The organism is Bradyrhizobium sp. LB14.3, assembly GCF_040547985.1.
Taxonomy (GTDB): Bacteria; Pseudomonadota; Alphaproteobacteria; order Rhizobiales; family Xanthobacteraceae; genus Bradyrhizobium.
In genome coordinates this window covers 169,286-226,956 of the sequence record NZ_JBEPQT010000011.1, presented here as the reverse complement: position 1 = coordinate 226,956, position 57,671 = coordinate 169,286, and the positions used below count along the sequence as shown (strand labels likewise).

At 63.6% G+C, this 57,671-nt stretch carries 42 protein-coding genes and 2 pseudogenes (2 of these 44 running past the window's edge); 24 read left to right on the top strand and 20 right to left on the bottom strand.

What is annotated here, in order from left to right:
• Positions 1-208 carry the end of a DUF1801 domain-containing protein gene (locus ABIB00_RS21650; protein ID WP_354105777.1) on the top strand. The gene continues 239 nt to the left of window position 1, outside the view, so the window shows 208 of its 447 coding nt (coding positions 240-447); its start codon lies off the left edge, out of view; the stop codon is at positions 206-208.
• Between the two features lie 9 nt (positions 209-217).
• On the opposite strand, the gene ABIB00_RS21645 is transcribed toward ABIB00_RS21650, so the two are convergent.
• The 4 genes and pseudogenes from ABIB00_RS21645 to ABIB00_RS21630 all read right to left on the bottom strand — a co-directional run bounded on the left by ABIB00_RS21645 (position 218) and on the right by ABIB00_RS21630 (position 5,945).
• Positions 218-1,753 (bottom strand): SpoVR family protein, encoded by a 1,536-nt coding sequence (locus tag ABIB00_RS21645; RefSeq protein WP_354105776.1) that lies wholly within the window; start codon positions 1,751-1,753, stop codon positions 218-220.
• Positions 1,750-3,027, bottom strand: coding sequence for a YeaH/YhbH family protein (locus tag ABIB00_RS21640; RefSeq protein WP_354105789.1), 1,278 nt, complete (start codon positions 3,025-3,027; stop codon positions 1,750-1,752). The genes ABIB00_RS21645 and ABIB00_RS21640 overlap by 4 nt, the downstream gene beginning before the upstream one ends.
• An 18-nt stretch (positions 3,028-3,045) precedes the next feature.
• Complete coding sequence (locus ABIB00_RS21635; RefSeq protein ID WP_247350872.1) at positions 3,046-4,989, bottom strand: PrkA family serine protein kinase; 1,944 nt, start codon at positions 4,987-4,989, stop codon at positions 3,046-3,048.
• A 297-nt stretch (positions 4,990-5,286) separates the two neighbouring features.
• A pseudogene (locus tag ABIB00_RS21630) lies at positions 5,287-5,945 on the bottom strand (STM3941 family protein).
• A 306-nt stretch (positions 5,946-6,251) separates the two neighbouring features.
• Here ABIB00_RS21630 and ABIB00_RS21625 point away from each other — a divergent pair.
• The 6 genes from ABIB00_RS21625 to ABIB00_RS21600 are packed head-to-tail and all read left to right on the top strand — an operon-like array spanning position 6,252 to position 13,755.
• A complete protein-coding gene (locus tag ABIB00_RS21625; RefSeq protein WP_354105775.1) occupies positions 6,252-9,101 on the top strand; it encodes a bifunctional transaldolase/phosoglucose isomerase in 2,850 nt (949 codons plus the stop codon).
• Positions 9,102-9,114: 13 nt separating this feature from the next.
• The gene (gnd, locus tag ABIB00_RS21620; protein WP_354105774.1) at positions 9,115-10,095 is read left to right on the top strand and encodes a phosphogluconate dehydrogenase (NAD(+)-dependent, decarboxylating); all 981 of its coding nucleotides are present in this window, start codon (positions 9,115-9,117) and stop codon (positions 10,093-10,095) included.
• Positions 10,096-10,140: 45 nt separating this feature from the next.
• Positions 10,141-11,652, top strand: a complete 1,512-nt coding sequence (gene zwf / locus ABIB00_RS21615) for a glucose-6-phosphate dehydrogenase (RefSeq protein WP_354105773.1) — start codon at positions 10,141-10,143, stop codon at positions 11,650-11,652.
• The gene (pgl, locus tag ABIB00_RS21610; RefSeq protein ID WP_354105788.1) at positions 11,652-12,401 is read left to right on the top strand and encodes a 6-phosphogluconolactonase; all 750 of its coding nucleotides are present in this window, start codon (positions 11,652-11,654) and stop codon (positions 12,399-12,401) included. The genes zwf and pgl overlap by 1 nt, the downstream gene beginning before the upstream one ends.
• Entirely contained in the window at positions 12,388-12,918 is a 531-nt protein-coding gene (locus ABIB00_RS21605) for a gluconokinase (protein WP_247442798.1), read from the top strand. Before pgl ends, ABIB00_RS21605 begins: the two co-directional genes overlap by 14 nt.
• A 24-nt stretch (positions 12,919-12,942) precedes the next feature.
• The gene (locus tag ABIB00_RS21600; protein ID WP_354105772.1) at positions 12,943-13,755 is read left to right on the top strand and encodes an HAD family hydrolase; all 813 of its coding nucleotides are present in this window, start codon (positions 12,943-12,945) and stop codon (positions 13,753-13,755) included.
• A gap of 1 nt (position 13,756) precedes the next feature.
• Here the strand turns inward: ABIB00_RS21600 and ABIB00_RS21595 are convergent, their stop codons facing one another.
• Together ABIB00_RS21595 and malQ are read right to left on the bottom strand one after the other, a co-directional pair.
• Entirely contained in the window at positions 13,757-15,562 is a 1,806-nt protein-coding gene (locus tag ABIB00_RS21595) for a glycoside hydrolase family 15 protein (protein WP_354105771.1), read from the bottom strand.
• A gap of 44 nt (positions 15,563-15,606) precedes the next feature.
• On the bottom strand, positions 15,607-17,568 hold the full coding sequence (gene malQ / locus ABIB00_RS21590; protein ID WP_247442802.1) for a 4-alpha-glucanotransferase: 1,962 nt from the start codon (positions 17,566-17,568) through the stop codon (positions 15,607-15,609).
• A 204-nt stretch (positions 17,569-17,772) separates the two neighbouring features.
• Here malQ and ABIB00_RS21585 point away from each other — a divergent pair, with 204 nt between their 5' ends.
• From ABIB00_RS21585 to treY, 6 genes are read left to right on the top strand one after another with little or no spacing between them, the layout of a single operon-like run.
• Positions 17,773-19,719: a maltotransferase domain-containing protein gene (locus ABIB00_RS21585; RefSeq protein WP_354105770.1), complete on the top strand. Its 1,947-nt coding sequence runs from the start codon at positions 17,773-17,775 to the stop codon at positions 19,717-19,719.
• Between the two features lie 11 nt (positions 19,720-19,730).
• The gene (gene treS / locus ABIB00_RS21580; RefSeq protein ID WP_354105769.1) at positions 19,731-23,024 is read left to right on the top strand and encodes a maltose alpha-D-glucosyltransferase; all 3,294 of its coding nucleotides are present in this window, start codon (positions 19,731-19,733) and stop codon (positions 23,022-23,024) included.
• Positions 23,017-25,155 carry a 1,4-alpha-glucan branching protein GlgB gene (gene glgB, locus ABIB00_RS21575; RefSeq protein ID WP_247442816.1) on the top strand — a complete coding sequence of 713 codons (2,139 nt, stop codon included), beginning with the start codon at positions 23,017-23,019 and terminating at the stop codon, positions 25,153-25,155. Before treS ends, glgB begins: the two co-directional genes overlap by 8 nt.
• Before the next feature lie 3 nt (positions 25,156-25,158).
• Positions 25,159-27,237 carry a glycogen debranching protein GlgX gene (gene glgX, locus ABIB00_RS21570; protein ID WP_247442818.1) on the top strand — a complete coding sequence of 693 codons (2,079 nt, stop codon included), beginning with the start codon at positions 25,159-25,161 and terminating at the stop codon, positions 27,235-27,237.
• Positions 27,234-28,988, top strand: coding sequence for a malto-oligosyltrehalose trehalohydrolase (treZ, locus tag ABIB00_RS21565; RefSeq protein WP_354105768.1), 1,755 nt, complete (start codon positions 27,234-27,236; stop codon positions 28,986-28,988). Before glgX ends, treZ begins: the two co-directional genes overlap by 4 nt.
• Position 28,989: 1 nt before the next feature.
• Complete coding sequence (treY, locus tag ABIB00_RS21560; protein ID WP_354105767.1) at positions 28,990-31,776, top strand: malto-oligosyltrehalose synthase; 2,787 nt, start codon at positions 28,990-28,992, stop codon at positions 31,774-31,776.
• Positions 31,777-31,779: 3 nt separating this feature from the next.
• Here treY and ABIB00_RS21555 read toward each other — a convergent pair whose 3' ends face one another.
• The gene (locus tag ABIB00_RS21555; protein ID WP_247442824.1) at positions 31,780-32,097 is read right to left on the bottom strand and encodes a polyhydroxyalkanoic acid system family protein; all 318 of its coding nucleotides are present in this window, start codon (positions 32,095-32,097) and stop codon (positions 31,780-31,782) included.
• A gap of 183 nt (positions 32,098-32,280) precedes the next feature.
• On the opposite strand from ABIB00_RS21555, the gene ABIB00_RS21550 reads away from it, so the two are divergent.
• The gene (locus tag ABIB00_RS21550; RefSeq protein WP_007595743.1) at positions 32,281-32,445 is read left to right on the top strand and encodes a DUF3309 family protein; all 165 of its coding nucleotides are present in this window, start codon (positions 32,281-32,283) and stop codon (positions 32,443-32,445) included.
• Between the two features lie 97 nt (positions 32,446-32,542).
• Here the strand turns inward: ABIB00_RS21550 and ligD are convergent, their stop codons facing one another.
• A complete protein-coding gene (gene ligD / locus ABIB00_RS21545) occupies positions 32,543-35,215 on the bottom strand; it encodes a DNA ligase D (RefSeq protein WP_354105766.1) in 2,673 nt (890 codons plus the stop codon).
• A 118-nt stretch (positions 35,216-35,333) separates the two neighbouring features.
• Here ligD and ku point away from each other — a divergent pair, with 118 nt between their 5' ends.
• Complete coding sequence (gene ku, locus ABIB00_RS21540) at positions 35,334-36,218, top strand: non-homologous end joining protein Ku (RefSeq protein WP_354105765.1); 885 nt, start codon at positions 35,334-35,336, stop codon at positions 36,216-36,218.
• Between the two features lie 137 nt (positions 36,219-36,355).
• Here ku and ABIB00_RS21535 read toward each other — a convergent pair whose 3' ends face one another.
• The 6 genes from ABIB00_RS21535 to ABIB00_RS21510 all read right to left on the bottom strand — a co-directional run bounded on the left by ABIB00_RS21535 (position 36,356) and on the right by ABIB00_RS21510 (position 44,556).
• Positions 36,356-37,045 carry a response regulator gene (locus tag ABIB00_RS21535; RefSeq protein WP_247442830.1) on the bottom strand — a complete coding sequence of 230 codons (690 nt, stop codon included), beginning with the start codon at positions 37,043-37,045 and terminating at the stop codon, positions 36,356-36,358.
• Entirely contained in the window at positions 37,042-39,765 is a 2,724-nt protein-coding gene (locus tag ABIB00_RS21530; RefSeq protein ID WP_354105764.1) for a DUF4118 domain-containing protein, read from the bottom strand. The genes ABIB00_RS21535 and ABIB00_RS21530 overlap by 4 nt, the downstream gene beginning before the upstream one ends.
• Before the next feature lie 40 nt (positions 39,766-39,805).
• A complete protein-coding gene (locus ABIB00_RS21525; protein ID WP_354105763.1) occupies positions 39,806-40,411 on the bottom strand; it encodes a K(+)-transporting ATPase subunit C in 606 nt (201 codons plus the stop codon).
• Positions 40,412-40,519: 108 nt separating this feature from the next.
• The gene (gene kdpB, locus ABIB00_RS21520) at positions 40,520-42,634 is read right to left on the bottom strand and encodes a potassium-transporting ATPase subunit KdpB (protein WP_354105762.1); all 2,115 of its coding nucleotides are present in this window, start codon (positions 42,632-42,634) and stop codon (positions 40,520-40,522) included.
• Between the two features lie 17 nt (positions 42,635-42,651).
• Positions 42,652-44,355, bottom strand: coding sequence for a potassium-transporting ATPase subunit KdpA (kdpA, locus tag ABIB00_RS21515; protein WP_354105761.1), 1,704 nt, complete (start codon positions 44,353-44,355; stop codon positions 42,652-42,654).
• Positions 44,356-44,466: 111 nt separating this feature from the next.
• Complete coding sequence (locus ABIB00_RS21510) at positions 44,467-44,556, bottom strand: K(+)-transporting ATPase subunit F (protein ID WP_008133410.1); 90 nt, start codon at positions 44,554-44,556, stop codon at positions 44,467-44,469.
• A 620-nt stretch (positions 44,557-45,176) separates the two neighbouring features.
• Between ABIB00_RS21510 and ABIB00_RS21505 the strand changes: the two genes are divergently transcribed.
• From ABIB00_RS21505 to ABIB00_RS21470, 8 genes and pseudogenes are all read left to right on the top strand, one after another.
• The gene (locus ABIB00_RS21505; RefSeq protein ID WP_354105760.1) at positions 45,177-45,644 is read left to right on the top strand and encodes a hypothetical protein; all 468 of its coding nucleotides are present in this window, start codon (positions 45,177-45,179) and stop codon (positions 45,642-45,644) included.
• A 155-nt stretch (positions 45,645-45,799) separates the two neighbouring features.
• Positions 45,800-46,055, top strand: a pseudogene (locus ABIB00_RS39120) (hypothetical protein).
• Between the two features lie 24 nt (positions 46,056-46,079).
• Positions 46,080-46,997 carry a 4-hydroxy-tetrahydrodipicolinate synthase gene (gene dapA / locus ABIB00_RS21495; protein ID WP_354105758.1) on the top strand — a complete coding sequence of 306 codons (918 nt, stop codon included), beginning with the start codon at positions 46,080-46,082 and terminating at the stop codon, positions 46,995-46,997.
• Positions 46,998-47,125: 128 nt separating this feature from the next.
• The gene (locus tag ABIB00_RS21490) at positions 47,126-47,317 is read left to right on the top strand and encodes a hypothetical protein (protein ID WP_247350829.1); all 192 of its coding nucleotides are present in this window, start codon (positions 47,126-47,128) and stop codon (positions 47,315-47,317) included.
• A gap of 48 nt (positions 47,318-47,365) precedes the next feature.
• The gene (locus ABIB00_RS21485) at positions 47,366-47,737 is read left to right on the top strand and encodes a hypothetical protein (RefSeq protein WP_502917854.1); all 372 of its coding nucleotides are present in this window, start codon (positions 47,366-47,368) and stop codon (positions 47,735-47,737) included.
• A gap of 90 nt (positions 47,738-47,827) precedes the next feature.
• On the top strand, positions 47,828-47,956 hold the full coding sequence (locus ABIB00_RS21480) for a hypothetical protein (RefSeq protein WP_256467627.1): 129 nt from the start codon (positions 47,828-47,830) through the stop codon (positions 47,954-47,956).
• Positions 47,957-48,124: 168 nt separating this feature from the next.
• On the top strand, positions 48,125-48,760 hold the full coding sequence (gene upp / locus ABIB00_RS21475) for a uracil phosphoribosyltransferase (RefSeq protein ID WP_247442844.1): 636 nt from the start codon (positions 48,125-48,127) through the stop codon (positions 48,758-48,760).
• A gap of 33 nt (positions 48,761-48,793) precedes the next feature.
• Complete coding sequence (locus ABIB00_RS21470) at positions 48,794-50,380, top strand: AMP-binding protein (RefSeq protein WP_354105757.1); 1,587 nt, start codon at positions 48,794-48,796, stop codon at positions 50,378-50,380.
• A 17-nt stretch (positions 50,381-50,397) separates the two neighbouring features.
• Here ABIB00_RS21470 and ABIB00_RS21465 read toward each other — a convergent pair whose 3' ends face one another.
• Genes ABIB00_RS21465 through ABIB00_RS21440 form a run of 6 tightly spaced genes read right to left on the bottom strand, consistent with a single transcriptional unit; the run spans position 50,398 to position 57,363 of the window.
• A complete protein-coding gene (locus tag ABIB00_RS21465; RefSeq protein WP_354105756.1) occupies positions 50,398-51,636 on the bottom strand; it encodes an acetyl-CoA hydrolase/transferase family protein in 1,239 nt (412 codons plus the stop codon).
• 7 nt (positions 51,637-51,643) lie between these two features.
• Positions 51,644-53,197: a class I adenylate-forming enzyme family protein gene (locus ABIB00_RS21460; RefSeq protein WP_354105755.1), complete on the bottom strand. Its 1,554-nt coding sequence runs from the start codon at positions 53,195-53,197 to the stop codon at positions 51,644-51,646.
• A 32-nt stretch (positions 53,198-53,229) separates the two neighbouring features.
• A complete protein-coding gene (locus ABIB00_RS21455; protein WP_354105754.1) occupies positions 53,230-54,396 on the bottom strand; it encodes an acyl-CoA dehydrogenase family protein in 1,167 nt (388 codons plus the stop codon).
• 29 nt (positions 54,397-54,425) lie between these two features.
• Complete coding sequence (locus ABIB00_RS21450; RefSeq protein WP_354105753.1) at positions 54,426-55,715, bottom strand: TRAP transporter large permease; 1,290 nt, start codon at positions 55,713-55,715, stop codon at positions 54,426-54,428.
• Between the two features lie 12 nt (positions 55,716-55,727).
• Entirely contained in the window at positions 55,728-56,282 is a 555-nt protein-coding gene (locus ABIB00_RS21445) for a TRAP transporter small permease (RefSeq protein WP_354105752.1), read from the bottom strand.
• Positions 56,283-56,334: 52 nt separating this feature from the next.
• Positions 56,335-57,363, bottom strand: coding sequence for a TRAP transporter substrate-binding protein (locus ABIB00_RS21440; RefSeq protein WP_354105787.1), 1,029 nt, complete (start codon positions 57,361-57,363; stop codon positions 56,335-56,337).
• Between the two features lie 226 nt (positions 57,364-57,589).
• Between ABIB00_RS21440 and ABIB00_RS21435 the strand changes: the two genes are divergently transcribed.
• Positions 57,590-57,671: the 5' end (the start) of a CaiB/BaiF CoA transferase family protein gene (locus tag ABIB00_RS21435; protein ID WP_354105751.1), read on the top strand. The gene runs 1,121 nt beyond the window's last position; 82 of the gene's 1,203 nt are visible here — the first part of the coding sequence; the start codon lies at positions 57,590-57,592; the stop codon falls past the right edge of the window.

Here is a 57,671-nt window from a genome sequence, read left to right as displayed (position 1 = left end):
CGTTAAGATGACGTTTGCCAAAGGCGCTGCGTTGGACGACCCGGCCGGGCTGTTCAATTCCAGCCTCGAGGGCAACGTGCGGCGCGCGATCGATTTCCACGAAGGCGCGAAAATCAACGAGAAGGCGTTGAAGGCGCTGATCCGCGCGGCGGCGGCCCTGAACACGAGCAAGGCCAAGAAGAAGCCGGCCAAGAAGCGTTCTCCGTAGACGGCGGCGTCAGGCCGCCACCGGAATCGGGCGCGGGCTCACGACATATTCGCGCAAGACCTTGTCGTTGCCGTCGACCTCGATCAGCGCGACGTCGTAGGTCCAGAGATCGGCGAGGTGCTGGAGCACCCGCTTGGCGTCGGTCTCGTTGAGCTGCGAGCCCTTGATCACATGGTGATGCAGGATCAGCCGGCGGTCGCCGGAGAGATCGACGTCGACCACCTCGATATTGGCGTCGATGTAGCCGACATCATGCTGCCGCGCCAATTCGCGCCGAACACGGCGGAAGCCGCGATCGTCGTGGATGGCATCGACCCGGATGCCCGCACGCTCTTCGGGATCGTCGTGCAGATGGAACATGCGGAGGTGCCGCATCAGCTTCGGACTCAGGAACTGCGCGATGAAGCTTTCATCGCGGTAGTTAGCCCAGACGTCGCGCAGCACGCCCATCACGTCGTTCTTGCCGGCGATATCGGGGAACCACTCACGATCCTCGTCCGCGGGATTTGTGACGATGCGCTCAATGTCCTGCATCATGCCGAAGCCGAGTGCGTAGGGGTTGAAGCCGGAAAAGCGCGGATCGTCGAATTCGGGTTGGAACACCACATTGGTGTGCGACTGGAGGAATTCGAGGAAATTGCCGTCGGTGATGCGGCCTTGCTGGTGCAGTTTGGTCATGATGCGATAGTGGACGTAGGTCGCCGTCCCCTCGTTCATCACCTTGGTCTGGCTCTGCGGATAGAAGTACTGCGCGATGTGGCGGACGATGCGCAAAAGCTCACGCTGCCAGGGCGCCAGCCGCGGCGCGCTTTTCTCCAGGAAATACAGCAGGTTTTCCTGCGGCAGGCCGAGCAGCTTGCGGCGCCGTTCGAGGGAGATGGCTGACCGGGTCTTCGACGCCCCCTTGGGCACCGTGCGCCAGAGATCGTTGAAGACCTCCTCTTCGTGCTGGCGGCGACGGCCGGCACGCTTCTCTTCCTCGCGCAAATCCAGCTTCTTCTTGCCGGGATAGCGGTCGATGCCGTGCGACATCAGCGCATGCGCGGCATCCAAAGTGCGCTCGACCTCGACGCGACCGTAGCGCTCCTCGCAGCTCATCACATACTTCTTGGCGAAGTCGAGGTAGTCCAGAATACCGTCGGCGTCGGTCCACTGCTTGAACAGATAATTGTTCTTGAAGAAGTGGTTGTGGCCGAAGGCGGCGTGGGCAATCACCAGCGTCTGCATCGTCGCCGTGTTCTCCTCCATCAGATAGGAGATGCAGGGCGAGGAGTTGATCACGATTTCATAGGCGAGCCCCATCAGTCCCTTGCGATAGGACGCCTCGTGATACGCGAACTGCTTGCCGAACGACCAATGCTTGTAGAACAGGGGCATGCCGACCGACGAGTAGGCATCCAGCATCTGCTCGGCGGTGATCACCTCGATCTGGTTCGGATAGACGTCGAGCCCGAGATCCTTGGTCGCCACCTCTTCGCAGGCATCGGTGATGCGCTGCAAGATGTGAAAATCCCAATCGGCGCCTTCGAACAAGCGTTCCGTCATGGAGCGGTCTTCTCCTGGGCAGTTTCGCGGCGCTGGAACAAATCGTGGAACACCGGAAAAATCTCGCTGCGCTCGCTGACCTTGCGCATCGAGAGCGGTTCGCCGCTGTTGCGCAGGCGCTCGTAGAGGGTCCAGAGCGAGGAGTCGGAGAGATCGAAGGCGCTGCCGCCTGATTCCCCGACCTCGAGATAGGCGAAGAACTGGCAGATCGGCAGGATCTTGTCGGTCAACAGCATGCCCGTGAGCTCACCGTCGGAATAGGAATTGTCGCCGTCGGAGGCTTGTGCGGCGTAGATATTCCAGTCCGACGGATTGAAGCGCTCGCGCACGATCTCGTGCATCGCCTGGAGCGCGCTGGAAACCAGCGTGCCGCCGGAGGCCGGACCGTAGAAGAAGGTCTGCTCGTCCACTTCCTCGGCGCGGTCGGTGTGGCGAATGAAGACGATCTCGACATGCTTGTAGCGGCGCTTCAGGAACACGTAGAGCAGCATGTAGAACCGCTTGGCGAGATCCTTCATGTGCTCGGACATCGAGCCCGAGACGTCCATCAGGCAGAACATCACGGCTTGCGCCACCGGCTTGGGCACCGTCTCGAAGCGGCGGTAGCGGATGTCAAGCGGATCGATGAAGGGAATGCGCTTGATCTTCGCTTTCAGCTTTTCCAGCTGGGCGAGAAGCACCACACGCTCGTCCTCGTCCGTGCATGCGGCGATCGCGGCTTCCAGCTCTTCGAGCTCGTCCTTGCGGGGACGCTTGAGCGCAATACGGCGCGCAAGCGCGCGCCGCACCGTCCGGCTGACCGAGATGTTGGCGGGCGAGCCCGAGGTGGTATACCCGGCGCGCTGGATGCCTTCGCTCTCGGTCTGCGCGACCTTGCGCTTGGCAAGATCCGGCAGCTCGAGATCGTCGAGGAAGAGATCGACGAACTCATCGCGGCTCAGGACGAAACGAAAGGCGTCCTCGCCGTCGCCTTCGCCCGGACCGGAATCCTTGGCGCTGCCCTGGCCGGAGCGCTGGAGATAGTCGCCCTCGATGAACTTCTTGTTCCCGGGCAGCACCATGTCCCGCGTTCCGCCGTCGCGGCGGAACCGCGGCTCGTGCATGCCATCGAGCGGGATCGTGACCTCACCACCCTCCAGGACATCCTTGATGTCTCGTTCCTGCGAGGTCTTCTTGACGGCGCCCTGCACCAGGGATTTGGCCCGACGCAAGAACCGCTGCCGGTTCTCAAGACTCTTGCCGCCTGGATTCAGGCGCCTGTCAATAATGTGAATGGGCACTTTCCATCCGCCTCAACCGGCCTGCTTCACGCGCATATACCACTCGACGAGCCGGCGAACCTGACGCTCGGTGTAGCCACGCTCCACCATGCGTGCGACGAATTCGCCGTGCTTCTTCTCCGTCTCGCCGTCCTTCTTCGACCCGAAGGAGATGACCGGAAGCAGGTCCTCGACTTGGGAGAATATCCGCTTTTCGATCACATCGCGAATCTTCTCGTAGGAGATCCAGGTCGGATTCTTGCCACCGTTCTGGGCGCGCGACCGTAACGAGAATTTGACCACCTCGTTGCGGAAATCCTTCGGGTTGGCGATGCCCGCCGGCTTCTCGATTTTGGTCAATTCCTGGTTCAACAGTTCGCGATCAAGCAGCTGGCCGGTGTCGGCATCCTTGAAATCCTGGTCCTCGATCCAGGCATCGGCGTAATCGACGTAGCGGTCGAACAGGTTCTGGCCGTAATCCGAGTAGGATTCGAGATAGGCCTTCTGGATCTCGTTGCCGATGAACTCGGCATAGCGCGGTGCGAGATCCGCCTTGATGAATTCGAGGTAGCGCTTCTCGACTTCCTCGGGCAGCTGCTCGCGTTTGATCGACTGCTCCAGCGCGTACATCAGATGCACGGCGTCGGCGGCGACTTCCTGCGGATCATGGTTGAAGGTGGCAGCCAGGATCTTGAAAGCGAAGCGCGTTGAGACACCGTCCATGCCCTCGTCGACGCCGGCGGCATCGCGATATTCCTGGACGCTGCGCGCCTTCGGATCGGATTCCTTCAGGCTTTCGCCGTCGTAAACCCGCATCTTGGCGAACACCGTGGAATTTTCGTGCTTGCGCAGACGCGACATCACCGAGAACCGGGCCATCGTCTCCAGCGTCGAAGGGGCGCACGGCGCGGCCGCGAGCTCGGAGCCCTGGATCAGCTTCTCGTAGATCTTCTGCTCTTCGGTGATCCGCAGGCAATAAGGCACCTTGATCACGCAGATGCGGTCGATGAAGGCCTCGTTGTTCTTGTTGGCCTTGAAGCTCGACCACTCGGCTTCGTTGGAGTGGGCGAGGATGACGCCGGTGAACGGAATTGCGCCGATATTCTCCGTGCCGATATAGTTGCCTTCCTGCGTTGCCGTCAGCAGCGGGTGCAGCATCTTGATCGGCGCCTTGAACATTTCGACGAATTCGAGGATGCCCTGGTTGGCGCGATTGAGGCCGCCCGAATAGCTGTAGGCATCGGGATCGTTCTGTGCGTAAGTCTCGAGCTTGCGGATATCGACCTTGCCGACCAGCGAGGAGATGTCCTGGTTGTTCTCGTCACCGGGCTCGGTCTTGGCGACCGCGATCTGGCGCAGCCGCGACGGCTGGATCTTGGCGACCCGAAACTGGGAAATGTCACCGCCGAAGGCTTCGAGCCGCTTGTAGCACCACGGGCTCATCAGGCCGGTGAGACGGCGGCGCGGAATGCCGTATTTCTCTTCCAGCATCGGGCCGAGCTGATCCGGATCGAACAGGCTGAGCGGACTTTCGAACACCGGGCTCAACTCGTCGCCGGCCTTGAGCACGTAGATCGGATGCACTTCCATCAGCGACTTCAGCCGCTCGGCAAGCGAGGATTTGCCGCCGCCGACCGGACCGAGCAGATAGAGTATCTGCTTGCGCTCTTCGAGGCCCTGCGCTGCGTGACGGAAGAAACCGACGATGCGCTCGATGGTTTCTTCCATGCCATAAAAACCGGCGAAGGCCGGATAGGTGCGGATCGTGCGGTTCAAAAAAATACGGCCAAGGCGTGGGTCCTTGGCCGTGTCAATCGTCTGGGGCTCGCCGATCGCCGCGAGTAATCGTTCGGCCGCGTTCGCGTATTTCATGGGATCGCTTCGACACGATTCCAGATATTCCGCCATCGACATGTCGTGCTGGCTTCTCGCCTCGAACGACTTAGCGAAAGCGTTGAATAGAGAATCGTTGTACATGATCCCTCTCCGCGTGAGTTCCGCTACAAGCTGAAACGAAAGCAGTTACCGGACCGTTCCTCAGGCCGGATCGAATCAGCGTGAGCACATGACGATCATTGGACACCCTGGTGTCGACTCGACGCAACGCACAACGTAGGCACTCGTTGGGTTACGAACAGGCACCTGCCCGTAATTTGTGCGAATCTCTATCTATATTGGCCTATTTCCAGAAAATGTCACTCGGTCGCAACATCCGGGCGTTACCGGGGATGAGCCTATCCTGCCCGGCACCATAGCGATCCGCGAGCGGCGATCTTATGACGCTTGTACGGCGAAGCCTTGGGTGCCGCGTTCATCTTCCTGCTGCAATGCAGTGCGCGGACTACTGGCAGCGTGACAGTCGCGGCAAGCCCTCAGCAGTGTATCAAAATCGGTCGCCAAACCCTCCGACCGAATGACAATCCGACCGTTCTGAGCACAACGGGCCAAGCCGCGGATGGTGCAGAGCTGCCGCTGCAAGGCCGGCGTCGGCGTCAGCACGATCATCTTGCGCCCGCGGCGTTCTTCAGCCGAAATCTCCGCGATCGAGTCCCACAGCAGAAATTCATTGCCGATGCGGAGATCGCGGATGCCGTAGGGGGTGACGATCACCACCGGCCCCCGTTCGGCGGGGAGCACCCAGATCAGCCAGCAGGTGATCGGACCGAACAGCGCGACGCCCGCATAGCCCATCGCGGTATCGTAGTCGCTCATGCCGCCCCACCAAGCTAAGGCCAGGCCGGCGCTGAGCAGTGTCACGGCGAAACCCGCCGCGACCAGCAGCCATAGTTGGGTCTTGCATAGACTGATTTCGAGATCGTTGGAGGCGTCGATGCATCCGGCCCGCGTGACCGATTGCGGGCTGTCAGCGACAGCGGGCGCCAGGCCATCATGATCTGCATGATCTGCGTGCATGCTTCCCCCAGCATGGCCATTCGCGACCGAGCCACAATGCATCAGGCGGACCGGAATCCGCCGATCGTACTCCGCGCAGCCACTAGCGACGAGGTTAGGCAGCTAACGCTACGCAACGAGCCCCCGGCCGATTCCTCGCGGCCAACGACTTTTTACGTAACTCGGCTCCTTCACCCGGATCGCCATGATGGCGACGGAGTTACACTGGAGAGTATGACGTCCATACCCTTGAATGGTTCCCTCAAGGAAGCATGTAAGCTAGAGGATAGCGCGTCAGGACCGGCGCGGAAACCCCTCGCCCGCAGGCTTGGAGATAAATAAGCAGCATGAATCCCGTCAAAGAACTGGAAAAGCACGGACAAGCCGTCTGGCTGGACTTCCTGGCCCGTGGCTTCATCGCCAAGGGCGACCTGAAGCGGCTGATCGACACCGACGGCGTCAAGGGCGTCACCTCCAATCCATCGATCTTCGAGAAGGCGATCGGCAGCTCGGACGAGTACGACGCGCAGATCGGCAGGGCGTTGAAGCGCGGCGATCGGTCGGTCGCCGACCTGTTCGAGGCTGTCGCGGTCGAGGACATCCAGAACGCCGCCGATGTGCTGCGCCCAGTCTACGACCGACTGAAAGGCGGCGACGGCTATGTCAGCCTGGAGGTCTCGCCCTATCTGGCGATGAACACCGCCGGCACGGTCGCCGAGGCGCGGCGGCTCTGGAAGGACGTCAACCGCAAGAACCTGATGGTGAAGGTGCCGGCGACGCCGGAGGGCCTGCCCGCGATCGAAACGCTCATCGGCGACGGCATCAGCATCAACATCACGCTGCTGTTCTCCAGGGACGTCTATCTGCAAGTCGCCGAGGCCTATCTCGCCGGCCTGGAGAAATACGTCGCAGGTGGCGGCGACCCCTCGCACGTGGCGAGCGTGGCGAGCTTCTTCGTCAGCCGCATCGATTTGGTGGTCGACAAGCAGCTCGACGAAAAGATCGCTCGCGCCAACGACCCGAGCGAAAAGGAACGGCTCGCCGCGCTGAAGGGCAAGGTCGCGATCGCCAACGCCAAGGTCGCCTATCAGGACTACAAGCGGCTGTTCTCGGGTCCCCGCTGGGACAAGCTTGCCGCCAAGGGCGCCAAGCCGCAGCGCATGTTGTGGGCCTCGACCGGCACCAAGAACAAGGACTACAGCGACGTCCTCTATGTCGAGGAATTGATCGGTCCCAACACCATCAACACCGTGCCGCCGGCGACGCTGGATGCGTTCCGCGACCACGGCACGCCGCGCGACAGCCTTGAAGAGAATGTCGACGACGCCCGCCGTGTGCTGGAAGAGCTGGAGCGCTCCGGCGTCTCGCTCGATGCCGTCACCGAAGAGCTCGTCAAGGACGGCGTCAAGCAGTTTGCCGATGCCGCCGACAAGCTCTATGGCGCGGTCGCCCACAAGCGCGCCACCGTGCTCGGGCCCGCGATCGACCGCCAGCTTCTCTCGCTCGGCGACGGTCTCGGCAAGGCCGTGGCCAAGAGCACCGAGGAATGGCGCGCCTCTGCCAAGATCCGCAGGCTGTGGCAGCGCGACAAATCGGTTTGGACCGGAAGCGACGAGGACAAATGGCTCGGCTGGCTCGACAGCGCCGCCAAAGCCGACGTCGCCGATTATGAAGACTACGCAAACCGCGTGAAGGGCCAGAAGTTCTCCGACGCCGTCGTGCTCGGCATGGGCGGTTCGAGCCTTGGTCCCGAGGTGCTGGCCGAGACGTTCGCGCGGAAGTCCGGCTTCCCGAAGCTGCACGTGCTGGATTCCACCGATCCGGCGCAGGTGCGGGCGATGGAGGCCAGGATCGACATCGCCAACACCGTGTTCATCGTCTCCAGCAAATCCGGCGGCACCACCGAGCCTAACGCGATGAAGGATTATTTCCATGAGCGCGTCGCGCAGGCCCTCGGCCCGAAGGCCAAGACCGGCTTCCGCTTCATCGCGGTGACCGATCCCGGCTCGTCGCTGGAGAAGTCGGCGAAGAAGCTGAACTATGCCCGCATCTTCCACGGCGAGCCCTCCATCGGCGGACGTTATTCGGTGCTCTCGCCGTTCGGCCTGGTGCCGGCGGCAACCGCGGGCGTCGATATCAAGACCTTCGTCAAGCACGCGCTTGCGATGGTCCGCTCCTGCGGACCGGACGTGCCGCCAAGCGAAAACCCGGGCGTGCAGCTCGGCCTTGCCATGGGCCTCGCGGCGCTCGAAGGCCGCGACAAGGTGACGATCCTGTCGTCGAAGAAGATCGCCGATTTTGGCGCCTGGGCCGAACAGCTCATCGCGGAATCGACGGGCAAGGACGGCAAGGGCCTGATCCCGATCGACGGCGAGCCGCTGGGCGAACCCGCGGTCTATGGCAATGACCGGCTCTTCATCGACATCCGTATCGAGGGCGAGGCGGACGCCGCCCACGACTCGAAGCTTGCCGCGGTCGAAGCGGCCGGCCATCCCGTGGTGCGCATCACAATGAAGTCGATCGACCATCTTGGCCAGGAGTTCTTTCGCTTCGAGATGGCAACGGCGGTGGCGGGTAGCATCCTCGGCATCAATCCGTTCGACCAGCCGGACGTGGAAGCGGCCAAGATCAAGACCCGCGAGCTCACCGCGTCGTTCGAGAAAACCGGGGCGCTGCCGGCGGAGCAGCCGGTGGTCAGCACGGATGAAGCCGATCTCTACACCGACGAGACCAACGTCACGGCGTTGCGCGCTGCCGGCGCCAATGGCGACCTGACCTCATGGCTGAAGGCGCATCTGTCGCGCTCCAACCATGGCGATTATGTCGCCCTGCTCGGCTACATCGCGCGCGATAAGGCGACGATCGAGGCACTGCAAACCATGCGGCTCGAAGTGCGCGAGAAGCGGCACGTCGCAACCTGCGCCGAGTTTGGACCGCGCTTCCTGCACTCGACCGGGCAAGCCTACAAGGGCGGGCCCGATAGCGGCGTATTCCTCCAGATCACTGCCGACGACGCCAAGGACTTGCCCGTGCCGGGCCAGAAGGCAAGCTTCGGAATCATCAAGGCAGCACAGGCGCGCGGCGACTTCGACGTGCTCACCGAGCGCGGCCGGCGCGCGCTGCGGGTCCACCTAAAGGGCGGGCTCAAGAAAGGTCTCGCTGCGCTCAACGCGGCGCTTAGCGACGCACTGAATTAAGGGAATCTCTCAGATGCAACTCGGCATGATCGGTCTCGGCCGAATGGGCGGCAACATCGTTCGCCGGCTGATGCGCCACGGCCACTCGACCGTGGTCTACGACAAGGACGCCAAGGCCGTCGCTGGCCTCGCCGCAGACGGCGCGGTTGGCTCCGCGACGCTGGAGGAGTTCATCTCGAAACTCGAGCGGCCGCGTACGGCCTGGGTGATGCTGCCGGCCGGCCACATCACCGAGACCACGATCGGCACGATCGCGGGCGTGATGCAGGAAGGCGACGTCATCATCGACGGCGGCAACACCTTCTGGCAGGACGACGTCCGCCGCGGCAAGGCGCTGAAGACGCGCGGCATCCACTATGTCGACGTCGGCACCTCCGGCGGCGTCTGGGGCCTCGACCGCGGCTATTGCATGATGATCGGCGGCGAGAAACAGGTGGTCGACCGGCTCGATCCGATCTTCGCCGCGCTCGCGCCCGGCGCCGGCGACATTCCGCGCACGGAGGGACGCGAGGGGCGCGATTCCCGCATCGAGCAGGGCTACATCCATGCTGGCCCTGTCGGCGCCGGGCATTTCGTCAAGATGATCCACAACGGCATCGAATACGGCTTGATGCAGGCCTATGCCGAAGGTTTTGACATCCTCAAGAACGCCAACATCGAGGCCTTGCCGGCGGATCATCGTTACGATTTCGATCTCGCCGATATCGCCGAAGTGTGGCGACGCGGCTCCGTGATTCCGTCCTGGCTGCTCGACCTCACCTCGACGGCACTCGCCGGCAGCCCGGCGTTGACGGAATATTCCGGCTTCGTCGAGGATTCCGGCGAAGGACGCTGGACCGTGAACGCGGCGATCGACGAGGCCGTGCCGGCCGAAGTTTTGACGGCGGCGCTCTACACACGTTTCCGTTCGCGGCAGCAACACACTTTCGCCGAGAAGATTCTCTCCGCGATGCGCGCGGGCTTTGGCGGCCACAAGGAGCCGAAGTCCAAATAAGAAGTCCGAGTCAGAAGAAGTCCACAAAGCGAAGGCCAGTAATTCGTGACAAAAGACCAGCAGCCAAAGCGCAAGCCGGAAAATTGCGCCTTTGTCATTTTTGGTGTCACCGGTGATCTCACTCACCGCCTCGTGATGCCGTCACTTTACAATCTTGCTGCCGAACACATGTTGCCGGAGAAGTTCTGCGTCGTCGGCGTCGGCCGCAACGCCATGTCGGACGACGAGCTCCGCGACAGCCTGATGAAAGGCCTGCGTGAGTTTGCGACCCGCTCCGTGGACGACGTCGTCGCCAAGAAACTCCTGGAACGCGTCAGCTTCGTCGAAGCGGATCCAAAAGACCCGCCATCCTTCGATCGCTTGCGCGAACATCTCGATGCGCTCGAATGCGCGCAAGACACCGGCGGCAACCGCTTGTTCTACCTGGCGACCCCGCCGGCCGCGTTCGCGCCGACCGCGCGCGAGCTCGGCCGCACCGGCATGATGAAGGAGAACGGCACCTGGCGGCGACTGGTGATCGAAAAGCCGTTCGGCACCGACCTCGCCTCCGCGCGCGCGCTGAACGCCGAGCTGCTGAAGATCATGCAGGAGCACCAGATCTACCGGATCGATCACTATCTCGGCAAGGAGACGGTGCAGAACATCCTGGTACTGCGCTTTGCCAACGGCATGTTCGAGCCGATCTGGAATCGCAACCATATCGACCACATCCAGATCACGGTGGAGGAGAAGCTCGGCGTCGGCCATCGCGGCGGCTTCTATGACGCCACCGGTGCGCTCCGCGACATGGTGCCGAACCACCTGTTTCAGCTGATGTCGCTAGTGGCGATGGAGCCGCCGGCCCGTTTCGACGCGCATTCCGTGCGCTCGGAAAAGGCCGAGGTTTTGACCTCGATCCAGCAGCCGAGCGAGGAGGAAGCGCTGAAGAGCTCGGTGCGCGCGCAATATCTCTCGGGGCGCATCGGCGACGATGAGATCCCGGACTATCGCAAGACCGAGGACGTCAAGCGCGGCAGCACCACCGAGACTTTTGTCGCGCTGAAGCTGATGATCGACAATTGGCGCTGGGCCGGCGTGCCGTTCTACTTGCGCACCGGCAAGGCGCTGGGCCACAAGCGCACCGAGGTCGCGATCAAGTTCAAGCAGGCGCCGCTGTCCATGTTCTCAGGCACGGCGGTCGACCGGCTCTCGCAAAACTTCCTCACCATCGGCATCGCGCCGACCGAAACCATCGAGCTCCAGTTCAACGCCAAGATCCCGGGCCCTAGCATCACCATCGACGGCGTCGAGATGAAGTTTCGCTATGGCGACTATTTCCGGGCCGATCCCAGTACCGGCTACGAGACGTTGATCTACGACTGCATGATCGGCGACAACATCCTGTTCCAGCGCGCCGACGGAATCGAGGCTGGGTGGCAAGCGGTGCAGCCGTTCCTGGACGCCTGGAAGAACGCAGGCACGAACGGCATCGAGACCTATCAAGCCGGCAGCGACGGCCCCGCCTGCGCTGACGAGTTGCTCCGTCGCGACGGCCGAAGCTGGCGGAAGTTTTCGTGATGGCAGCGGCCGGACAGCCGAAGCTGATCGTCGAGGCGGACGCCGAGGCGCTGGCGCAGACCGCGGCCGAGCGGGTGATGGCGCGGATCGATGCCAATCTCGGGCGGATCGCGATCTGCCTCACCGGCGGCTCCAGCCCAACGAAGCTCTATCAGCTGCTTGGCAGCGATGCCTGGCGCGGCAAGATCCCATGGGAGCGCGTGCACTGGTTCATCGGTGACGAGCGCTTCGTGCCCGAAAGCGATCCCCTCAACAACATGGCGATCGCGCGCGCGACCTTTCTCGATCGGAATGCGTCCCCCGGCCATATTCACCCGATCCCGACGGCGGCTGACAACCCTGATCAGAGCGCCGCGGCTTATGCGCGCGAGCTGCAGTCTTTCTACGGCGCGGAAAGCCTCGATCCGGCACGGCCGCTGTTCGACATGGTTTTGATGGGTGCGGGCCCGGACGGCCATACGGCTTCGCTCTTTCCTGGCTACCCCGCGATCGAGGAGACCATGCGCTGGGTCGTCGGGGTCCCTAAGGCCAATGTCGCGCCTTTCGTGCCGCGGGTATCCCTCACCCTGCCCGCGCTGGCATCCTGCCGCGAAATGCTGTTCGAGATTGCGGGGCACGACAAGCAGCCGATCTTGACGCGCCTCCTCAATGGCGAGACTCTGCCGGCTGTACGCGCGCGCTCGAATGGTGAGACCGTCTGGCTGGTCGACCAGGCCGCGCTACCGGAGGGAATTCGTGGCGGGCGTTGAAGCACCTTGTGCATTGATCGTGATGGGCGTGTCGGGCTCGGGCAAGAGCACGGTTGCAAACGCGCTCGGCGAGCGCCTCGGCTGGCGCTTCGAGGACGGCGACAGCTTTCACCCCGCCAGCAATGTCGAGAAGATGCGGGCTGGCCATCCTCTCACCGACGAGGACCGCTGGCCCTGGCTCAACGCCATCGCCGACGAGATCGCGCGGGTCTGCGACAAAGGCGAGCAAATCATCATCGCCTGCTCGGCGCTGAAGCACACCTATCGTGACGTGCTCCTGCGTGGACGCGACGACGTGCGCTTTGTCTTCCTCAGGGGCACGAAGGAGCTGATCGCCGCTCGTCTCGCGCAACGCAAGGGGCACTTCATGCCGCCCGGGCTGCTGACGAGCCAGTTCAGCACGCTGGAACCGCCGGAGGCGGGCGAGCACGTCATCACCGTCTCGATCGACGAATCCGTCGAAGCGATCGTGGACGGGGTTGTACGGCAGCTGAAACTGGGCGTCGCGAAGCGCTGAGGCCAAAACCCCCAAGGTCCTGCCATGACGAAAATCTCACTCGTGGTCTCCGACGTCGACGGCACGCTGCTGACCAAGGACAAGACGCTGACGGAGCGCGCGAGGTCCGTGGTGCAGCGGCTGCACCAGGCCGGCATCGGTTTCACGATAACGTCGAGCCGCCCCGCGATCGGCATGCGCTTCCTGATCGAGCCGCTGGCACTCTGGCTGCCGGTCGGCCCGTTCAACGGCTCATCGATCGTCGATCCCGAGATGAAGCCGGTCGAGCAGCATCTCATCCCGGCCGGCGCGGCCGAGCGAAGCTTAAAAATCCTCCGCGACTTCGGCGCCGACATCTGGCTGTTCACCACCGACAAATGGCTGATCGACAACCCCAGCGGTAAATACGTCGCGCATGAGCAGCACACCATCCGCTCTGACCCGACCATCGTGACGGACTTCTCGCCCTACCTTGCGAGCGCCTGCAAGATCGTCGGAGCCAGCGCCGATGCAGCCGGCCTAGAAGCTTGCGAGAAGGCGATGCAGAAGGCGCTCGGCAGCGAGGCGACCGCAGTGCGTTCGCAAACATATTATCTCGACATCACCCCGCCCGGCTTCGACAAAGGCACATTCGTGCAAGCCATGGCCAAGCGCCTCGGCATTTCAACGGACGCCGTCGCCACCATCGGCGACATGCAGAACGACCTCGCGATGTTTCGCGTCAGCGGCGTCTCGATCGCCATGGGCAACGCGACCGACAGCGTCAAGGACCAGGCCACCCACGTCACCGCGACCAACGAGCAGGACGGTTTTGCCGAGGCGATGGAGATGATCCTGACGCGGAACGGGGTCGCTTAAGTCACTGCTTCGACCGCTGCACCGCCGGCTTCTCGCTTCCTTGCCTCGCCGCGGACAGATTGTGCGCGGTGTTGATCAGCGCGATATGGGTCAGTGCCTGCGGGAAGTTGCCGGTCTGGCGCCGGGCGCCTGAATCATACTCCTCGGCCAATAGCCCGACGTCGTTCGCGATACCGACCACGCGGTCGAACAAGATCTGCGCCTTGTCGAGATCGCCCGACAGCACATGGGCGTCGGCGAGCCACAGGCTACAGGCGAGGAACGCGCCTTCGAGCGGCGACTGTCCCGCAGGCACTTCGCGCGGGTCGTGCCGCAGCACGAAACCGTCGCGCATCATGTGGTTCTCGACAGCCGCCATGGTGCCACGGATGCGCGGGTCCGATGGCGGCAGGAAGCCGACGGCCGGCAACAGCAGCACGCTGGCATCGAGCAGTTTCGAACCGTAGGATTCGACGAAGGCGTTTTCCTCTGCGTCAAATCCCTTGTTGCAGACGTCGCGATGGATCGCATCGCGCAACGCGCGCCAATGCAGAAGCGGCGCCTTGAAGCCAAAAGTCTCGGCACTCTTGATGCCGCGATCGAAGGCGACCCAGGTCATCACCTTCGAGAAGACGTAGTGCCTGGGCTCGCCGCGCCGCTCCCAGATGCCGTGGTCGGGCTCGTCCCAGACCTCGGCGAGATGATTGAGCACGTTGCATTCCAGCGCCCAGGTCGTTTCGTCGTCGAGCTTGAGCTTGGCCATGCGTGACTGATGAAAGGCGTCGATCAGCTCGCCATAGACGTCGAGCTGAAGCTGCGCATGCGCGGCATTGCCGACCCGCACCGGCCGCCCGCCCTCATAGCCGTCCAGCCAGCCCGCCTCCCATTCCAGCAGCCGCCGCTGGCCCCAGATGCCGTACATGATCTGCATGTTCGCCGGCGAGCCTGCCGCCGCGCGCAACAGCCAATTGTGCCAGGCCAACGCTTCCTCGGTATAGCCGGAATTCATCAGCGCCAGCAGCGTGAAGGTGGCATCGCGCAGCCAACAGAAACGGTAATCCCAATTCCTGCTGCCGCCGAGCTTCTCCGGCAACGAGGTGGTGGGCGCGGCGACGATGCCGCCGGTCGGGCCAAAGGTCAGCGCCTTCAGCGTGATCAGCGAGCGCATAATGAGATCGTGATAGTCGCCGTCGCGGATGCATTTGCTGCACCAGTCCTGCCAGAATTTTTCGGTCTCCTGGAGCGCGACCTCCGGATCGATCGGCGCGGGCGGTTCGAGATGCGAGGGACCGTAGGTCAGCACGAACGGCACGGTCTCGCCGGCTTTTACCTCGAAGTCGGACACGGTTGTCATATCCTCGCCGCGGGTCTTTGCCGGCGTACGGAGCACCGTCATGTCCTGGCCGGCGACCGCAAGCAGCGAATGGTCAATCCGCCGCACCCAGGGAATGTCGACACCGAAGCCGAAGCGGATCACGAGCTCCATCCGCATCTTCACCGTGCCGCTGACGCCGCGGACCAGCCGCACGATGTCGGAGGCCTTGCCGCGCAGCGGCATGAAGTCGATCAGCGCAACGGTGCCGCTCTTCGTCTCGAAGCGCGTCTCGAGGATGAGGGTGTCGCCGAGATAGCTGCGCGACGTCGCGGTGACGTCCTCGTCCGGTGCGATCAACCAGCGGCCGTTCTTGTGCGTGCCGAGGATCGCAGCGAAGCAGGCGTCGGAATCGAAGGCCGGCCAGCACAGCCAGTCGATCGAACCGTTGCGCCCGACCAGCGCCGCGGTCTCGCAGTCGCCGATCAGCGCATAGTCCTCGATCCTCTGAGACAATGTCGTGCGAGCCTCGAAAACGGCGTTTCGGAAATCCTCAGCAATCAACGCCCGCCGGGCAACGAGCGTTCCCGTGTCGCGGCCTTCAAAGCTGCGAGATCGACCTTCGAGGCGATCTTGTCGAGCGCAACCGGCAGGCGCTGGCGCCAGTTCGGATGCTCGTCGATCGTGCCGGGAATGTTGGGCTGATCGATCACGCCGAGCAGGTCCTCCAGCGACACTGCGAGCAGCCGCGACGGCGTGCGCGACAGGAAGGCGAGCACCGAATAAAGGTCGTTGGCGTTGATGCCGTTCTGGCGCAGGATGTCGTCGAGCTTGCCGAGCGCATCCCAGCGCGCCTTCTCGTCCTCGCCGGGTTCGAGCCCGAGCGAGAGCTTCATCCTGAGATCGCTGAAGGAGCGCCAGCCGGCATAGGTGCACAGATCATGCGTGTTCAGCGTGACCAGCGCGTTGGGCCGGTAGTGATCGGTGTTGCGGAAATGGCCGGCATCGTCGCGCTCGAACATCATGACGAGATAGGACCAGATGCCGAAATCCTGCATGGTCTCGCGGAATCCTTCCGGCACGGTGCCGAGGTCCTCGCCGATCACGATGCATTTGTTCGCCGCGCTTTCACGCACCACGGCGCCAAGCAGCGCCTCGAACGGCATCTGCACATAGGCGCCATTATCCGGCTTGAAACCGCGCGGCACCAGATAAAGCCGCTTCAGCCCCAGCACGTGATCGAGGCGGATGGCCCCGGCATGCCGCATCGAAGCGGCCAGCATGTCGGCGAACGGCACGAAGGACTGAGCCTCCAGGCCACCAGCATTGAAGCCGGCAAGGCCCCAGTCCTGGCCGACGGTGTTGAGCACGTCAGGCGGCGCACCGACCGCGAGATGGCGCGAGATCGCCATCTGCTCGTTCCAGGCATCGAAGCCGTTGGACTGCACGCCGACGGCGACGTCGAGATAGAGGCCCACGCGCATGCCAAGTTGGCCGGCCAGTTCCTTGGCGGCATGCAACTGGCTATCGGCGGTCCATTGGACGAATTCAACGAACTCGACGTCGTGTTTGTCGGGCCCGTTGCGCAGTCGGGCGCATTTCGCCTCGTCCGGCTGCTGCCATTCCACCGGCCATTCCCACCACGGCGCCGTGAAGCGATGGCGTAGCACCTCGAAGCAGGCAAAACGGGACAACAGCGGCGCGCGCGCCGCGCGGAAGGCGTCGAACTGGTTGCGGCGGACACCGCTGGCGCTTTTCAGAAAGCTGTCGAAGGCCGCGCGCAAGGCCAACCACTTCAAGGCCGCCATGGCCGCATAGGGCACACGATCGCCTTCACGGAGCCGCGCGGCGGTCGCGGCCGCGTCGGGGACGAGATCGCCGGAAAATTCCGGGATTGCCTCGACATCGATATAGAGCGGATTGAGAAACAGCCGGCTGTTCGGCGAATAGGGGCTGCAATCGGCCGGATGGTCGTCGAACAACACATGCAGAGGATTAAGCCCGACCCCGTCGGCCCCCAACTGCTTGGCGAGCCGGACGAGATCGGCAAGATCAGTGAAATCACCGATGCCCCAATTGCGGTCGGAGCGGACGCTGTAGAGTTGCACAGCAAGCAGCCAGCCGCGGTCGAAATCGCCGCCAAAGGCCCGCTCGGGCGCCACGATCATCGGCACCTCTTCGCTCACGCCTTCGGCATCGGTCAGCGTCAGACGGTGATAGCCGAGCGGCAGACCGGCGGGCCATGCAATCACGGGCTCGCGCGCCTCGCCTTGCGCGATCAAATTGCCATTGCCGGTCATCGTCCATTTGAGCGGCGGTGCACCGATCGTCACCAATTCGGTGCGCGGATGGCCCAAGGCGCGCACCACCACGGGTCCGCTAACGAAGCGATAGACCCGCTTCTCCGGCAGGGCGTCGAGGATGGATTTGAGGGCCACGGGATCGGTGATCCGCAGCTTTCCGAGGGCATCGACGAATTCGGACTGAACGCCCTTGATCTGGGCTTGAGCTAAAAGATCCATTCGGCACGCAGTTGGCAGGCCAGATTTTGGCCGGGGGTATTGATTTTAACGAGGCACTGGAAGACGTTAGTCAGGCTTAACTCACAAACCGCGCTAGCCGTTCCCGAGGGAACTAATGACACCCAACCGGCTTTCTATATAGGTATCAAGCGTAGGTTCCCGACAAGGGAAACGGGCTCCTGCTTTCTTGTCAATGGCATCACCGTGAACAAGACAATTCAAACTGTCGAGAGTGCCGCAGCCGGCAGCGCTTTCCTCATCGAAGACGTCTATCCCTTGATCGACGGCGGCCGCTTCCCCGTGAAGCGGATCGCGCGCGAACCGGTCGAGGTCTGGGCCGACATCTACCGCGACGGCGACGGCGTGATCGGCGCAGCGCTGATCTGGCGGCAAGAGCAGGACCGCGAATGGCGGAGCGAGCCGATGATCCCTCACGGCAATGACCGCTGGTCCGGCGCGTTCACACCGGTTGAGCCCGGCAAATATGTCTATGCGATCGAAGCCTGGACCGACGAGTTCGCGACGTGGTCGCACGGGGTCGCGCGCAAGCAGCGCTCTGGTGTCGATGTCAGCCTCGATGCGATCGAGGGCGCCGGCCTTCTGACCAAGGCGCATGGCGCGCGTCAGGAGGCCGCGGCTGTCATCGTCAGGCAATGCGAGGACTATCTTCAGACCGGCGACGTCACCCCGCTGCTGGCAACTGAACTCGGCGAAGCCATGGCCGAGAGCCAATCGCGGCCCGACCTCACCCGCTCGGCGCCCTTCCCGCTCATCGTCGACCGCGACAAGGCGCGCTTTGGCGCCTGGTATCAGATGATGCCGCGCAGCCAGAGCCAAATTCCAGGCCGGCACGGCACGCTCCGCGACTGCATCGCGCGGGTGCCCGAGATCGCGGCGATGGGCTTCGACGTGCTCTACTTCACGCCGATCCACCCCATTGGCCGCACCCGCCGCAAGGGCCGCAACAACGCGCCGGTAGCGACCGAAGGCGATCCCGGCTCGCCTTATGCGATCGGCACCATCGAGGGGGGGCACGATGCGCTGCATCCGGAGCTCGGCACGATCGAGGATTTCCGCGCGCTGGTCGCGACCTGCCTGGAATACGGCCTCGAGCTCGCGCTCGACTTCGCCGTGCAATGCTCGCCGGACCATCCCTGGCTGACGCAACATCCGGAATGGTTCAAATGGCGGCCGGACCGCTCGGTGCGGACGGCTGAGGGGCCCTATTCCGATATCGTCATCCCCGATTTCACGTCCGTCGATCGGGCCGGACTGTGGAACGCGTTTCGCGACGCCATGCTGTTCTGGATCGACCACGGTGTCACCATCTTTGCCATCGACAATCACGACACCGCGCCGCTTGCTTTCTGGGAGTGGCTGATCCGCGATATCCGCCGCCGGCACCCCGAGGTGATCCTGTTCTCCAAGACGTTCGCGCGACCGAAGCTGATGAAGGGCCTCGCCAAGCTCGGCTTTGCGCAGTCCTTCAGCTATTTCCCGTGGCGCACGGCGAAGTGGGAGCTGGAGCAATATCTCGGCGAGCTGACGCGCTATCCCGAACGTGACTTCTATCGGCCGAACCTGTTCGTGAGCACGCCCGACCTGCTGCCATATCATCTCCAGGGCGGCGAGACCTGGGCGTTCAAATCGCGCGTCGCGCTGGCCGCGACATTGTCCGGCAGTTACGGCGTCTACAGCGGGTTCGAATTGCTGGAGCACGACGCGATCCCCGGCCGCGAGGAATATCTCGACTCCGAGAAATACCAGATCAGACAGCGCGACTGGGACAAGCCCGGCAACATTAAGCCGTACATCACGGAGCTAAATCGTATCCGCAACGAAAACGTAGCCCTTCAGCAGACGGCGAACCTGCGCCTCCTCGGCATTGAGGACGGCGACACGATTGCTTTTGCCAAGGAGGCCGCCGATCCCGCCAATACCGTCATTGCCGCGATCGCGCTCTCGCGCAATGCACGCGAGTTCTGGTTGCCGCTCGGCGACCTCGCCATCGACGTCGGCCGCGCGCGCCGCCATGTCACCGGACTCGAAAATCTCCTCACCGGCGAACAGTCCCGCATCGAATGGGGCGGGATCAAATTGCGTATCGATCCCGACCGCGATCCGGCGCTGCTGTTCCGCTGCCTGGCGTAAAGGCGCACGCCATGAACGTATTGTCTTCCGTCGACACCAAGAAAGCCGAGGCTGCCGGGATCGTGGATGAACTCTGGTACAAGGACGCCGTTATCTACCAGCTTCACGTCAAGGCGTTTGCCGACAGCAACAATGACGGCATCGGCGACTTCGCCGGGCTGACCGAGAAGCTGCCCTATCTCCAGGAGCTCGGCGTCACCGCGCTCTGGCTGCTGCCGTTCTATCCCTCGCCCGGCCGCGACGACGGCTACGACATTGGCGACTACGGCTCGATCAATCCCGATTTCGGGACGATGAAAGATTTCAAGCGCTTCATCCAGGAGGCGCAGAAGCGCGGCTTGCGCGTCATCACCGAACTCGTCGTCAACCACACCTCGGACCAGCACAATTGGTTCAAGCGTGCGCGCCGCAGCCCGGCAGGCTCGAGCGCCCGCAATTGGTATGTCTGGAGCGACACCGATCAGAAATACCAAGGTACGCGGATCATTTTCACCGATACCGAGAAGTCCAACTGGACCTGGGATCCCGAAGCCGGCGCGTTCTACTGGCACCGCTTCTTCTCGCACCAGCCGGATCTCAATTTCGACAATCCGCGCGTCGTCAGCGCGCTCATCCAGGTGATGAAGCGCTGGCTCGATGCCGGCGTCGACGGCTTCCGGCTCGATGCCATCCCCTATCTCTGCGAGCGCGAGGGCACCTCGAACGAGAACCTTCCCGAGACGCATTCAATCATCAAGCGCCTGCGCAAGGAATTGGACGCCTATTCCAAGGGCAAGTTGCTGCTGGCCGAGGCCAATCAATGGCCGGAGGACGTGCAGGAATATTTCGGACGTGGCGACGAATGCCACATGGCCTACCACTTCCCGCTGATGCCGCGCATCTACATGGCGATCGCGCAAGAAGACCGCTTTCCGATCACAGACATACTGCGACAGACGCCGGACATTCCCTCAAGCTGCCAGTGGGCGCTGTTCCTGCGAAACCATGACGAGCTGACGCTGGAAATGGTCACCGACGTCGAACGCGATTATCTGTGGTCGACCTACGCCAATGATCCGCGCGCCCGCATCAATGTCGGCATCCGCCGGCGCCTTGCGCCGCTGATGGACAACGACCGGCGCAAGATCGAGCTGATGAACTCGCTGCTGTTGTCCTTCCCTGGTACGCCGATCATCTATTACGGCGACGAGATCGGGATGGGCGACAACATCTATCTCGGCGACCGCAACGGCGTGCGCACGCCGATGCAGTGGAGCCCGGACCGCAATGGCGGCTTCTCACGCGCTGATCCGGCCCGCCTTTACGCGCCGCCGATCATGGATCCCGTCTATGGCTATGAGTCCGTGAACGTGGAAGCGCAGTCGCGCAGCCTTTCGTCGCAGCTCAACGCCACCAAACGGTTGATCTCGGTGCGCAAGTCCACGCTCGCCTTCGGCCGCGGGACCATGACCTTCATCCGCCCGACCAACCGCGCTGTGCTGGCCTATGTCCGGCAGTACCGCGACGAGGTGATCCTCTGCGTCGCGAACCTCTCGCGCGCCGCGCAGGCAACCGAGCTCGATCTGTCGCCGTGGAAGGACCGCATCCCGCAGGAGATGCTCGGCCGCACGCGTTTTCCGGCGATCGGCGAACTGCCCTACATGGTCACGCTGGGGCCCTATGGCTTCTACTGGTTCCAGCTCACCGAGCGCGACAAGTCCGAGCCGGTGACGCCGCGCGCGGTGCCGGAATTCGAAACGCTGGTGGTGCCTGTCAATTCGACCTGGGTCTCTCTGGCACGCGAACGCGGAATGTTCGAGCGCGATGTGCTGCCGGGCTTCCTGTCACGGACGCGGTGGTATCCAGAAAACAATCCCAAGCACATCAAGCCCACGCTGACATCGGCGGTGCCGTTCTGCGACATCGGCGACAACAGGCCCTGGATCGCGTTCTTCGAAGCGACCCGACACGATGTGACCACCCGCTACGTCGTACCGATGCAGATTGAGTGGGTGCGCTTCGATCGCGAACGCTTCAACCCGAAGGCGCTCGCCGCCGTGCGCCAGGGTGCCCGCGAAGGCACGCTGCTCGACGTTGCGACAGAGCAGATCTTCATCGGTCTGTTCCTGCGCAATCTGTCGCAGAACCTGGTGGTGGAAGAGAACAATCTGCGGCTGGAGTTCAAGGCGACCAGCAGGTTTGCCGACTACACCATCAAGGAGCCAGAACGCATCCGCACGGTCGAGCAGTCGAACAGCACCGCACTGGTCGACAACCAGTATGTCGCCAAGATCTATCGCCGGCTTGAAAGCGGCATCAATCCCGAAATCGAGATCGGCTCCTACCTCACCGAAATCGCCCGCTTTGCCAATACGCCGGCACTGCTCGGCAACGTCGAGCTGGTCGAAGGCGATAGTCGCAGCGCGGTCGGCGTGCTGCACGCCTATGTCGAGAACCAAGGCGATGGCTGGGCCGTCACCGCGGGCTATCTCGACCGCTATATCGACGAGCAAAGGGTGCTGCCACCGGGCGAGATGCTCCGCGAGACCCAGGAGCAAGCGCCATATCTGCACTTCATAGCGCAGATCGGCCGGCGGCTCGCCGAGCTGCATGTGGCTCTGGCGGCCGCAAAGCCCGACGATCTCGCGCCGGAGCTGATCGGCTCCGCACACGTCGAGCGCTGGACATCCGACCTGACGAGACGGGCCGAGCGCGTTCTCGAGCGGCTGGCCGACACTCGCGGCGGCCTGCGAGAGGCGGACCGGCCGCTGATCGATCAGCTCGTGGCGATGCGTGCGTCCCTGTCCGGCCGGCTGAATGCGCTATTGCCTTCCGAGATCGGCGGGTTGAACATCCGTCATCATGGCGACTTCCGCCTCGGGCAAACGCTGATCGTAAAGGACGATATCTTCATCATCGACTTCGACGGAGATCCGCGTTTGCCGCTGGCCGACAAGCGGCGCAAGCTGCCTGCCGCGCGCGACGTCGCCGGCCTGATCCGCTCGATTGATCTTTCGGTTAACGCGGCGCTCAACCGCGCGCTCACGGGCGCCTCCGACGAGCAGGGCCGGCTTACGGCCGCGCTCGGCGAATGGCGCGAGCGCGCCACTGCGACGTTCCTCAACGCCTACCGCGAGGCCACGACGGATCGGCGGCTGTGGCCAGTGGATCGGCAATCCGCGGCAGGCCTGTTAAGTTTTTTCCTGCTTGATCAAGCGTTCGACGAAGTAGAGTACGAGCTGTCCCACCGGCCTGAGGGGCTCCATGCGCCGCTGTCCGGACTGCTTCGCATTCTGTCCAGCACCGAGAGCGAAGCCCATGCCTAAACTCCCTGCCGAGGCCTATGCGATCATCGAGGGCCGCCACTCCGACCCCTTCCACTATCTCGGGCTGCATCCCGAGGGCGGCAAGAGTGTTGTGCGCGCGTTTCTCCCCGAAGCTTCCAACGTCGAGGCGGTCAGCGAGCATGGCGAGGTGGCCCGGCTCGACCGCGTCCACGATGCCGGCCTGTTCATCGGCAGCCTGCCGAATGGCTCGAAGCACTACCAGCTCCGCGTCAAATTCGGCGACAGCGTCGTCGAATTCGAGGACGCCTACCGCTTTCCGCCGATCCTGTCCGATTTCGATCTCTATCTGCTCGGCGAAGGCACCCACCAGCGCCTTTACGACAAGCTCGGCGCGCATCCGATGCGGCTCGAAGATATCGATGGCATCGGCTTCGTAGTGCTGGCGCCGAATGCACGGCGCGTCTCCGTGGTCGGCGATTTCAATTTCTGGGACGGGCGGCGCCATCCGATGCGGGTGCGCGGCGCAGGTTATTGGGAGTTATTCATCCCGCACGCCAAGGCCGGCGACCACTACAAGTTCGAAATTATCGGACCCCATGGCCATCTACTCCCGCTGAAGTCCGATCCGATGGCGTTTGCAAGCGAGGTGCGGCCGAAGACCGCTTCCATCGTGTTCGACGAGGCGCATCTGCCGCGGCCGCGACCGGCACCCGACGGCATCAACGCATTGTCGGCGCCGATGTCGATCTACGAGGTCCATCTCGGCTCGTGGCGGCGCAAGAACGGAGATGAATGGCTGACCTACCGGGAGCTGGCCGAGCAGCTGCCGGCCTACGCCCGTGACATGGGCTTCACTCATCTCGAATTTCTCCCCGTCAGCGAGCATCCTTTCGACGGCTCATGGGGCTACCAGCCGACCGGCCTGTATGCGCCGACCAGCCGCTTCGGCACGCCGGAGGATTTTGCCGCACTGGTCGATGCCTGCCACCGCGAGGGCGTCGGCGTGCTGCTCGACTGGGTGCCTGGCCACTTCCCGGACGATCCGCACGGGCTCGGCAGTTTTGACGGCACAGCGCTGTACGAGCACGCCAATCCGCTCCAAGGCCGTCACCTCGATTGGGGCACGCTGATCTACAATTACGGCCGCACCGAAGTGACGAACTTCCTGGTGTCGAACGCGCTGTTCTGGCTCGAGCGTTACGCTATCGATGGACTACGCGTCGATGCGGTCGCATCCATGCTCTACCTCGACTACAGCCGCCCGCCCGGCGCGTGGATTCCGAATCAGCATGGCGGCCGGGAGAACATCGAGGCGATCGCGTTCCTGCGCCGCTTCAACACCGAGCTGTTCGCGCGTTTCCCGCAGGCGACCACGGCCGCCGAAGAGTCCACCGCATGGCCGCAGGTCTCGCGCCCGGTCGAATTCGGCGGGCTCGGCTTCGGCTACAAGTGGAACATGGGTTGGATGCACGACACGCTGAACTACATCAGCAAGGATCCGATCCACCGCAAGCATCATCACGGCGACATTCTGTTCGGCCTGCACTATGCCTTCTCGGAAAACTTCGTCCTGCCGCTGTCGCATGACGAGGTCGTGCACGGCAAGCGCTCGATCCTGGGCCGCATGCCCGGCGACGAATGGCAGCGCTTTGCGAATCTGCGCGCCTATTACAGCTTCATGTTCGGCCATCCCGGCAAGAAGCTGCTGTTCATGGGTGCCGAGATCGCGCAAAGCCGCGAATGGAATCACGACCAATCGCTCGACTGGCACTTGCTCGAGCACAAGACTCATTCCGGCATCCAGGCGCTGATCCGCGACCTCAACCGGCTCTATCGCGCGGTGCCCGCTCTGCACCAGATGGACTGCGAGCCGGCCGGTTTCGAATGGCTGATCACCGACGACGCCAACCGCAACGTGTTCGCTTGGCTGCGCAAGGGATTTGACGAGCACGCCCGGTGCATGGTGATCGTCAACTTCTCACCCAACGTCTATCGCAACTACCGCGTTCGCGCGCCCTTCGGCGGCAAGTGGAAGGAAGTGTTCAACTCGGACTCCGCCCACTACGGCGGCAGTAATGTCGGCAACATCGGCGAAGTCCATGCTGTCGATGGCGAGCTCCGCCTCACCATTCCGCCGCTCGCCGGGATCTTCCTCGTTCCGGAAAGCTGAACGATGCGCCTGACTGCTGGATCGCCCGCACGCCTCGGCGCAAGCTGGGACGGACGCGGCACCAATTTCGCGCTGTTCTCCGCCAACGCGCAGAAGGTCGAGCTGTGCCTGTTCGACACGCAAGGCCGCCGCGAACTCGAGCGCATCGAACTGCCGGAGCGCACCGAGGACGTCTGGCACGGCTATCTCAACGACGTTTCGCCCGGCCAGCTCTACGGTTATCGCGTGCATGGCCCCTACGAGCCCGAGCAGGGGCATCGCTTCAACGCCAACAAGCTGCTGCTCGACCCCTATGCCAAGCGGCTTTCCGGGCGGCTGGTCTGGAGTGACGCGCATTTCGCCTATCGCACCGGAAGCCCGCGTGAAGATCTCTCCTTCGACCGGCGCGACAACGCGCGCGGCATGCCGAAGGGCGTCGTGGTCGACGAGACCTTCAACTGGGGCCGCCGCGAGATCCGGCCCAACATCCCCTGGGAAGATACCATCATCTACGAGGCTCACATCAAGGGCCTGACGCAGAAGCGCAACGACGTTCCGCCGAATTTGCGCGGCACCTATGGCGGGCTGTCGTCGCCGGCGATGATCGAGCATCTGAAGAAGCTCGGCGTCACCACGGTCGAGCTCCTGCCGATCCACGCGTTCATCGACGACCGCATCCTGGTGGAGAAGAAGCTAGCCAATTACTGGGGCTACAACACGCTGTCCTTTTTCGCGCCCGAGGCACGCTATGCCCAGGACAACGCGCTCGACTCATTTCGCACCACGATTGCACGCCTGCACGATGCCGGCATCGAGGTGATGCTCGACGTCGTCTACAACCACACTGCCGAGGGCAATCACCTCGGCCCGACGCTGTGCTATCGCGGCATCGACAACGCCTCCTATTACTGGCTGAACCGCGAAAACCCGCGCTATTACGACGATTTCACCGGCTGCGGCTCGTCGGTCAACCTCACCCACCCGCGCGTGCTGCAGATGGTGATGGATTCCTTGCGCTACTGGGTCGAGGTCTGCCACGTCGACGGCTTCCGTTTCGACCTCGCCACCACGCTGGCGCGCGGGCCGAACGGTTATGATCGCGGCAGCTCATTCCTCACCGCGATCCGGCAGGATCCGGTGCTGGCGAGCGTCAAGCTCGTCGCCGAACCCTGGGATCTCGGCCTCGGCGGCTACCAGGTCGGTGCATTTCCCTCGCAATGGTCGGAGTGGAACGACCGTTACCGCAGCGCCATGCGCCGCTACTGGAGCGGCGAAGGCAGCCTGATCGGCGACATCTCCAGCCGCATGACGGCGTCCTCCGACTTGTTCAACCACGACGGACGGCGGCCGCGCGCCAGCATCAACCACATCACCGTCCATGACGGTTTCACGCTTGCCGATCTCTTCAGCTACAATGAGAAGCACAACGAGGCCAATGGCGAGGACAACCGCGACGGCTCCAACGACAACCATAGCAACAATTGCGGTGTCGAGGGCCCGACCGACGATCCCCAAATCCTCAGCTTGCGCCGGCAGCTTCGCAAGAACGTGCTGGCCTGCCTGATGCTGGCGCAGGGCATTCCGCTGATCCTCGCCGGCGACGAGGTCGGCAATTCGCAATCGGGCAACAACAACGCCTATTGCCAGGACAACGAGGTCGGCTGGGTCGGCTGGGACAATCTCGGCAAGGACGGCGACGGCATGGTCGATTTCGTCGCCGAACTCGCCGATATCCGCCGCCGGTTCTCGCAGCTTCGTAGCCATCGCTGGCTCGACGGCCGCCCTAAAGATGGCATCTCCTACGGCGCGCTGTGGCTGACGCCGGCCGGCGACGAAATGACGGAAAGCGACTGGAAATTCCCGGAAGGGCGGTTTCTTTCCTATGTGATGGGGCCGATGGAACCGCGCAGCGCCGCGATCTTTATCGTACTGAACGCCGCCCCCGAAGAGATCGCATTCAAATTGCCAAAAATGACCGAATACAAGAGCTGGCAGCAGATCCTGAACACGACCGAGGCCAAGCTGAACACGATCGACTTCCAGCCCGGAAGCGCCAGCAAGGCGCCGCCGCGCTCCGTGCTCGCTTTCGCGGGGGCGCTATGAGGCCATCCTTCGGGGCGAGGCTGACCAAGGACGGCGTGTCGTTCCGGCTGTGGGCGCCCGCCGCGCGCCGTGTCGATCTCCTGCTCGACGGACGACACGCGATGCAGCGCCGGCAGGATGGCTGGTATGTCGCCGACATTGTCGGCCTGGCCGTTGGCAGCACCTACAAATTCAGGATCGACGACGAGATCGACGTGCCCGATCCGGCGTCTGCATTCCAGCCCGAAGACGTGTACGGCCCGAGCGAAGTGATCGATCACGATGCCTTCGCCTGGCGCGCGCGCGATTGGCGCGGCCGCCCCTGGGAGGAGACTGTGCTGATCGAGACGCATGTCGGCACCTTCACTGCTGAAGGCACCTATCGTGCCATGATCGACAAGCTCGATCATCTCGTCGCAACCGGGATCACCGCGGTCGAGCTGATGCCGCTGGCCGATTTCGCCGGCCGCCGCGGCTGGGGTTATGACGGCGTGCTGTGGTACGCACCCGACAGCGCCTATGGCCGCCCCGATGATTTGAAGACGCTGATCGACGAAGCACATCTGCGCGGGCTGATGGTATTACTCGACGTCGTCTACAATCATTTCGGTCCCGAGGGGAATTACCTCGGCCGCTATGCGCCGGCCTTCTTCACCGATGCGCACACGCCATGGGGCAGTGCGATCGATTATCGCGTGCCGCAGGTTCGCGCTTTCGCCGTCGAGAACGCACTGTCATGGCTCACCGACTACCGCTTCGACGGCCTGAGGCTCGATGCCGCCAATCACATCATGGCCCCCCCCGGTGAGCAATCGATGCTGCAAGATCTCAGCATCGCCGCAGGCGAGCTTGCCAAGGCAACGGGGCGGCACATCCATGTCGTGCTGGAGAACGGCGACAACCGCGCGAGCCTGCTCGACGCCGCGCAGGAACCCCCGAACGGCAAATATCGCGGACAGTGGAACGACGACTACCACCACGTCTGGCACGTGATGCTGACTGGTGAGCTCGCCGGCTATTACGCGGACTATCAAACGCCGCGCCTCGATCTCGCACGCGCGCTTGCATCCGGCTTCGTCTATCAGGGCGAAATCTCGGAATTCTGGGGCAAGAAGCCGCGCGGCGAAAAAAGCGGCGAGCTGCCGCCGGCGACCTTCGTCAACTTCCTGCAAAACCATGACCAGATCGGCAACAGGCCGCTGGGCGAACGACTCGAGAGCCTGGCATCGCCCAGGCAGATCGAAGCCGCACTCGCGGTGACCTTGCTCGCGCCGATGGTGCCGATGCTGTTTCAGGGCGAGGAGTGGGGCTGCACCGCGCCCTTCCCGTTCTTCTGCGATTTCCAGGGCAGCCTTGCCGATGCCGTACGCGCGGGGCGCAAGCAGGAGTACGCCTGGGCTTACAAAAAATACGGCGACGAGGTGCCCGACCCGCTCGATCCGGCAACGCTGCAAGCGGCCGTGCTCGACTGGACCGGCCACACGCCGGAACAGGACGCACGTCTCGCGCTGGTGCGGGAGCTGCTCGCGCTTCGTCACAAAGAGATCGCGCCACGGCTGAAAGATGCGCGCTTCGGTGATGCCGCCGTAGCCGATAGCGGCCTGCTCACCGCACATTGGCGCATGGGAGATGGCGCGACGTTGCGTCTGGTCGCCAATCTGTCCGACAAAGACATCGCATACTCCAACGGCAGTGCGGGCACCCCGATCTGGGGCGGCGCGGCCGGCGACAAGCTTCCGCCTTGGTCGGTGGTCTGGCGTCTCGGAGGGTGAGATGCCTCCAGCCATTCCTCTCGCAACCTACCGGCTTCAGCTCACCGCGGATTTCGACTTCGACAAGGCCGCCGCGGTGGTACCCTATCTAAAGGCGCTGGGGATCACGCATCTCTACACCTCGCCGGTGATGAAGGCCCGCAAGGGCTCGACGCACGGCTATGACACCGTCGATCACAGCCAGCTTAATCCGGAGCTCGGCGGCGAGGCCGGCTTCGCGCGACTGAGCGAGGCGCTGACGCAGAACGACCTAGGTCTCATCATCGATTTCGTGCCGAACCATGTCGGCGTCCACTTTGCCGACAATCCCTGGTGGCTGGACGTGCTGGAATGGGGCCAGACTTCGCCGCACGCAGTTTCCTTCGACATCGACTGGGATCTGCTGCCCTACCGCGCCCGCGACGGCGTGCTGCTGCCGATCCTCGGCGCCTCCTATGGCGAAGCACTTGAGCGCGGCGAGATCGAGCTGCGCTACGATTCCGACGAAGGCAGCTTCTCGGCCTGGTATTTCGAGCACCGCCTGCCGATCGCGCCGGAGCGCTATGGCGAAATGCTGCGCATGATCGTGAAGGAGGCGGACGCGGCCGAGAGCGAAGCCGGCAAGCGCCTGCTGTCGCTTGCCGCGCGGTACACGGGACTGCGCCGCCCCAACCGCAAGGAAGCGCCCGGCTTCAAGGCAGAGCTTAGGGAGATCGCAGGCAGCGCCGACCTCGTCGCGCGCGGCCTCGGCGCCTATCGCGCCGCCAAGGACCGTCCCGCGCAGACGCTGGCGCTGCATCACCTGCTGGAACGCCAGCACTACAAGCTCGGGCACTGGCGGCTTGCCTCCAGCGAGATCAACTATCGCCGCTTCTTCGACGTCAACGGGCTCGCCGGCCTGCGCGTCGAGGACCCCGGCACGTTCGCCGCCACGCACCGGCTGGTGAAGCAACTCATTGCCGAGGGCAGACTGCAGGGCATCCGCCTCGATCACATCGACGGCCTGCGCGACCCCGCGCAATACTGTCAGCGGCTGCGCCGGCTGGTGCGCGACGCGCAGGGCACGACGAAGCCGTTCTATACGGTGATCGAGAAGATCCTGTGCGAGCACGAGCGTCTGCCGCACTTCGCCGGCGTCCAGGGCACCACCGGCTATGAGTGGATGAACGCCATCACTCACGTTCTGGTCGACGCCAAGGGGCTGGAGGCTTTGGACGAAACCTGGCGGCAGATCAGCAACCGGCCGCCGCGGCTCGCGCCTTACGTCAAGGACGCCAAAAGGCGCGTGCTGGAGACGCTGCTGACCAGCGAATTCACGGTTCTGACCCGCCTGCTTGCGCGCATCGCCAACGGGCATTACTCGACCCGCGACTTTTCAGCCGACAGCCTGCGGCAGGCGCTCGAGCTTTATGTGCTGCATTTCCCGGTGTACCGGACCTATCTGACGACGAGCGCGCCAGCGGCGAACGATCGCAAGCTGATCGACGACACCATCGCACGCGCTCGCGCCCAATGGTTCGCCGCGGACGAAGGCATCTTCGACTTCCTGCGCGACGCGCTCACCATGGACCTGCTCAAGCGTGGCCGCCCACCGCACAGCGCCCCGCGGGTGCGCCGCTTTGCGCTGAAGGTGCAGCAGTTTACCGGGCCAATGATGGCGAAGTCGCTGGAGGACACCGCGTTCTATCAATTCCACCGGCTGCTCGCCCTGAACGAGGTCGGCGGTGATCCCGCGAGCAGCGGCCTCACCGTTCCCGCTTTCCACGAGATCATGCAGGCCCGCGCCAGGGAATGGCCGCAAGGAATGACGGCGACCGCCACCCATGACACGAAACGCGGCGAGGACGCCCGCGCGCGGATCGCGGCCCTGAGTGAAATTCCCGGCGAATGGACCAGCGCGGTGGCCCGCTGGAAGGTCCTGAACGCACCGCACATTGCGCTCGACGGCAATCTGCGTGCCCCGTCGGCGACATTCGAATACATGCTCTACCAGACCCTGCTCGGCGCCTGGTCGCTCCGGGAGTCGGCGGACGCCGGTTTCGTCGAGCGCATCCAGGCCTATGCGCTCAAAGCCGCGCGCGAGGGCAAGGAGGAGACGAGCTGGCTCAACCCGCATGAGGCCTATGAGAACGGCGTAACGAGCTTCATCGCGAAGGTCCTCGATCCCGCGCAATCCGGCGAATTCCTGGAGGCGCTGCAAACCCTGGCACGCCGCGTCGCGCTGCTCGGCGCGCTGAACGCGCTGAGCCAGCTCACGCTCAAGGCGACATTGCCGGGCGTGCCCGACTTCTACCAGGGCACCGAATTCTGGGACCTGTCGCTGGTCGATCCCGACAACCGACGCCCGGTGGATTTTTCCGCGCGGCACGCGGCGCTTGGCATGCTGGACAATCCGGACTGGAATGATCTGATCAAGAGCTGGCCGGATGGCCAGCTCAAGCTGGCCTGGACGCGCCACCTCCTCAAGCTGCGCAACGAACTCCCTGACGTCTTCGCGCGAGGCGATTACCAGCCGCTTCAGGTTCGGGGCGCGCACGCCGACCTTGTCGTGGCCTTTGCCCGCCGCCACGGCCGCGCCGCGGCGATCGTCGTGGTCGGGCGCCAGTTCGCACCCTTCACGCAAGCAGGACGCGAATGGCCGATGCTCGATGGCTTCGACGCCACCATCGACGTCACGGGCTACCACGTGCCGGGTCTTGCGGGCAACGATCTGCTGCTCGCGCAGGCGCTTGGCAATTTTCCCGCTTCTGTCATCTCGGCGCGCGCCGCGGGTGCGGCGAGGCCGATGCGACCGCGCGCCCGCGCGTGAACGCTAGCTTTTTTCGTCTTTGCCCAGCAGCAGCTGGCCGCGCTTGCGGATCGTGGCCTGCGCCATCTCGGCAAAGCGCTGCAACAGCCAGGGCAGCACCACCTGCACCTTGACGTGGTCGTCGGCGACATCGACCTGGCCGCTCGCGATCTGCCCCAGCGCGCGGATGCGAAAATTCATGCTGTCACCGCTCCAGCGCTCCTCCTCGACCTGCATCACCGGAATGCTGGCCGCGGCGCGGCCGAGCCCGGTCTTGAGCCGGCGCACCGCCTCCTCGCGGCCGAGACGGTGCGGAATGGAGACGACAAGCGGTGCTGACATGGCCTTGCCCTGTAAGTGACTGATCCTCACATAGTCATGCCGGCCGGTGGGTCAAAGGTTCCATGCAAGCTGGCCGTGCAACCGCTGTTTCATCGGGGGAACTTTAAAACCTGCGGCAAGTTGCCCTCGCACAACGGGATAGGTTGCAAACGACCCTTTCAAGAAGGGCTGGAGGAGATTCGCATGTCTATCGGTACGATCATTCTGATCATTTTGGTTATCGCCCTGCTCGGCGGCTTCAGCGGCATCGGCGGCGGTCCGTTTTACGGCACCGGCTATTATGGCGGCGGCGGCCTCGGACTTGTCATCGTCATCCTGCTGATCTTGCTATTGCTGGGACGGATTTAGCCGCTCTTGCACGGTGGGTTAGCCGAAGGCGTAACCCACCATTGCTTCCGTGAATGCTGAACGAAGTAGGGTGGGCTACGCCTTCGGCTACCCCACCCTACTTCACTTTCCCCGCGAGCTTCTTGATCGCCGCCTTGATCGACGCGGCTGCATCATCGTAGCCATCCCACACCTTTGATCGCGTCAGCAATCCGGGTACCGTCCGCACCGTGTAGCGCTTCGGATCAAGATCGCTCTTTACCTGCGCCCACGTGACGGGCATCGACACGGTTGCACCATCTCGTGCGCGGGGGGAGAGCGGCGCCACCGCCGTCGACATCCGATCGTTGCGCAGATAGTCCAGAAAAATCTTCCCGTCGCGCAGCTTCTTCGACATGTTGAGCAGATAGCGCTCGGGCTCGTCATCCGCCATCCATTGGCAGACCCCTTGCGCGAACGCCTTTGCCTCCTTCCAGCTCACCTTGTCCCGTGCGCCGTGGAGCAGCGGCACGACCACATGCAGGCCCTTGCCGCCGGTGGTTTTGCAAAAACTCTCCATGCCGACATCGGTGAGGCGCTGCCGCATCTCCTTGGCCGCATCGACGACCTCGGGAAAATCAACATCCGGCGCCGGATCGAGATCGAACACCAGCCGGCCCGGCGTGTCATAAGAACCTGGCGCACAATTCCAGGGATGCAGCTCGACGCCACCGATCTGCGCCACGGCCGCGAGCCCCTCGACACGATCGATCTGCAGATAGGGCTTGCGATCGCCTGAGACCTTGGCGAGTTCGATCAGGTTCGAGGTGCCCTGCATGGCGTGGCGCTGGAAGAACTTCTCACCGCCAATGCCATCAGGCGCACGCACGATTGAGCAGGGACGGCCCTTGATATGCTCGATCATCCAGGAACCGATCGCCTCGAAATAGCGCGCGAGATCGAGTTTCGTCACGCCCTTGCCGTCGCCGCCGTCCGGCCACAACTCCTTGTCCGGCTTGGAGAGCACGACGCCCATCACCTCCGCACCGCCGCTTGCCTTCGGCCGGGCGGCAGGCCTGGTTCTGCCCCGTGACCTGGTGGAAGGCTCGGCAAGCTCGGTATCGGCGGGCGTTTCGGCCTCGACCTCCTCCGCCGGCTTGTCCTGCCGCAGACCCTTGAAGGCGGCCTGGCGGATATTGCCGTCGGCGGTGAAGCCGGCGAACTCGATTTCGGCCACGAGCTCCGGCTTCAGCCAGTGCACCTCGCCCGTCTTTTTCGGCGCATTCTTGCCGCCGAAGGGGCTTTGCTTGGCCTCCATGGCCTTCAACGACGGCATGATGCGCTTGACCTTGTCGGCGCCGAAGCCGGTGCCGACCATGCCGACGAAGGCGAGATGATCACCGCGATGCACGCCGGCCATCAGCGAGCGAAATTTGCCGTTGGTGGTCTTCCAGCCGCCGATCACGACCTCATGGCCGGCGCGGCATTTGGCCTTGGTCCAGCTTTCTGTCCGCCCCGAACGGTAAGGCGCATCGAGCTTCTTCGACACCACGCCTTCGAGCTCGAGCTTGCAGGCCGATTGCAGCACCGCATCGCCGCCACTTTCGAAATGCTCGACATAACGGATCTGGCTTGATTTCTTCTTGCGTGCTTCCAGCAGTTCCTTGAGGAGGTCTTTCCGTTCGCCGAGCGGCAGGCGGCGATAATCGAGTCCCTCGGTGAACAGGAGATCGAAGGCGAAGAAGATGAGATCTTCGGTCTTGCCGTCCGATAGTGCTGCCTGGAGCGAGGAGAAGTTCGGCGCACCATTATGGTCGAGCGCGACGATCTCGCCGTCGATCATCACGTCCGGCAGCGCGCTTGCTTCCTTCGCAATACTTGCGAATTTTCCGGTCCAGTCGAGGCCCTTGCGCGTCTTCAACGTCGCCTCGCCGCCCTCGACCCGAAGCTGCACACGGTAGCCGTCGAACTTGATCTCGTGACACCAGCCACCGCCACCCGGCGGGCGCTCGACCGAGGTGCAGAGCTGCGGCGCCACGAAATCCGGTATCTCCGCCGCCTTCTTCGCGGTCGCGGTCGTGGCTTTCTTCTTTGCCGTCTTGCCGGTCTTCAACGCCGCGCGCGGCGCCGGCTTGACCGTGCGCCCTTTCGCTTCTTCGGCCCGATTGGACTGCCAGACCGCGTCGGCCTTGGCATTGGCGCCCTTCGCCAGCATGAACGGTCTTGGCGCGCGTCCCTTGCCTCCGGCGATCTGATCCATCGCGCGGCCGGAGGCGACCGACTTGTCCTCCTCGAGAATGTCGTTGTCTGCGCCCTCACGGACATGTTCGTCGCGGTGCTTGATCAGGAGCCAATTGGTGCGCTTCCCGCCGGTGCGGTCGTTGCGCATGCGCACCAGCACCCAGCTGCCGTGCAGCTTCTCGCCATGCAACGTGAACTTGAGGTCGCCCTTCTTGAACCCGCGTTCGGGATCCTCGGATTCCCAGGTGCCGCGGTCCCACAGCATGACCGTGCCGCCGCCATACTGGCCCTCCGGGATCGTGCCCTCGAAGTCACCATAGTCGAGCGGGTGGTCCTCGACCTCGACGGCCAGCCTCTTGTCGTGCGGGTCAAGCGAGGGCCCTTTCGTCACCGCCCAGGACTTGAAGACGCCGTCGAACTCGAGCCGTAGATCGTAGTGCAGTCGCGTCGCATCGTGCTTCTGGATCACGAAGCGTCGCTGCTTCGAGGGCACCGCTGCCGTTTTGCCCGACGGCTCCGGTGTCTTCTCGAAATCACGTTTCTGTCGATACTTAGAGAGCTTTTGCAGCACGACTGATCCCGGATTCTCTTTTGGCGTGAAAGCCTATCACGGCCCACAACCCACCCGGAACCAAAACCCCACGGGACGGTTGGGGTTCCAAAATGACTCGAAGACGCTGGAGAACGGAATGGCCCCGCGCGCCTATTGGAAGGGAACGTTGAAGCTCTCGCTGGTCAGTTGCCCCGTTGTGCTTTATCCGGCGACCACCGCGGCCGAGAAGACGCGGTTTCACATGATCAACCGCGAGACCGGCAACCGATTGAAGCAGCAGATGATCGACGCCGAGACCGGCGACGTCGTCGAGAGCGATCAGAAAGGACGCGGCTACGAGCTACGCAAGGGCAAATATGTCGAGATCGAGCCGGAGGAGCTCGAAGCGGTCCAGATCGAGAGCAACCACACCATCGACATCGAAAGCTTCGTGCCGAGCGACGAGATCGACCAGCGCTATCTCAACCATCCCTATTATGTCGCGCCCGACGGAAAGGCTGCGATCGACGCCTTTGCCGTGATCCGCGATGCCATGAAGGACCAGGACCGCGTGGCGCTCGCCAAGATCGTGCTCACCAATCGCGAGCATATCATCGCGATCGAGCCGCTTGGCAAGGGCCTGCTCGGCACCACCCTGCGCTTCCCGTACGAGCTGCGCGACGAGGGCCAGTTCTTCGACGACATCAAGAGCCCGAAGATCACCAAGGACATGGTGGAGCTCGCCGGCCATATCCTCCAGACCAAGACGGCCCATTTCGACCCCAGCAAGTTCAAGGACGAATACGAGAACGCGCTAAAGGCACTGGTGAGGCGCAAGGCCAGCGGCAAGACAATCGAACTGCCGGAGCCTGAGGAGAAGCCGAGCAACGTCGTCAACCTGATGGATGCGCTGAAGCAGAGCTTGAAGGGACGCGGCGGGAAGAAGACGTCGGGAAAGTCTCATGCCCGCCGCACGAGGGGACGGCAACGTAGCGCGAAGAAGACGCAAAGGGCCGCGGCGGGGCGTCGCAAGGCGGGTTGATTTACTCCATCATTGCGAGCGTAGCGAAGCAATCCAGAACCTTTCCCGAGAGACAGTCTGGATTGCTTCGCTGCGCTCGCAATGACGATGCTGATGGAGGCTCGCGCCACAATCTCCGTCGTGGCTGCCGCAAGCAGCTAATCCCCCGCCCTTAGCCGATACCCGATCCCGGTCTCCGTCAGCACATATTGCGGCCGTTCCGGATCGGCCTCGATCTTCTGGCGGAGCTGGCGGACATAGACGCGCAGGTATTGCGCATCCGTCAGTTCGTCCCAGAGCTCCCTAAGCAGGAAGCGATGGGTCAGCACCTTGCCGGCATGCTGCACCAGCACGCGCAGGAGATCGTATTCTTTCGGCGACAGTTTGACGTCCCGCTCGCCGACCTTGACGATGCGGCGCACCAGATCGACGGAGAGGTCAGCAGTGCGGAACACCGGGCGCTCGCCCTGGACCTGAAGCTGGTGCCGCAGCGCGGCGCGCAGACGTGCCAGGAGTTCGTCCATACCGAACGGTTTGGTCAGGTAATCGTCGGCGCCGAGATCGAGCGCCTGTACCTTGCCGGCCTCGTCGCCGCGGCTCGACAGCACCACGATCGGCACAGCTTCATTGCGGGCCCGGATGGTGCGCAGCAGCTCATGGCCCTGGATGTCGGGCAGGCCAAGATCAAGAATGATCAGCGCGGGTTCTTCGACAAGCTTTTCCAACGCCATCTTGCCGTTCGACGCCTCCAGGATTTCATAGCCTTGCGTCGAGAGTCCCATCCGCAGCAACTTGCGGATCGGCGGCTCGTCGTCGATGACCAGCACCTTGATCGGGGCAGCACTCATGCGGCGGTGTCCAATGCCTGGGTCTGGGCCGGAATGGGCAGACGGATGGTCAGAACCGCGCCGTTCCGGTCGTTGCGATTCGCGGCCGAGATCGTGCCCCGCATCGCTTCGACGAAGCCGCGGGAGATGGCGAGCCCGAGCCCGGTGCCGGGACGGACACGATCCCCCTTCTGTGCGCGATAGAACTTGTCGAAGACGCTCTCGAGCTCCTCGGGCGGAATGCCGTCGCCCTCGTCGGCAATCTGGAGCACCACGTGATCGCTGTCGCGTCGGCTGCGGATCGAGACCGTCGTGTCGGGCGGTGAATATTTGGCGGCGTTGTCGAGCAGGTTGAACAGCACCTGCTCGAACAGCACCGCATCGAGCTGGAGCATAGGAAGGTCTGCGGCCAACACCAGTTCGACCTTGTGGGCGGTGAGTATCTTGGCTGCACGCCGTAGCGCGCTGCCGACGATCTCGCCGAGATCGTGCAACGCGGTGTTGGGCACGATGGCGCCGGATTCAAGCTTGGTCATGTCGAGCAGGTTGGCGATGAAGCGGTTGAGCCGTTCGGATTCGTCGATCACCGTGGCAAGCAGGTCGCGCTTCTCGGTGTCGGAGAGCGCGCTGGCGAGATCGCGCATGGTCGAGGCCGCACCTAGCACGGATGCGAGCGGCGTCTTCAAATCATGCGAGATCGAGGTCAACAATGCAGAACGCAATCGCTCGGATTCGACGGTGCGCTTGACGCGATCGACGTCCTCAACCAGCAGCACGCGCTCGATCGCCAGCGCACCCTGGTCGACCAGCGCATCGAGCAGGCGGCGCTGGTCCGGGGGCAGCAACGGGCCGGTGCGGTCGTTGTCGATGCCGATGACGCCGATCGGACCGCGCCCGGTGCGCATCGGCAGGAACAGCCGTTTTGCGCCCGGCAACGTGTCCGAGCCGCGGCCTGCGGGGCGGTCGTTGCTGCAGGCCCAGTTGGCGGCGGCAAGGTCAGCCTGATCGAGATCGTCCTCGGGCGGATAGCCTGATTTCACCGTGAGCAGGCCTTCCTCCGGCAGCAGCAGCACCACGCGGACTTTCAGCATCAGCGCGATCTGGTAGGCGGTCGTCCACAGCACGTCGTCGAGCGTGCCGGTGCCGGCGAGCTTGCGGCTGAAAGCGTAGAGCTGCTCGGTGGTCCTGATGCGGCCGATCGCGGTGTCAGCCTGGGTGCGGACCCGCCCGGCGACATTCGACACCACGAACGCAATCAGCATGAAGAAGAAGAACGCCGCGACATTGGTCGGATCGGTGATCGTGAAGGTATAGACCGGCGGCAGAAAGAAGAAATTGTAGGAAAGCGACGCCGCGACACTCGCAAGCAACGACGGCCACAATCCGTGGCGCACGGCAACGGTCACCACGGCGCTGAGGAACATCAGGTCAACGTTTTCGATACCGACATACGGCTTGATGGCGACGGCGGCAGCAAGACCAAGCGCGGTGATCCCGAGCGCCTTCAGATAGGGCCGGGCATCGAACGGGTCTGATCGCGCTGCCGTCTGCACCGCCGTCTTCGGCGCCGGCTCGCTCGTGAGCTCGTCGCCGGGAATAACGTGAACGCTGATATTGCCGGACCGGCGCACCAGATCATGCACGACGGAGCCGCGCGTCATCTCGAACCAGCGCGAGCGCGTCGACTTGCCGATCACGATCTGGGTGACGTTGTTGCCTTGCGCGAAGTTGACGACGTCGTCCGCGAGGCGGCGGCCGACGCCTGGAATCGTCAGCGCCTCGCCACCGAGCGATTCCGCGAGCCGGAGCGTGTCGGCCAGCCGATCGCGCTGCTCATCCGACAATTGCAGGGACCGCCGCGTCTCGATCGAAACCGCGGTGAACGGCGCGTGCAGCCGGTCGGCGAGCCGTTTGGTGTAACGCACGAGGCCAGCCGCGCGCGGATCTTCGCTGACGCAGACGAGGATGCGCTCGCTGGCGGCCCAGGGGCCCGAGATCGCATTCGCCTGCATGTGACTGAGAAGTTGCTCGTCGACCCGTTCGGCCGTGCGCCGCAAAGCGAGCTCGCGCAGCGCGGTGAGGTTGCCCGGCGAGAAATAATGCTCCAGCGCCCGCTCCGCCTGCTTGGGAACATAGACCTTGCCTTCCTTCAGGCGCTGGATCAAATCGTCGGGCGTGAGGTCGATCAGCTCGATCGCGTCGGCGCGGTCGAATATGGAATCCGGCACTGTCTCGCGCACCCGCACATGGGTGATCTGGGCGACGACGTCGTTCAGGCTCTCGATGTGCTGGATGTTGACGGCGGTATAGACGTCGATGCCGTGTGACAGCAGCTCCTCGACGTCGAGATAGCGCTTGGGATGGCGGCAAAGGGGACCGTTGGTGTGGGCGAGCTCGTCGACCAGCGCGATTTTCGGCCGGCGCGCGATCACGGCATCGAGGTCCATCTCCTCGACCATCTGGCCGCGATAGTCGAGCTTCTTGCGCGGGATCACCTCCAGTCCACGCACCAGCGCCTCGGTCTCGGCGCGGCCATGGGTCTCGACGAAGCCGACCACGACATCGATGCCAGCCTTGCGCCTGGCATGTGCGCTTTGCAGCATCTCATAGGTCTTTCCGACGCCGGGAGCGGCGCCGACGAAGATCTTCAGCTTGCCGCTCGCACTCTCCTCCCTGCGCGCTGCTTCCAGCAGCGCCTCGGGCGACGGACGTTGTTCGGGATCGCGGCGCTCTCGGACCATGGTGCCAGTATAATCACCCTGATGCCACGAGCCTAGACCGCTACTTCGCGGCCACGCGATCGAGCGCGAGGTTCAACGCCAATACGTTAACGCGGGGTTCGCCAAGCAGGCCGAGCAAACGACCTTGGGTGGCGGAGGCCACCAGCTGCTTCAACGTGTCCTCCGGCATATTTCGGGCCTTGGCGACGCGCGGTACCTGGAATTGTGCCGCCTCCGGCGAGATGTCCGGGTCGAGACCGCTGGCCGAAGTGGTCACCAGGTCCACCGGTACCGCGGCGTTGGAATTCTCGCCCCTGAGCTTGTCCACGTCTTCCTTCAGCCGGTCCGCCAACGCCTTGCTGGTCGGACCGAGATTGGATCCGCCCGAATTGGCCGCGTTGTAGGGCGCCGGCACCGTCTTGGTCGAATCATTCGGGTCTGGCGCCAACGTCGCCGAGGGACGGCCGTGGAAGTACTTGTCGTCCTTGAACTCCTGCCCGATCAGGGCGGAGCCAACGACCTTGCCGTCCTTCTCGATCAGGCTGCCCTGCGCCCGTGCGGGGAAGAGCGCGCCGGCAATAGCCGTCATTGCGAGCGGATAGGCCAGGCCCGTGATGACGGTGAGCACCAGCAGGAGGACGATGGCGGGGCGCATTTCTCTGAGCATGTGTTTCTCCTATTTCTTCCGTCATTGCGAGCGAAGCGAAGCAATCCAGAGTCTTTCCGCAGAGGCAGTCTGGATTGCTTCGTCGCTTCGCTCCTCGCAATGACGGGGTTATGCCAAATGCAAGGCGGTGACGACGAGGTCGATCGCCTTGATGCCGATGAACGGAATGACGATGCCGCCGAGCCCGTAGATCAACAGGTTGCGCCGTAGCAGCGCGCCGGCACCGACCGCACGGTAGGCAACGCCCTTCAACGCCAACGGGATCAGCGCAACGATGATCAACGCGTTGAAGATGATTGCCGACAGGATGGCGCTCTGTGGACTCGACAGGTTCATGACGTTGAGCACGTTAAGCTGCGGGTAGAACGCCAAAAACATCGCCGGGATGATCGCGAAATACTTGGCGACGTCGTTGGCGATCGAGAATGTCGTCAGCGCGCCTCGTGTCATCAGCAACTGCTTGCCAATCTCGACCACCTCGATCAGCTTGGTTGGGTTGGAATCGAGGTCGACCATGTTGCCGGCCTCTCGCGCGGCCTGGGTGCCGGTGTTCATGGCGACACCGACGTCGGCCTGCGCGAGGGCCGGCGCGTCGTTGGTGCCATCGCCGCACATGGCTACCAGCTTGCCCTTGGCCTGCTCGTCGCGGATCAGCTTGAGCTTGTCCTCTGGGGTTGCCTGCGCCAGGAAATCATCGACGCCGGCTTCCGCCGCGATTGCCGCGGCCGTCATCGGATTGTCGCCGGTGATCATGACGGTGCGAATGCCCATGCGGCGCAGCTCGGCAAAGCGCTCGCGGATGCCACCCTTGACGATGTCCTTGAGCTGGATGATGCCGAGCAGCTTGCCGTCCCTGGCAACCGCCAGCGGCGTACCACCGGCCTTGGAGATCTCGTCCGCAATCGTCTGCACCTCCCGGCCGATATCCGAAAGCACCGCAGGCTGGATGGCGCGGACCGTGTTGCCTGAAGCAACCGCCAGCGGCGCGCCGCCACCGACATAGTTGAGCATGGCATCGACCGCGCCCTTGCGCACTGATGAGCCGCCGGCATCCACGCCGCTCATGCGGGTCTGCGCCGTAAACGGGATGAAGGTGGCGCCCAGCTCGGCCATGTCGCGGCCGCGGATGCCGTGTTTTTCCTTGGCCAGCACGACGATCGAACGGCCTTCCGGGGTCTCGTCGGCGAGCGATGCGAGCTGGGCCGCGTCCGCGAGCTCCTGCTCGGTCACGCCGCGCACCGGGCGGAAGGAGGTCGCCTGGCGGTTGCCGAGCGTGATGGTGCCGGTCTTGTCCAGCAACAGCGTGTCGACATCGCCGGCCGCCTCGACCGCGCGGCCGGACATCGCCAGCACGTTGAAGCGCACCAGGCGGTCCATCCCGGCGATGCCGATTGCCGACAACAGCGCACCGATCGTGGTTGGGATCAGGGTCACGAACAGCGCGACCAGCACAATCACCGAGATCGAGCCGCCGGCATAGGCCGCATAGCTCGGAATAGTGACGGTGGCGAACACGAAGATGATGGTGAGGCCGGCCAGCAGGATGTTGAGCGCGATCTCGTTTGGCGTCTTCTGCCGCTCGGCGCCCTCGACCAGCTTGATCATGCGGTCGATGAAGGTCGAACCTTGAGCTGCCGTGATCCGCACGCGGATCCAGTCGGACAGCACCTGCGTGCCGCCAGTCACCGCCGACCGGTCGCCGCCGGATTCACGGATGACAGGCGCGGATTCGCCGGTGATCGCGGCCTCGTTGACGGAGGCGACGCCCTCGATCACCTCGCCATCGGAGGGAATGGTATCGCCGGCCTCGACCAGCACGATGTCATCGACCTTGAGGCTCGTGCCCGGCACGAGATTGAAGGCTCGGCCGGCACCACTCAGGAGCTTGGCCTGGCTCTCGGTGCGTGTCTTGCGCAGCGATTCGGCCTGTGCCTTGCCGCGGCCTTCGGCAACCGCTTCGGCGAAATTGGCGAACAGCACCGTGAACCAGAGCCAGAGGATGATCTGGAAGGTAAAGCCCAGGCCCGCACCTCCCGTAAGGACATCGCGCAGAAAGATCGCCGTGGTGAGCGCGGCCACGACCTCGACCACGAACATCACCGGGTTCTTCACCATCAGCCGCGGATCGAGCTTGGTGAAAGAGGCGCTAATCGCGGGCACCACGATGTTCGGGTCGAGCATCGCCGACATTGACGCGCGCTTATGCAGTTTCATCGTATCCATGGAGGTCGCTCCAACAATCAGAACAGGTTACCGGCGTTCATCGCCAGATGCTCGACGATCGGGCCGAGCGCGAGCGCCGGGAAAAAAGTCAGGCCGCCGATGATCAGGATCACGCCGACGACAAGCCCGACAAACAGTCCGCCCGTGGTCGGGAATGTGCCCGCCGACGGCGCGATCGATTTCTTGGCGGCCAGCGAGCCCGCAATCGCCATCGCAGGGACGATCATGAAGAAGCGGCCGACGAACATCGCGCTTGCCAGCGTAAGGTTGTAGAATAACGTGTTGCCGGTGAGGCCCGCGAAGGCCGAGCCGTTGTTGCCGGTCGCCGAGGTGAAGGCGTAGAGCACTTCGGTGAAGCCGTGCGGTCCGGCATTCGCCATCGAGGCGACCGCCGCCGGATAGACCACGCCGACCGCGGTCCAGCCGAGATACATCAGCGGCAGCACCAGGATCGCGAGCATCGCCATCTTGACCTCACGCGCCTCGATCTTCTTGCCGACATATTCCGGCGTGCGGCCGACCATCAGGCCCGCCACGAAGATCGCCAGCACGACAAACAGCAGCATGCCGTAAAGGCCAGCGCCGACGCCGCCGACGATGATCTCGCCGAGCTGCATGTTGATCAGCGGAATCATGCCGCCGAGCGCGGTGAAGCTGTCATGCATGGCATTGACGGCTCCGCAGGATGCGGCCGTCGTGATCACGGCGAACAGCGAGGACGCGACGATGCCGAAGCGAACCTCCTTGCCTTCCATGTTGCCGCCGGTGAGACCGAGCGCATGAAGGGCCGAGGTGCCGCTGGCTTCCGCCCAATAGGTGACGGCAACGCCGCCGACGAACAGCACGCCCATCACGGCAAGAATGGCCCAGCCCTGGCGCTGGTTGCCGACCATGCGGCCGAACACGTTGGTGAGCGCGGCGCCAAGCGCGAAGATCGAGAGCATTTGCACGAAGTTCGACAGCGCGGTCGGATTCTCGAAGGGATGCGCGGCATTGGCATTGAAGAAGCCACCGCCATTGGTGCCCAGCATCTTGATCGCGACCTGGGAGGCGACCGGGCCGACTGCGATGGTCTGCTTGGCACCTTCGAGCGTGGTCGCCTCGACATAATCACCGAGCGTCTGCGGCATGCCCTGCGAGACGAGGAACAGCGTGTAGACGATGCAGATCGGCAGCAGCACGTAGAGTGTCGTGCGGGTAACGTCGACCCAGAAATTGCCGACAGTGCGCGCCGAGGCGCGTGAGAAGCCGCGGATCAAAGCCACCGCCAGCGCGATGCCGGTTGCCGCCGACAGGAAGTTCTGGTGCGTCAGGCCGAGCATCTGCACGAGATAGGACAGCGTGCTTTCGCCGCCGTAGTTCTGCCAGTTGGTGTTGGTGATGAACGAGATTGCGGTGTTGAAGGACAGATCCTCGGCCACCGCCCCCTGACCAGCCGGATTGAACGGCAGCACGGCCTGAAGCCGCATCACGCCGTAGATGATGAGGAATCCGCCGACGTGGAACAGCAATATGGCGACCGTGTAAGTCAGCCAATGCTGCTCGCGCTTCTCGTCGACGCCGGAGAACCAGTAGATGCCGGCCTCGATCGGACGCAGCACCGGCGACAGGAACGTCCGCTCGCCGTTGAACACGCGCGTCATGTACCAGCCGAGCGGCTTGGTCAGCGCGACGATGATGCCGCAGAAGAGAATGATCTGGAGCCAACCGATCATAGTCATGGAATCAACCCTTCAGGCTTGGTGCCCGGCGCATAAGCGGCGGGAGCACCGATAGCAGGCAGGCGACGAGCACGGCGTCCGCCAGCAGTAATTCGAGGAGAAGCGGCACGGTCAGAACCGTTCAGGCCGAAGCAGCGCGTAAGTGAGGTAGATCAGGAGGCCAAACGAGACGGTGCCGGCGAGCGCATAATCGAAAATCATGGTCCGCTCCCTCAAAGACGTTCGCAGGCGTAGGTGTAGCCGATCGCGAGGGCGAAGAAGCCGAAGCCCAGCCCCAGCATCAAAATGTCCATCATGGCGATACTCCTTGCTAGACGATATCCGGCGTAATCAATCTCTGGATGCCGGCAGGCCGCTTGCTCCGCGCGAATGCAACGGGTGTCTGCGCCCGACCGGGACTTTCACCGTGCTGAAGTCCCACCGTGTACATAGATTTTCGAGATGAAGCCGATGGCGAAATTATAGGAATCTCATAAAGGCCGGCACGTCTTCGCCAGCGGCCATGCGACACTGACAACGCATTCCAGCGCGGTCTTTCCGGGCAGGTGGCGCAGCGACGCGATCCACCGTCACCATCGCTACCATCCTTAAGGCAGACTGTGGGGAAGGTCTTTTCAAAATGCCGGTTTCTATAAGCCTTCACCTTCGGTGGCGATGACAGTCGAGAATGAGCGCTGTCTTTTGCCTCTTACCCGGAGGCATACGCACACTTATGAAATGCTTATATCTCTCGCCCGCTCCTCATCTCGTTTTCAAACGTGCTTCCAGCCATCTTGGGCATGCCGGCCGACTGACCGACACCAATTCCAGGAGGCCTGAACATGACCGCCGCACTCCGACATTACGATCCACCTTCGTTCAGCGAACGCCTGCGCGATGCGCACGCAATGACGCGACCGTTGATGCTCGAGATCATCGACCACGCCTGTCGGCACTTCCCCTCGCTTGGACAAAACGGCCGCACCGCGCGCGTCATGCGACTGCTCGACGCGGAAGCCTGGGCCGATGCCGCACTGGCACTGATGGAGCTCGAGCTGCCGACGTGGCAGTTCCGCCGCATCGCCTATGACGAGGGCGAGTGGCACTGCGCGCTCTCGCGCGAGCGCGAGCTGCCGGACTGGCTGGACGCCGCGGTCGAAGCGCGCCACGCGGATCTTTCGTTGGCCCTGCTGTCGGCCTTCATCGAGGCCCGGGCATTGGCCGCGGATATGTCACGGCCCAGCGTTCCTTCTGTTCGTGCGCCGCTGGATCCGCTTTACGAACCTGTCGTCTGTGACAATTTCGGCTAGAGCGGCCTGACGAGTTCGGCGGGCTCACGCCTTTCTGACCTTCCTATCAGATCGTCGCGTGGCCTCCCTCGAAATCACATTCGCAAGGAAAGATATTGAGTCTGCAGGCGCGGTCAATGCTGCCGCTACCTGTAGCGATCAGAAGGAATATCGAAGTGAAACTCATCGAACCTCCCTCGTGCAGCGCGCCTTCCACCATCGTCTTCATTGGCAGGAACAGTCGCGGCCATTGGATCGCGCAGGAGCAGAACGGCCTCTATGGCGGCCTGTTCGTCAGCCGCGCGCAGGCCGTCAAATATGCGCTATTCGAAAACGGACAGCATCCCGAGACCATCGTCGAGCTGCCACGCGAGATCGAACTCGACAATGGGCAAGAGCGGCAACAGCAGTATCTCGCGGCACGCCGCCTGAGCCGGCGCCTTCGAGCAAAAAGTCATGTTCATCCCTCCCTCAGCTTGGTTCACCGGCTTCATTCCGGACGTACCGACTCCGTTCGACGCGGCTGACGCCATCGATCTCGAGGCGTTCGCCGCGCTCTGCGAGCGCCAGGTTGCGGTTGGCGTCGCCGCTCTAGTGATCTGCGAGACGGTCGGCGAGGCGCCAACGCTCTCGCCCGCCGAGCAGGAGCTCGTCATTCGCACTGCTGTCGACGTCGTCCGCGGTCGCGCGCGAATTATCGCCGGCGCGATGTCGAATGCGACCGGCCACGCCATCGAACTCGCGCGGCGCGCGGAGGCTGCGGGTGCCGATGCCATCATGTCGGTCGTGCCCGCCTATAACAAGCCGATGCAGGAGGGGATGCTCGCGCATTTTCGCGCCATTGCCGGTTCGACCGGTTTGCCGATGATCCTGCACGATGTTCCCTCGCGCACGCTGCGTCCGCTGGCGGACGAGACCATCGTGCGTCTCGCGGAATCCCGGCAATTCGCCGGCTTACGCGACGGCAGCGGCGATATCAGTCGCCCGATGCGCTTGGGTCGGCTCCTGCCGGCCAGCTTTCGCCTGCTGTCCGGCGACGATACCACCGCCTTCAGCTTCATCGCGAGCGGCGGCGATGGCGCGATCTCGGAGATTGCCAATGTCGCCCCGGATCTCTGCCGGACGCTCTTCTTACAGGCGAGGCAGGGCCGCCTGCAATCGGCGCGCTACCTGCACAAGCGCCTCATCCCGCTTATCGCCTGTCTCTCTCGGGAGAGCCCGGCGGCGCTGAAATGCGCCTTGAGCATCTTCGATCTGATGCGGCCGGATACTAGGCTGCCGATCGTGCCGCTGAACGACGTTGCGCGAGCGCAGGTCGCCCGAGCAATCGCCGCGATCGCCGACGAGGAGCTGAACGACAGCGTCGGAGCGTAGGCACGGCACTTATGACGTTCCTATATCGCTGCACGGACAGTCGTCTCGCATTCCTATGCTTCGACATCCATCATACGAGCCAGGATCGGAGCGGCCGTATCGCCGCACCACGCATAAGGACTTCCAACATGTCGATGCTGACACATGGCTTTGACCGGCACTTTGGGAAGGTCGAACGCCCGGTACGGATCTCGATGGCGCGCAAGGCCCAGCTCAAGCGCCTGGCACTACGCGCGCTGGGCGTGCTCTCGATGGGCAGCGTGCTCACCGCGCTCATCGCGTTGAAGACAGCGATCCATGTCTGGCACCTGCACGCCTGACCAGAATGGCAGACCATCATGACCTTGCAGATGTGTGAGGAGGCCGCGATGGCGGCAATCGCGCTTCAAGCTGCCCGTCGCGCGCCCGAGGCCCGGCAGACGCCAGTGTTGCTCAAGCCGCTCGATCCCGATGTCGTCAGCGCCTCCATTCCCGCGTTCTTCATCGGGCGCAACGCGGCCGGCCTCTGGGTTGTCCGGGAAGCGAACGGGCGCATCGGCGGCCTGTTCCTGTTAAAGAGTTCGGCGGTCGATTTCGCCAACCGGCAGAGCAAGCTGGCCAGGTGCGCGCTGGTGTTTCCCACCGGGATTTTTGAGCTCGACATCGAGAACCGCGGCAATCCGCTGATCGTGCTCGCCGCACGATTGCTGGAGGGGGCCAAGCGGCTCGCGGCGCTCGTCGCCGCAAGGCGACAGACATGATCGAGCTCAAGATCATCATGCTGATCGCCCTGATAGGACTGCTGCTCCTCGGCATGCGTCTCACCGCAGCCCCGACTTCCGACGGCTAGCATGCAGCTCCTCAAGGGAAATCTCGAGCAGGTGGTCGCCACGACGATCCTGACCATGACGCTGAGCCTGGTCTGGGGCGCGATCCTGACGATCGTGATCACGCTCGTGGCGCGGGGGCTTGGGATCTAGCCTCTCGTCGCCACGCGTACGGCAATCGAGCGGGAATTGACTATGGTTGCCTGCGAGGCAAGCAACCGGGCGCGAACGGCGGTGGCGATCCTTGCTTGAGGCTGCGTATCCCGCCAAAAACGCTCGTCCGATCTGGCGCAATTTCACGGAACCGTGTAGAGCGATTTCATGAGCATCAGCAACGTCAATGTCGTCGCCCATCCCCTGGTCCAGCACAAGCTCTCCCTGATGCGGGAGAAGGACCGCTCGACCAAGAGCTTTCGCGAGATCCTGAACGAGATTGGGATGCTGCTCGGCTACGAGGTGACGCGCGACCTGCCGCTGGAGCTGGTCGCGATCGAGACGCCGATCGCGCCGATGCAGGCGCCCAAGATCGCCGGCAAGAAGCTCACGCTGGCTCCGATCCTGCGCGCGGGCGTCGGCTTCCTCGACGGCATGCTGGCGCTGATGCCCTCGGCGCGCATCGCCCATATCGGGCTCTACCGCGACCCCGAGACGTTGCAGGCCGTGGAATATTACTTCAAGGCGCCGCAGGATCTGTCGGACCGCACCGTGATCCTGATGGATCCGATGCTGGCGACCGGCAACTCGGCCTGCGCCGGCGCCTCCCTGCTCAAGGCGCGTGGCGCCCGCGACATCCGCTTCGTCTGCCTTCTGGCCGCGCCCGAAGGCATCGCGCAGTTCCAGAGCGAGCATCCCGACGTGCCGGTCTGGACCGCCGCGATCGACGAGCGGCTCAACGACCACGGCTACATTGTGCCGGGCCTGGGCGACGCCGGCGACCGGATGTTCGGCACCAAGTAGACAGCTTTGCGCGATCGGGTTAGTCCGGTTGCCATGAACGCCAATGATTTTTCGCTGCAATCCCTGATCCGGACCGAGGCCGCCGCCGATCCGGCCTTGGTGTTTGACGGCACGCCGGTCTCGCGCGCGGAGTTCTTAGAAAAGATCGAGCAGACCGCCGCCTGGCTTGCCGCGCACGGTATCGGCAAGGGCGACGTCGTCGCGGTCTGGCTGGTCAACCGGATCGAATGGATCGCGCTGCTGTTCGCCGCCGCCCGGCGTGGAGCAATCGTCGCCGCCGTCAATACGCGCTACCGCGGCGCCGAGGTCGCCCATCTCCTGAAGCTGTCCGGCGCCAGGCTGATGGTGGTCGAAGCCGAATTCCGCTCGATCGACTTTGCCGCTATTCTCGCCGACGTCGTCAGGGGCGAGGTGCCTGCGCTACGAGAGCTCGCGGTGGTCGGCGCGGATGCGATTCCCGCGCACTGGCCGTGCGTGCGCTTCGATGCCTTCGACAGATCCTATCCGTCTGCCCCGCCGGCTCAGGATGATTTCGATCTGCCGGTTCTGCTCTACACGACGTCAGGCACGACCAAAGGACCAAAACTCGTCGCGCATTCGCAGCGGACGCTGGCGAGCCACGCCGTCTCCATTGCCACGGCGCTAAAGCTCTCGCCGCAGCGCCATTCGTTGCTGGCCATGCTGCCGCTCTGCGGCACCTTTGGCATGACAAGCCTGCTCGGCTTCGTCGCAGCGGGCGCGACCGTCCATGTGCTCGATGCCTTCGAGGCGGCGCCGGCGCTGAGGATTCTCGGCGAATGCGGTATCACGCACGCATTCGGCTCGGACGAGATGTTCCGCCGCATCCTCGCCCTCACCGATGCACCGCGTCCGTTTCCGCATCTCGAGGTCTGCGGCTTCGCCGCGTTCCAGCCCGGCTGGCGCGAGCTCGCCGCGGACGCCGAGGCCCGCGGCATGCCCCTGTTCGGCCTCTACGGCTCGAGCGAGCTGCAGGCGCTGTTCTCAATCGCACGCTCCAGTGATGGCTTTGCTGATCGCATCGAGGGCGGCGGCTGGCCGATATCACCCGACACGAGGGTGCGCGTGCGCGACACCGAGACCGGCGAGCCCGCGGCTCAAGGTGTCTCCGGCGAGATCGAGATCAGCGCGCCGTCGCGCTTCCTCGGTTACTACAACAATCCCGAGGCGACACGCGACGCCATCACCGCGGACGGCTTCTTCCGCACCGGCGATATCGGCCGGCTGCGCGCCGACGGCTCCTTCGTCTACGAAACCCGCGCGGGCGACGCCATGCGGCTCGGCGGCTTCCTTGTCGCGCCCGGCGAGATCGAGGACGAGCTCAAATCGTGCCCCGGCGTTGCCGACGCCCAGGTCGTCGCGGTCGATCTGAAGGGACAGGCGCGCTGCGTTGCCTTCGTGATCCCAGCCCAAGAACCCCACCACGAGCCGCCGCGGCAGGAAGCGTTGATCACGCGCCTGCGCGAGCGGCTCGCCGGCTACAAGGTCCCGGCGCGGATCTATGTCGTGGAGGCCTTCCCCGTCACCGACAGCGCGAACGGCATCAAGATCCAGCGCGCCCGGCTTCGGGCCATGGCGATGGATCGGATCGCTGCCGAATAGCGTCTACGGGCTTCGCTTCATCGACGAAGCTGCGCCGATAGCGCGTCGCGGTGCCCGGGCGCCGCGATCGCGATCATCCGGCGCGCACGCTCGGCAAGGCCGCAGCCGCGCAGCTCGGCAACGCCCCATTCGGTGATGATGGCATCGACATCGGCGCGGGGGGTCGTCACTGTCTCGACATGGGCGACGATCCGGCTCGTGCCATCCGAAGCCGTCGCCGGCAGCGCGATGATCGCCCTTCCCCGAGGTGAGGCATTGGCGCCGCGCACGAAATCGAGCTGCCCGCCGATCGCACCGATCGCAACGCCATTCAGCGTCTCGGAATTGACGCTGCCATCGAGCCCGACCTGGAGCGCCGAGTTGATCGCGACCAGCCGGTTGATGCGGGCCAGCAAGTCCTGGCCGTGTGTGTATGACGTCGGCCGCACCGAAACAGCCTTGTTCTCGTGCACGAAGCGATAGAGCCGCTGCGTCCCGATCACCTGGTTGGTAACCGTGATCCCGGCATCGATACCCTTCTCCGCATTCGTCACCGCACCGCGTTCGATCAGATCGACGACGGCGTCGTTGATCAGGCCGGAATGGATTCCGAGATTGCGTACATGCGAGAGCGAGGAGAGAATTGCGTCCGGAATTCGACCGACGCCGAACTGCAGCGTGCTGCCATCGTCGATCAGCCCCGCCGCATGCGCCGCAATGCGCCGCGAAACATCGTCCAGCGGCGGCGACGCCAGCTCGACTGGCGCACAGCGGGCCGGGACGCGCACATGGATCGTCACGTCCTCAGGCCACTCCGCTCCAAACGTAAAAGGAGCATCCGGGTTGATCTCGGCGATGACCAGGCGCGCACCGCGCGCGGCATCGATGACATAGTCGTTGGAGAGGCTGGCGCTGAGCCGCCCCTTGGACTCCGCAAGCTGCACCAGAACGACATCGGCCTTGTGGCGGCGCGCGGCGAAGTCGGCGCAGAACGCGCTGTAGTTGCTCGGAATCAGATCGAGCCGTCCGGCCTTGGCGAGCCGCCGGGCATTGCCGATCACGCCATAGCTCAGGAACGACACGTTGGGCGCGGGGCCTGCGGGAAACGTCTCCGAGAACACCGGTCCGACCATCATGCGAAACGGTGGAAGATGTTCCGCCTGTGCCATCAGCACTTCTGTCAGCGTGACCGGCTCCGCAGTCGCCTGCCCGCACACGACGAGATCACCCTCACGGACCAGGCCGGAAAAGTCGATCGGCGACGCGGGCTCGAGCATCGCCACCTCAATCCATCGGTTTGAGGCGCGCGGAGGACTCGCCGAGCAGCGTGCGCAATTCCGTCTTCACGATCTTGCCGTAGCTGTTCTTCGGTAGCTCGCCGGTGAGATAATAGTGCTTCGGCCGCTTGAAGCGCGCGATCCAGGCATTGCACATCTGGTCGAGCTCGTCCCGCGTGACCGCCCTGTCCGCGACGGGAACGACGACGGCCACCACCTCCTCGCCCCATTCCGGATGGGGACGGCCGATCACAGAGACTTCGGCGACGGCCTCATGCCGCAACAGGACCTCCTCGACCTCGCGCGGATAGATGTTGGTGCCGCCGGAAATGATGACGTCCTTGGAGCGGTCCTTCAGCGTGAGGAAGCCGTCGGTGTCGAAGGCCCCCATGTCGCCGGTATAGAGCCAGCCGTCGCGCAGTGTGTTCGCAGTCGCCTCGGGATTTTGCCAGTAGCCCGACATGACGGTATCGCCGCGCACGATGATCTCGCCGACCTCGCCCGGTGCGACGTCGCGGCCTACCTCATTCACGGTGCGTACCTGTACGACGCCCTGCGCGATGCCAACCGACGCCAGCCGCTCGGCATGACGCGGATTCCCGGCATCGACATGCATTGACTTCGGCAGGTACGTGATGGTCATCGGCGTTTCGCCCTGACCGTAGATCTGCGCAAGCTTTGGCCCGAACACGTTGAGCGCAGCCTTGCAATCGGCGACATACATCGGGCCGCCGCCATAAATGATCGTCTTCAGCCCCGGCGCGGTCGCGCCAGCTGCTTCAGCCGCGACGGTCAGGCGCCGCACCATGGTCGGCGCGGCAAAGAAGGAGATGCCGTCGCGCTTTGCCGTCAGCTCAAGGATCTCGTCCGGCTCGAAGCGGCCACTCTCCGGAATGATCTGTGCGCCCATGCCGAGCACGTGCGGCACCATGTAGAGGCCTGAACCGTGCGACATCGGTTCGGCGTGCAGCAGCGCCTCGCCTGGCGCGACCGGATTGATCTCGGCGAGATAGTTCAGCGCCATCGCAAGCAGATTGCGGTGGCTCAACACCGCGCCCTTCGGACGCCCGGTGGTGCCGCTGGTGTAGAAGATCCAGGCGGGATCTGTGCTCACGACATCGGCGATGGCAATGCCGTCAGTCTTTTCGAGACCACGATGCTCGGCCGAGCCGATCTCGACGATGCGCGGCTTGGCCGCAACAAGCGCCGACGCTTCGGAGGCAACGCTCGCCATGTCCTCGGTCACGAAGACGACCGCCGCACCCGAGTTGTCGAGAATGAACGCGACCTCGCGCGGATGCAGCTTTGCGTTGATGGGAACGGCAACCAGCCCGGCATGCCAGCAGGCATAGAGACAGGCGACGTAATCGGGCACGTTCTTCATCAGCAGCGCAACGCGGTCGCCCTTGGCCAAACCAAAGCGCTGCTGCAGCGATGCCGCCAGCGACGCCACCGTCGCGGCGAGCCGGCCGTAATCGGCAACCGGCGTCAACCCTTTGAGCAGCGCCGGCGCGGACGCATCGGCTTTGGCGGCACGCAGGAGATGGTGAGCGAGGTTCATTGGCGGCCCTGCCGAAAAGTCCGCGGGAAAGCCTAGTATGACTTGGCCAGTCCAAGCACCTTTTCCGCGATAAAACTGAGCGCAAGCTGCGGGCTGACCGGCGCGATGCGCGGGATCAGAACTTCGCGCAAGTACCGCTCGACGTGGAACTCCTTGGCATAGCCGAAGCCGCCATGGGTCATCACCGCCTGCTCGCAGGCATGGTATCCGGCCTCACCCGCAATGTATTTCGCGGCATTGGCGGCGCCGCCGCAGGGCATGCCTTTGTCGTATTGCCACGCCGCCGACATCACCATCAGCCACGCCGCTTCGAGCTCGACCCAGTTTATGGCCAGCGGATGCTGGATGCCCTGGTTCTTGCCGATAGGCCGGTTGAACACCACGCGCGTCTTGGCGTATTCGGTCGCGCGCGACAGCGCGAGCTTTCCGAGGCCGACAGCTTCCGCCGCGATCAGGATGCGTTCCGGGTTCATGCCTTCGAGGATGTACTGGAAGCCTTTGCCTTCTTCGCCGATGCGATCCTCCATCGGAATCTCGAAGTCCTCGAAGAACAGCTCGTTGGAATCGACGATCTTGCGGCCCATCTTCTCGATCTCGTGGACCTTGATCTTGTTGCGGTCGAAGTCCGTATAGAACAGGCTCAGCCCATGCGTCGGCGAGCGCACTTCCTCCAGCGGCGTGGTGCGCGCCAGCAGCAGGATCTTGTGCGCGACCTGCGCGGTCGAGATCCACACCTTCTGGCCATTGACGATGTAGCGGTCGTTCTTGGCGACGGCGCGGGTCTTGAGCTGCGTGGTGTTGAGGCCGGTGTTGGGCTCTGTGACGGCGAAGCACGCCTTCTCGCGGCCTTCGACCATCGGCGGCAGCATGCGCTTGCGCTGCTCCTCGGTGCCGAACACGACGACGGGATTGAGGCCGAAGACGTTGATGTGCACCGCGGATGCGCCGGACATCCCTGCGCCGGATTCCGCGATCGCGCGCATCATGATCGCGGCTTCGGTGATGCCGAGCCCGGAGCCGCCATAGGCTTCCGGCACGCAGATGCCGAGCCAGCCGGCGTCGGCCAGCGCCTTGTGGAAGTCGTGCGGAAAGCCGCCGTCATGGTCTTTCTTCAGCCAGTACGCATCGGGAAAGCCTTCGCAGATCTTTGCGATGGCGTCGCGAATGGCCTCTTGCTGATCGGTGAGCGCGAAATCCATGTTGGTCTCCTTGTGGAGGCTCGTTAGTTCTAGCGCCCCATCTGCGAGGGCAGCCAGAGGATGATAGACGGAAACGCCACCAGGATCGCAATGACAATCAGGTGCGCAATGAAATGCGGGAAGGTACCGTGGAACACCTCCGCGACCGGCCGCTTGGCATAGCGGGCGACGATGAAACAGTTGAGCCCGACCGGGGGCGTGATCATGCCGACCTCGGCGGTGACGATCTTGATGACGCCGAACCAGATCGGATCGAAGCCGAGCGTCTTGATCAGCGGCAGCACGATCGGCACGGTCAGCACCAGGATCGCGATCTGGTCCATGAAGGATCCGAGCACGATGTAGCCGCACAGGATCAGCGTGATGATGACCCAGCGCGAGGCCGGCAGCGAGCCGACCCAGGCGACGAGGTCCTGGGTCACGTGGGTGAGCGTGAAGAAGTAGCCGAAGATCGACGCACCGACCAGGATCATGATGATCATGCAGGTGCCATGGCAGGCACGCAGCAGCGTCGCGTAAAGCGACGACGGCGTGGTCTTGCCCTTGACGATCGCGAGCAGGAAGGCGCCGAACGCACCGAACGCGGAGGCCTCCGTCGGTGTGGCGACGCCGAGATAGATCGTGCCCGTGACGATCGAGAACAGCACCACCATTGGCGAGACCTGCCACAGCAGCGCGAATTTTTCGCGCCACGGCACCGACTTGGCGGGCGGCGCGCGCGATGGATCCTGCCAGACCAGGAAGTAGATCGTGGCCATGATGGTGATGGTGACGAGGATCGCGGGGATGATGCCGCTGACGAGCAGCTTGCCGATATTTACCTCGGCAAGGAGACCGAAGATGACGAGTGCGACGCTGGTCGGCAGCAGCATCGACAGCGTGCCTGATATCGCGACCACGCCTGCGGCCATCTTCGGCTCATAGCCCTGGCGGATCATCGCCGGCAGGCTGGTCGAGGACAAGGTTGCGGCCGAGGCCGTCGATGTGCCGCAGATCGCGCCAAAACCGGCGCCGGCCAGCGCGGTGGCCATGCCGAGCCCGCCGGGGATGCGGCCGACCCAGGCCGAGGCCGTTTTGAATAAATCGTCCGCGACACCCGACAGCAGCACGAGGTCCGCCATCAGCAGGAACATCGGGATGGTGATCAGCTCGTAGGAGGAGACGGTCGAGAGCGGCGCGGTTTGCAAGATGCCGAACAGTGTGCTCCAGCCGCCGACCATCACGAGGCCGACCGAACCGGAAAAGGCCATCGCGAAGCCGACGGGCGTGCCGAGTGCGAGCAGGCCGAACAGCAGGGCGAGAACGATGAAGGGTGTCATGAATGCCTGCCGTTACTCAAAGGATCGTGCTTCGCCAACGCCGGTCACCGGCGGCAGCGGATAGAGGTCACGGCCGTTGACGAGGCTCAGCAGATTGCCGACGAGCTGGAGCAGCAATCGCAGCACCAGCACGCCGCAGCCGAGCGGCACCAGCGCCGCCGAGATCCAGGTCGGCCAGGCAATCGCGCCAGCCAGCACGTCATGCTGCTCGTAATTTTCCACCGCACGCTCGAGGCCGACCTTGCAGATCAGGACGAAGACGAACAGGCCCACAAGCGCGGTGATGATCTCCGAGAGCCGCCGTCCCGCCGGCGAGAAGCGCGACAGCAGGATATCGACGCCGACATGGGCGTGCTCGCGCAGAGCGTCCGAGACCGTGAAGAAGAACACGCCGGCGAGGAGATAAAGCCCGATCAGATCGTAGGTGAAGGAGAACGGACGGTTCAGCGCGTAGCGCATGAACACGTCGGTTACGACAAGCAGCATGATCACGAACAGGAACACCACCGCGATCACCGTCAGCGCGCGTTCCAGCACGCCGAGCACATATCCCGCCCGCTTGATCACCTCTCGCGTCTCCTTCTTCCTTGTCGGATGACTTCGCGCCTTACTTCGCGCCTTATTTGGCGCCGCCGGCGGCGAGCACGCCTTCAAACTCCTTCAGCGCGGCGGACGCCTGCTTGCCACGGCTGTCGAGCCCAGCCGCCCATTCCTGGCCGACGCCCTTCAGCTTGTCCTTCATCTCGGTGCGCGTCGCCTCCGGCAGCGGCTCGAAGCTGACGCCCTGGTCCTGAAGGTGCTTCTTGGTCGTCTCCGTTTCCTTGTCGACCTGGGCGCAGGCCATAGGCTCGATCGCCTCCGACGCGTCGTTCATCGCCTTCTTCACGTCGTCCGGAAGCTTGTCCCAAACCGACTGATTGATCGAATAGGCGACGATGAAGCTGCCGAAGCTGACGCCTTCCGTTGCGTGCTTGACCAGCTTGTCGAGCCCATAGGCAACGACGCTCTCCATCGGGAACAGCAGGCCGTCCATTGTGCCGCGCGACAGCGATTCATAGGCATCGGGTGCAGCCATGCGCACTGGCACCGCGCCGAGCGCGCGCAAGGTCAGGTCTTGCGCGCCGCCGGTGGTACGCAGCTTCAGGCCACCCATGTCCTTGGTCGTCTCGACCTTTTGCTTGGCGGTCCACACCTGGTAGGGCGGCAGCACCACCGCGAACAGCAGCTTGATCTTGTTCGGAGCGTATTCCTGCTTGGCCAACACGCCTTCGCGCGCGGTCTTCCAGTAGGCGAGCGTACCCTGGCAGGCGGTTTCGAACGCGCCTGGCAATTGCGCAACTTCCGATAGCGGCATCTTATCGGAGACATAAGACGGCCCGATGTAGCCGATGTCGACCACGCCCGACTGGGTGAGCCGCAGCATGTCCGCGGCCTTGCCGATCTGCTGGTTCGGATAATAGGTGAAGGTCACCGCGCCATTGGTGCGCTTGGTGACGTCGTCCATCCACGGCTTGAGCATCAGGCGGACGAGATAGTGCCCCGCGGGGAAGGAGTCGGCGACCTTCAGCTCCAGCGCCTGCGCCTGTCGCGTCGAGACCGGCAGCGAGAGCGCGAGCACTGCGGCAGCCCAGGGCAAAATCTTCTTCATCTCGTTCTCCTTGACGCGTCCCCATGCCGGCGGCGGCAGCATCTCGCTGCCGACCACTTGGCCCCGCTCCAGTTCTTGCTTGAGATAAAAATACATATAGGTGAATTTATATGTCAAGCATATGAATAGTGCATGGGGCTATGCGCCGAGCTGAGAGTTCCTCGAATTGACACCCGAGATTTATGAATTCTAACTCCACGTATATGAATGCAATGAACGAGGCTCTATGGGACCGCTCGCCGGCTTCACCATTCTCGACCTGACTTCCGTGCTGATGGGCCCCTATGGCACCCAGGTGCTGGCGGACA

Coding starts and splice junctions, on each gene's coding strand:
- ABIB00_RS21625 (WP_354105775.1), top strand. CDS start 6,252: ATGAATCCCGTCAAAGAACTGGAAAAGCACGGACAAGCCGTCTGGCTG.
- glgB (WP_247442816.1), top strand. CDS start 23,017: ATGCCTAAACTCCCTGCCGAGGCCTATGCGATCATCGAGGGCCGCCAC.
- kdpB (WP_354105762.1), bottom strand. CDS start 42,634: ATGGATACGATGAAACTGCATAAGCGCGCGTCAATGTCGGCGATGCTC.
- glgX (WP_247442818.1), top strand. CDS start 25,159: ATGCGCCTGACTGCTGGATCGCCCGCACGCCTCGGCGCAAGCTGGGAC.
- treZ (WP_354105768.1), top strand. CDS start 27,234: ATGAGGCCATCCTTCGGGGCGAGGCTGACCAAGGACGGCGTGTCGTTC.
- ABIB00_RS21510 (WP_008133410.1), bottom strand. CDS start 44,556: ATGATTTTCGATTATGCGCTCGCCGGCACCGTCTCGTTTGGCCTCCTG.
- ABIB00_RS21450 (WP_354105753.1), bottom strand. CDS start 55,715: ATGACACCCTTCATCGTTCTCGCCCTGCTGTTCGGCCTGCTCGCACTC.
- ABIB00_RS21440 (WP_354105787.1), bottom strand. CDS start 57,363: ATGAAGAAGATTTTGCCCTGGGCTGCCGCAGTGCTCGCGCTCTCGCTG.
- malQ (WP_247442802.1), bottom strand. CDS start 17,568: ATGGATCTTTTAGCTCAAGCCCAGATCAAGGGCGTTCAGTCCGAATTC.
- ABIB00_RS21645 (WP_354105776.1), bottom strand. CDS start 1,753: ATGACGGAACGCTTGTTCGAAGGCGCCGATTGGGATTTTCACATCTTG.
- kdpA (WP_354105761.1), bottom strand. CDS start 44,355: ATGACTATGATCGGTTGGCTCCAGATCATTCTCTTCTGCGGCATCATC.
- upp (WP_247442844.1), top strand. CDS start 48,125: ATGAGCATCAGCAACGTCAATGTCGTCGCCCATCCCCTGGTCCAGCAC.
- gnd (WP_354105774.1), top strand. CDS start 9,115: ATGCAACTCGGCATGATCGGTCTCGGCCGAATGGGCGGCAACATCGTT.
- ABIB00_RS21535 (WP_247442830.1), bottom strand. CDS start 37,045: ATGAGTGCTGCCCCGATCAAGGTGCTGGTCATCGACGACGAGCCGCCG.
- dapA (WP_354105758.1), top strand. CDS start 46,080: ATGTTCATCCCTCCCTCAGCTTGGTTCACCGGCTTCATTCCGGACGTA.
- ABIB00_RS21470 (WP_354105757.1), top strand. CDS start 48,794: ATGAACGCCAATGATTTTTCGCTGCAATCCCTGATCCGGACCGAGGCC.
- ABIB00_RS21635 (WP_247350872.1), bottom strand. CDS start 4,989: ATGTACAACGATTCTCTATTCAACGCTTTCGCTAAGTCGTTCGAGGCG.
- pgl (WP_354105788.1), top strand. CDS start 11,652: ATGGCAGCGGCCGGACAGCCGAAGCTGATCGTCGAGGCGGACGCCGAG.
- ABIB00_RS21480 (WP_256467627.1), top strand. CDS start 47,828: ATGCAGCTCCTCAAGGGAAATCTCGAGCAGGTGGTCGCCACGACGATC.
- ABIB00_RS21600 (WP_354105772.1), top strand. CDS start 12,943: ATGACGAAAATCTCACTCGTGGTCTCCGACGTCGACGGCACGCTGCTG.
- ABIB00_RS21490 (WP_247350829.1), top strand. CDS start 47,126: ATGTCGATGCTGACACATGGCTTTGACCGGCACTTTGGGAAGGTCGAA.
- ABIB00_RS21555 (WP_247442824.1), bottom strand. CDS start 32,097: ATGTCAGCACCGCTTGTCGTCTCCATTCCGCACCGTCTCGGCCGCGAG.
- ABIB00_RS21550 (WP_007595743.1), top strand. CDS start 32,281: ATGTCTATCGGTACGATCATTCTGATCATTTTGGTTATCGCCCTGCTC.
- ABIB00_RS21525 (WP_354105763.1), bottom strand. CDS start 40,411: ATGCTCAGAGAAATGCGCCCCGCCATCGTCCTCCTGCTGGTGCTCACC.
- ku (WP_354105765.1), top strand. CDS start 35,334: ATGGCCCCGCGCGCCTATTGGAAGGGAACGTTGAAGCTCTCGCTGGTC.
- treS (WP_354105769.1), top strand. CDS start 19,731: ATGAACGTATTGTCTTCCGTCGACACCAAGAAAGCCGAGGCTGCCGGG.
- ABIB00_RS21530 (WP_354105764.1), bottom strand. CDS start 39,765: ATGGTCCGAGAGCGCCGCGATCCCGAACAACGTCCGTCGCCCGAGGCG.
- ABIB00_RS21505 (WP_354105760.1), top strand. CDS start 45,177: ATGACCGCCGCACTCCGACATTACGATCCACCTTCGTTCAGCGAACGC.
- ABIB00_RS21455 (WP_354105754.1), bottom strand. CDS start 54,396: ATGGATTTCGCGCTCACCGATCAGCAAGAGGCCATTCGCGACGCCATC.
- ABIB00_RS21465 (WP_354105756.1), bottom strand. CDS start 51,636: ATGCTCGAGCCCGCGTCGCCGATCGACTTTTCCGGCCTGGTCCGTGAG.
- ABIB00_RS21460 (WP_354105755.1), bottom strand. CDS start 53,197: ATGAACCTCGCTCACCATCTCCTGCGTGCCGCCAAAGCCGATGCGTCC.
- treY (WP_354105767.1), top strand. CDS start 28,990: ATGCCTCCAGCCATTCCTCTCGCAACCTACCGGCTTCAGCTCACCGCG.
- ABIB00_RS21485 (WP_502917854.1), top strand. CDS start 47,366: ATGGCGGCAATCGCGCTTCAAGCTGCCCGTCGCGCGCCCGAGGCCCGG.